59 protein-coding genes are annotated in these 52383 nt (G+C 30.0%); 55 read left to right on the top strand and 4 right to left on the bottom strand.

Annotated features, from left to right (window positions below):
- From nifJ to RSF37_RS06750, 24 genes are all read left to right on the top strand, one after another.
- Window positions 1-3326, top strand: a 3326-nt coding sequence (gene nifJ / locus RSF37_RS06635) for a pyruvate:ferredoxin (flavodoxin) oxidoreductase (protein ID WP_332563620.1), incomplete at its 5' end; no start/stop codon positions are given.
- A 233-nt stretch (window positions 3327-3559) separates the two neighbouring features.
- Window positions 3560-4789, top strand: coding sequence for a sensor histidine kinase (locus RSF37_RS06640; protein WP_332563621.1), 1230 nt, complete (start codon window positions 3560-3562; stop codon window positions 4787-4789).
- A gap of 21 nt (window positions 4790-4810) precedes the next feature.
- Window positions 4811-5554 carry a response regulator gene (locus tag RSF37_RS06645; RefSeq protein ID WP_332563622.1) on the top strand — a complete coding sequence of 248 codons (744 nt, stop codon included), beginning with the start codon at window positions 4811-4813 and terminating at the stop codon, window positions 5552-5554.
- A gap of 338 nt (window positions 5555-5892) precedes the next feature.
- Window positions 5893-7557, top strand: a complete 1665-nt coding sequence (locus tag RSF37_RS06650) for a propanediol/glycerol family dehydratase large subunit (protein ID WP_332563623.1) — start codon at window positions 5893-5895, stop codon at window positions 7555-7557.
- Window positions 7558-7573: 16 nt separating this feature from the next.
- Window positions 7574-8149, top strand: a complete 576-nt coding sequence (locus RSF37_RS06655) for a propanediol/glycerol family dehydratase medium subunit (RefSeq protein WP_332563624.1) — start codon at window positions 7574-7576, stop codon at window positions 8147-8149.
- Between the two features lie 23 nt (window positions 8150-8172).
- On the top strand, window positions 8173-8595 hold the full coding sequence (locus RSF37_RS06660; protein ID WP_332563625.1) for a diol dehydratase small subunit: 423 nt from the start codon (window positions 8173-8175) through the stop codon (window positions 8593-8595).
- 28 nt (window positions 8596-8623) lie between these two features.
- Complete coding sequence (locus RSF37_RS06665) at window positions 8624-10456, top strand: diol dehydratase reactivase subunit alpha (protein ID WP_332563626.1); 1833 nt, start codon at window positions 8624-8626, stop codon at window positions 10454-10456.
- Window positions 10457-10461: 5 nt separating this feature from the next.
- Entirely contained in the window at window positions 10462-10824 is a 363-nt protein-coding gene (locus RSF37_RS06670) for a glycerol dehydratase reactivase beta/small subunit family protein (protein WP_332563627.1), read from the top strand.
- Between the two features lie 23 nt (window positions 10825-10847).
- Window positions 10848-11366 (top strand): cob(I)yrinic acid a,c-diamide adenosyltransferase, encoded by a 519-nt coding sequence (locus RSF37_RS06675; RefSeq protein WP_332563628.1) that lies wholly within the window; start codon window positions 10848-10850, stop codon window positions 11364-11366.
- 21 nt (window positions 11367-11387) lie between these two features.
- Window positions 11388-11813 carry a GlcG/HbpS family heme-binding protein gene (locus tag RSF37_RS06680; protein WP_332563629.1) on the top strand — a complete coding sequence of 142 codons (426 nt, stop codon included), beginning with the start codon at window positions 11388-11390 and terminating at the stop codon, window positions 11811-11813.
- 88 nt (window positions 11814-11901) lie between these two features.
- Window positions 11902-13059 carry a 1,3-propanediol dehydrogenase gene (dhaT, locus tag RSF37_RS06685; protein ID WP_332563630.1) on the top strand — a complete coding sequence of 386 codons (1158 nt, stop codon included), beginning with the start codon at window positions 11902-11904 and terminating at the stop codon, window positions 13057-13059.
- A 93-nt stretch (window positions 13060-13152) separates the two neighbouring features.
- Window positions 13153-13863, top strand: a complete 711-nt coding sequence (locus RSF37_RS06690) for an MIP/aquaporin family protein (protein ID WP_332563631.1) — start codon at window positions 13153-13155, stop codon at window positions 13861-13863.
- Between the two features lie 137 nt (window positions 13864-14000).
- Complete coding sequence (locus RSF37_RS06695; RefSeq protein ID WP_332563632.1) at window positions 14001-14375, top strand: DUF1292 domain-containing protein; 375 nt, start codon at window positions 14001-14003, stop codon at window positions 14373-14375.
- Between the two features lie 116 nt (window positions 14376-14491).
- Complete coding sequence (locus RSF37_RS06700) at window positions 14492-15340, top strand: PHP domain-containing protein (RefSeq protein ID WP_332563633.1); 849 nt, start codon at window positions 14492-14494, stop codon at window positions 15338-15340.
- Complete coding sequence (locus RSF37_RS06705) at window positions 15337-16530, top strand: pyridoxal phosphate-dependent aminotransferase (RefSeq protein WP_332563634.1); 1194 nt, start codon at window positions 15337-15339, stop codon at window positions 16528-16530. Before RSF37_RS06700 ends, RSF37_RS06705 begins: the two co-directional genes overlap by 4 nt.
- Before the next feature lie 150 nt (window positions 16531-16680).
- Window positions 16681-17319 (top strand): HAD-IB family hydrolase, encoded by a 639-nt coding sequence (locus RSF37_RS06710; RefSeq protein ID WP_332563635.1) that lies wholly within the window; start codon window positions 16681-16683, stop codon window positions 17317-17319.
- A 76-nt stretch (window positions 17320-17395) separates the two neighbouring features.
- Window positions 17396-17833 (top strand): chemotaxis protein CheW, encoded by a 438-nt coding sequence (locus tag RSF37_RS06715; RefSeq protein ID WP_332563636.1) that lies wholly within the window; start codon window positions 17396-17398, stop codon window positions 17831-17833.
- 10 nt (window positions 17834-17843) lie between these two features.
- On the top strand, window positions 17844-18332 hold the full coding sequence (locus tag RSF37_RS06720; protein ID WP_332563637.1) for a chemotaxis protein CheD: 489 nt from the start codon (window positions 17844-17846) through the stop codon (window positions 18330-18332).
- A 12-nt stretch (window positions 18333-18344) separates the two neighbouring features.
- Window positions 18345-19376, top strand: coding sequence for a chemotaxis-specific protein-glutamate methyltransferase CheB (gene cheB / locus RSF37_RS06725; protein ID WP_332563638.1), 1032 nt, complete (start codon window positions 18345-18347; stop codon window positions 19374-19376).
- Between the two features lie 3 nt (window positions 19377-19379).
- Window positions 19380-20147: a CheR family methyltransferase gene (locus tag RSF37_RS06730; protein WP_332563639.1), complete on the top strand. Its 768-nt coding sequence runs from the start codon at window positions 19380-19382 to the stop codon at window positions 20145-20147.
- A gap of 12 nt (window positions 20148-20159) precedes the next feature.
- Entirely contained in the window at window positions 20160-22100 is a 1941-nt protein-coding gene (locus tag RSF37_RS06735) for a chemotaxis protein CheA (protein ID WP_332563640.1), read from the top strand.
- A 15-nt stretch (window positions 22101-22115) separates the two neighbouring features.
- Window positions 22116-22715, top strand: coding sequence for a chemotaxis protein CheC (locus tag RSF37_RS06740; protein WP_332563641.1), 600 nt, complete (start codon window positions 22116-22118; stop codon window positions 22713-22715).
- A gap of 17 nt (window positions 22716-22732) precedes the next feature.
- Entirely contained in the window at window positions 22733-23107 is a 375-nt protein-coding gene (locus RSF37_RS06745; protein WP_332563642.1) for a response regulator, read from the top strand.
- Between the two features lie 24 nt (window positions 23108-23131).
- Complete coding sequence (locus tag RSF37_RS06750) at window positions 23132-23533, top strand: chemotaxis protein CheW (protein WP_332563643.1); 402 nt, start codon at window positions 23132-23134, stop codon at window positions 23531-23533.
- 46 nt (window positions 23534-23579) lie between these two features.
- On the opposite strand, the gene RSF37_RS06755 is transcribed toward RSF37_RS06750, so the two are convergent.
- Window positions 23580-25220 (bottom strand): putative manganese-dependent inorganic diphosphatase, encoded by a 1641-nt coding sequence (locus tag RSF37_RS06755; protein WP_332563644.1) that lies wholly within the window; start codon window positions 25218-25220, stop codon window positions 23580-23582.
- Between the two features lie 114 nt (window positions 25221-25334).
- Between RSF37_RS06755 and RSF37_RS06760 the strand changes: the two genes are divergently transcribed.
- Both RSF37_RS06760 and RSF37_RS06765 read left to right on the top strand, forming a co-directional pair.
- Window positions 25335-27926 (top strand): calcium-translocating P-type ATPase, PMCA-type, encoded by a 2592-nt coding sequence (locus RSF37_RS06760; protein WP_332563676.1) that lies wholly within the window; start codon window positions 25335-25337, stop codon window positions 27924-27926.
- A gap of 68 nt (window positions 27927-27994) precedes the next feature.
- Window positions 27995-28285: a Dabb family protein gene (locus RSF37_RS06765; protein ID WP_332563645.1), complete on the top strand. Its 291-nt coding sequence runs from the start codon at window positions 27995-27997 to the stop codon at window positions 28283-28285.
- A 44-nt stretch (window positions 28286-28329) separates the two neighbouring features.
- On the opposite strand, the gene RSF37_RS06770 is transcribed toward RSF37_RS06765, so the two are convergent.
- Window positions 28330-28743 (bottom strand): hypothetical protein, encoded by a 414-nt coding sequence (locus RSF37_RS06770; RefSeq protein WP_332563646.1) that lies wholly within the window; start codon window positions 28741-28743, stop codon window positions 28330-28332.
- A gap of 227 nt (window positions 28744-28970) precedes the next feature.
- On the opposite strand from RSF37_RS06770, the gene RSF37_RS06775 reads away from it, so the two are divergent.
- From RSF37_RS06775 to holA, 28 genes are all read left to right on the top strand, one after another.
- Window positions 28971-29360 (top strand): NADH-quinone oxidoreductase subunit C, encoded by a 390-nt coding sequence (locus RSF37_RS06775; protein ID WP_332563647.1) that lies wholly within the window; start codon window positions 28971-28973, stop codon window positions 29358-29360.
- Window positions 29357-30439: a hydrogenase large subunit gene (locus RSF37_RS06780; RefSeq protein WP_332563648.1), complete on the top strand. Its 1083-nt coding sequence runs from the start codon at window positions 29357-29359 to the stop codon at window positions 30437-30439. The genes RSF37_RS06775 and RSF37_RS06780 overlap by 4 nt, the downstream gene beginning before the upstream one ends.
- Before the next feature lie 12 nt (window positions 30440-30451).
- The gene (gene hypA / locus RSF37_RS06785; RefSeq protein ID WP_332563649.1) at window positions 30452-30784 is read left to right on the top strand and encodes a hydrogenase maturation nickel metallochaperone HypA; all 333 of its coding nucleotides are present in this window, start codon (window positions 30452-30454) and stop codon (window positions 30782-30784) included.
- A 3-nt stretch (window positions 30785-30787) separates the two neighbouring features.
- On the top strand, window positions 30788-31438 hold the full coding sequence (gene hypB / locus RSF37_RS06790; protein WP_332563650.1) for a hydrogenase nickel incorporation protein HypB: 651 nt from the start codon (window positions 30788-30790) through the stop codon (window positions 31436-31438).
- A gap of 17 nt (window positions 31439-31455) precedes the next feature.
- Window positions 31456-31974, top strand: a complete 519-nt coding sequence (locus RSF37_RS06795; RefSeq protein ID WP_332563651.1) for a Na+/H+ antiporter subunit E — start codon at window positions 31456-31458, stop codon at window positions 31972-31974.
- Window positions 31971-32231 (top strand): monovalent cation/H+ antiporter complex subunit F, encoded by a 261-nt coding sequence (locus tag RSF37_RS06800; RefSeq protein WP_332563652.1) that lies wholly within the window; start codon window positions 31971-31973, stop codon window positions 32229-32231. Before RSF37_RS06795 ends, RSF37_RS06800 begins: the two co-directional genes overlap by 4 nt.
- On the top strand, window positions 32228-32575 hold the full coding sequence (gene mnhG / locus RSF37_RS06805) for a monovalent cation/H(+) antiporter subunit G (RefSeq protein ID WP_332563653.1): 348 nt from the start codon (window positions 32228-32230) through the stop codon (window positions 32573-32575). Before RSF37_RS06800 ends, mnhG begins: the two co-directional genes overlap by 4 nt.
- A complete protein-coding gene (locus RSF37_RS06810; RefSeq protein WP_332563654.1) occupies window positions 32568-32834 on the top strand; it encodes a Na(+)/H(+) antiporter subunit B in 267 nt (88 codons plus the stop codon). The genes mnhG and RSF37_RS06810 overlap by 8 nt, the downstream gene beginning before the upstream one ends.
- Complete coding sequence (gene mbhE / locus RSF37_RS06815) at window positions 32831-33115, top strand: hydrogen gas-evolving membrane-bound hydrogenase subunit E (RefSeq protein ID WP_332563655.1); 285 nt, start codon at window positions 32831-32833, stop codon at window positions 33113-33115. The genes RSF37_RS06810 and mbhE overlap by 4 nt, the downstream gene beginning before the upstream one ends.
- Complete coding sequence (locus RSF37_RS06820) at window positions 33102-33551, top strand: MnhB domain-containing protein (protein WP_332563656.1); 450 nt, start codon at window positions 33102-33104, stop codon at window positions 33549-33551. Before mbhE ends, RSF37_RS06820 begins: the two co-directional genes overlap by 14 nt.
- Window positions 33541-33885: a sodium:proton antiporter gene (locus RSF37_RS06825; RefSeq protein WP_332563657.1), complete on the top strand. Its 345-nt coding sequence runs from the start codon at window positions 33541-33543 to the stop codon at window positions 33883-33885. The genes RSF37_RS06820 and RSF37_RS06825 overlap by 11 nt, the downstream gene beginning before the upstream one ends.
- A complete protein-coding gene (locus RSF37_RS06830; RefSeq protein ID WP_332563658.1) occupies window positions 33882-35534 on the top strand; it encodes a proton-conducting transporter transmembrane domain-containing protein in 1653 nt (550 codons plus the stop codon). The genes RSF37_RS06825 and RSF37_RS06830 overlap by 4 nt, the downstream gene beginning before the upstream one ends.
- The gene (locus RSF37_RS06835) at window positions 35518-35724 is read left to right on the top strand and encodes a hypothetical protein (protein ID WP_332563659.1); all 207 of its coding nucleotides are present in this window, start codon (window positions 35518-35520) and stop codon (window positions 35722-35724) included. The genes RSF37_RS06830 and RSF37_RS06835 overlap by 17 nt, the downstream gene beginning before the upstream one ends.
- Window positions 35725-36681, top strand: a complete 957-nt coding sequence (locus tag RSF37_RS06840) for a complex I subunit 1 family protein (RefSeq protein ID WP_332563660.1) — start codon at window positions 35725-35727, stop codon at window positions 36679-36681.
- A gap of 15 nt (window positions 36682-36696) precedes the next feature.
- Complete coding sequence (locus tag RSF37_RS06845) at window positions 36697-37134, top strand: NADH-quinone oxidoreductase subunit B family protein (protein ID WP_332563661.1); 438 nt, start codon at window positions 36697-36699, stop codon at window positions 37132-37134.
- Window positions 37127-37504, top strand: coding sequence for a 4Fe-4S binding protein (locus RSF37_RS06850; RefSeq protein ID WP_332563662.1), 378 nt, complete (start codon window positions 37127-37129; stop codon window positions 37502-37504). Before RSF37_RS06845 ends, RSF37_RS06850 begins: the two co-directional genes overlap by 8 nt.
- 164 nt (window positions 37505-37668) lie before the next feature.
- The gene (locus RSF37_RS06855; protein ID WP_332563663.1) at window positions 37669-38637 is read left to right on the top strand and encodes a DUF4003 family protein; all 969 of its coding nucleotides are present in this window, start codon (window positions 37669-37671) and stop codon (window positions 38635-38637) included.
- A gap of 17 nt (window positions 38638-38654) precedes the next feature.
- Window positions 38655-39701, top strand: a complete 1047-nt coding sequence (locus tag RSF37_RS06860; RefSeq protein ID WP_332563664.1) for a DNA polymerase IV — start codon at window positions 38655-38657, stop codon at window positions 39699-39701.
- A 98-nt stretch (window positions 39702-39799) separates the two neighbouring features.
- Window positions 39800-40474 carry a deoxyribose-phosphate aldolase gene (gene deoC / locus RSF37_RS06865; RefSeq protein ID WP_332563665.1) on the top strand — a complete coding sequence of 225 codons (675 nt, stop codon included), beginning with the start codon at window positions 39800-39802 and terminating at the stop codon, window positions 40472-40474.
- 173 nt (window positions 40475-40647) lie between these two features.
- Entirely contained in the window at window positions 40648-42933 is a 2286-nt protein-coding gene (locus RSF37_RS06870) for an AAA family ATPase (RefSeq protein WP_332563666.1), read from the top strand.
- 256 nt (window positions 42934-43189) lie between these two features.
- Entirely contained in the window at window positions 43190-43525 is a 336-nt protein-coding gene (spoIIAA, locus tag RSF37_RS06875) for an anti-sigma F factor antagonist (protein WP_332563677.1), read from the top strand.
- 14 nt (window positions 43526-43539) lie between these two features.
- Window positions 43540-43968, top strand: a complete 429-nt coding sequence (spoIIAB, locus tag RSF37_RS06880; RefSeq protein WP_332563667.1) for an anti-sigma F factor — start codon at window positions 43540-43542, stop codon at window positions 43966-43968.
- A 14-nt stretch (window positions 43969-43982) separates the two neighbouring features.
- Window positions 43983-44741 carry an RNA polymerase sporulation sigma factor SigF gene (gene sigF, locus RSF37_RS06885; RefSeq protein ID WP_332563668.1) on the top strand — a complete coding sequence of 253 codons (759 nt, stop codon included), beginning with the start codon at window positions 43983-43985 and terminating at the stop codon, window positions 44739-44741.
- Window positions 44742-44885: 144 nt separating this feature from the next.
- Window positions 44886-45347, top strand: coding sequence for a stage V sporulation protein AC (gene spoVAC, locus RSF37_RS06890; protein ID WP_332563669.1), 462 nt, complete (start codon window positions 44886-44888; stop codon window positions 45345-45347).
- A gap of 32 nt (window positions 45348-45379) precedes the next feature.
- On the top strand, window positions 45380-46393 hold the full coding sequence (gene spoVAD / locus RSF37_RS06895; RefSeq protein ID WP_442878507.1) for a stage V sporulation protein AD: 1014 nt from the start codon (window positions 45380-45382) through the stop codon (window positions 46391-46393).
- Between the two features lie 23 nt (window positions 46394-46416).
- Window positions 46417-46770, top strand: coding sequence for a stage V sporulation protein AE (gene spoVAE / locus RSF37_RS06900; RefSeq protein ID WP_332563670.1), 354 nt, complete (start codon window positions 46417-46419; stop codon window positions 46768-46770).
- Between the two features lie 50 nt (window positions 46771-46820).
- Window positions 46821-48515 carry a ComEC/Rec2 family competence protein gene (locus RSF37_RS06905; protein WP_332563671.1) on the top strand — a complete coding sequence of 565 codons (1695 nt, stop codon included), beginning with the start codon at window positions 46821-46823 and terminating at the stop codon, window positions 48513-48515.
- Window positions 48516-48529: 14 nt separating this feature from the next.
- Window positions 48530-49573 carry a DNA polymerase III subunit delta gene (gene holA, locus RSF37_RS06910; RefSeq protein WP_332563672.1) on the top strand — a complete coding sequence of 348 codons (1044 nt, stop codon included), beginning with the start codon at window positions 48530-48532 and terminating at the stop codon, window positions 49571-49573.
- 92 nt (window positions 49574-49665) lie between these two features.
- Here the strand turns inward: holA and rpsT are convergent, their stop codons facing one another.
- Window positions 49666-49929: a 30S ribosomal protein S20 gene (gene rpsT, locus RSF37_RS06915; protein ID WP_332563673.1), complete on the bottom strand. Its 264-nt coding sequence runs from the start codon at window positions 49927-49929 to the stop codon at window positions 49666-49668.
- A 175-nt stretch (window positions 49930-50104) separates the two neighbouring features.
- On the opposite strand from rpsT, the gene gpr reads away from it, so the two are divergent.
- Window positions 50105-51079: a GPR endopeptidase gene (gpr, locus tag RSF37_RS06920; RefSeq protein WP_332563674.1), complete on the top strand. Its 975-nt coding sequence runs from the start codon at window positions 50105-50107 to the stop codon at window positions 51077-51079.
- A gap of 44 nt (window positions 51080-51123) precedes the next feature.
- On the opposite strand, the gene RSF37_RS06925 is transcribed toward gpr, so the two are convergent.
- A complete protein-coding gene (locus RSF37_RS06925) occupies window positions 51124-52227 on the bottom strand; it encodes a tyrosine-type recombinase/integrase (protein ID WP_332563675.1) in 1104 nt (367 codons plus the stop codon).
- Window positions 52228-52383 lie beyond the last annotated feature (156 nt).

Genomic DNA, 52383 nt, shown 5'->3' on the forward strand with positions numbered 1-52383 from the left:
AAGGTGGAGCAGCTGGTGCTGTTCACGGATCATTACAAGCTGGTGCATTAACAACTACTTACACAGCATCACAAGGTTTATTATTAATGATACCTAATATGTACAAAATTTCAGGGGAATTACTTCCAGGAGTATTCCACGTATCAGCTAGAGCGTTAGCTACTTCAGCATTAAACATCTTTGGAGATCACCAAGACGTTATGGCTGCAAGACAAACAGGATTCGCTATGCTTGCTGAAGGATCAGTTCAAGAAGTAATGGATTTATCAGCTGTAGCTCATTTATCAGCTATTAAGTCAAGAATTCCATTCTGTAACTTCTTTGATGGATTCAGAACTTCACATGAAATACAAAAAATCGAAGTTTTAGATCAAGAAGAATTAAAGCCATTAGTTGACATGGAAGCTTTACAAGCTTACAGAAACAGAGCTTTAAATCCAAATCATCCTGTAACTAGAGGTACTGCTCAAAATGCAGATATATACTTCCAAGAAAGAGAAGCTGTTAATAAGTTCTACGACGCTGTTCCAGACATCGTTGAAGGATATATGGCTGAAATGACTAAGTTAACAGGTAGAGAATACCACTGTTTCGATTACTATGGTGCAGCTGATGCAGATAGAATTATCGTTGCTATGGGATCATGTACAGATGTATGTGAAGAAACTATCGACTACTTAAATGCAAACGGACAAAAAGTTGGGGTTGTTAAAGTTAGACTTTACAGACCATTCGATGTTGCAAGATTAAAGAAAGCTATACCAGCTACTGTTAAGAAGATAGCTGTTTTAGACAAAACTAAAGAACCAGGATCAAACGGAGAACCATTATACTTAGACGTTATGAGTGCGTTCTACGGAGAAAAAAATGCTCCTGTAATAATCGGTGGTAGATACGGATTAGGATCAAAGGATCCAAACCCAAGTCACATTGCTTCAGTATACGAAAACTTAGCTAAAGACGAACCAAAGAACGGATTCACTATAGCTATCGTTGATGACGTAACTAACACTTCATTAGAAGTTCATGAAAATATAGATGCTACTCCAGAAGGAACTACAGCATGTAAGTTCTGGGGATTAGGATCAGATGGTACAGTTGGTGCTAACAAGAGTGCTATCAAAATCATCGGAGACCATACAGACATGTATGCTCAAGGATATTTTGACTACGATTCAAAAAAATCAGGTGGTATCACAGTATCTCACTTAAGATTTGGTAAGAAAGCAATCAAGTCACCATATTTAATAAACATGGCTGATTTCGTAGCTTGTCATAACCAATCATATGTTTATAAGTACAACGTTTTACACGGATTAAAGAAAAACGGAACATTCTTATTAAACACAATATGGAGCCCAGAAGAAGTAGAAGCTCATTTACCAGCTTCATATAAGAAATATATAGCTGAAAACAACATTAAGTTCTATACTTTAAATGCTGTTAAGATAGCTCAAGAAATAGGTTTAGGCGGAAGAATCAACATGATAATGCAATCTGCTTTCTTCAAGTTAGCAAACATTATCCCTGTAGAAGATGCTGTTAAATACCTAAAAGATGCCGTTGTAACATCATACGGTAAAAAAGGTCAAAAGGTTGTTGATATGAACAACGCTGCTATCGATAAGGGAATCGAATCAATAGTAGAAATATCAGTACCAGCTGAATGGAAGACTGCAAAGGACGAAGTTAAAGCTGAAGGAAGACCAAGACCAGAATTCGTTAAGAATATTGTTGATCCAATGAACAGACAAGAAGGATTTGACCTTCCTGTATCAGCATTTAACGGAATGGAAGATGGTACTTTCGAACAAGGTACAGCTGCTTTCGAAAAGAGAGGAGTAGCTATAAACGTACCAGAATGGGATAAGGATAAATGTATCCAATGTAACCAATGTGCATATGTATGTCCACATGCTACAATTAGACCATTCTTATTAACAGAAGAAGAAGCTAAAAATGCTCCAGAAGGAATTAAGTTAGTTGCTGCAAGAGCATTAAAGACTGAAACTCCAATGAGCTACACAATGGCAACAGATCCACTTGACTGTACTGGTTGTGGAAACTGTGCTCAAGTATGTCCAGCTCCAGGAAAAGCTTTAGTTATGAAGCCTGCACATACTCAAGAAGCAGAAATAGCTAACTGGGATTACGTAACACACGAACTTTCAGTAAAAGCTAACCCAATGAACAACAAAACAGTTAAGGGTAGCCAATTCGAGCAACCATTATTTGAGTTCTCAGGAGCTTGTGCTGGATGTGGAGAAACTCCATACGCTAAGCTTATAACTCAATTATATGGTGACAGAATGATGATAGCTAACGCTACTGGATGTTCATCAATATGGGGAGGATCAGCACCTTCAACTCCATACACAACAAACCATAAGGGATATGGTCCAGCTTGGGCTAACTCATTATTCGAAGACAATGCTGAATTCGGATTAGGTATGTTCTTAGGAGCAAGAGCTATAAGAGAAAGATTAGTTGATAAAGCTAATGAAGCTATAGTTTCACTTGAAGAAGGAGAAGCTAAAGAAGCACTTAAAGCTTGGGTTGAAAATGTTGAACTTGGAGACGGAACTAGAGACAGAGCAGATAGAGTAATCGCTGCACTACAAGGACTAGATAACGAGTTAGCAAAAGATATCTTAAACGAAAAAGACTTCTTAATAAAACCATCACAATGGATCTTCGGTGGAGACGGATGGTCATACGATATCGGATTCGGTGGAGTAGATCACGTACTTGCAACTGGAGAAGATGTAAACATATTTGTATTTGATACAGAAGTTTACTCAAACACTGGTGGTCAATCATCAAAATCAACACCAACTGCTGCAATCGCTAAGTTTGCTGCATCAGGTAAGAAGACTAAGAAGAAAGACCTTGGAATGATAGCAATGAGTTACGGATACGTATATGTTGCACAAATTTCAATGGGAGCTGACAAGAACCAAACACTTAAAGCTATAGCTGAAGCTGAAGCTTATCCAGGTCCATCATTAATCATCGCTTATGCTCCATGCATAAACCATGGTTTAAAAATTGGAATGGGTAATACTCAATTAGAAGCTAAGAGAGCTGTTGACTGTGGATACTGGGGAATGTACAGATTCAATCCAGAACTTAAAGGAACTGGTAAGAATCCATTCGTTCTTGATTCAAAAGAACCAACAGCTGACTTCAGAGAATTCTTAATGGGAGAAGTTAGATATGCTTCACTTGCTAAGGCATTCCCAGAAGCTGCAGAAGCTTTATTTGAAAAGACTCAATCAGATGCTATGGAAAGATTAGAAGGCTACAAGAAATTAGCTGGAAAATAATTAAAATAGTATTTTAATTTAAAAACTCAAGTGAGAGTAATCTCACTTGAGTTTTTTTTATTTTAATAGCAAACTAGTATTAAAATAACAATATAACTGACACTTTACGTTCTATGTAATTATTTTACATAGAACATATTTAAATAAATCAGTTGAAAAATACTAATGTTACAAAGTATAATTAGATTAAATATTATATAAAAATATTAAAATACTAAATTAAGGAGACTAATATGCCAAGAAGAATTTTATATTTAAACGATGTAATTGATATAGAAGTATTTCAAAAAATACAAGACGATATAGCAAAAGCTACAGGTATTTCTATAATAACGGTTGATTTTAAAGGTAAACCAGCAACTAAACACAGCAAGTGTAGTGAATTTTGCAGCCTTATGAGAAAACATGAAAAATTCTCTGAGCTTTGTGAAAAATGTGATTCTAGAGGTGGTTTAGAAGCAGCAAGACTTGAGAAACCATATATTTATAGATGTCACAAAGGATTAATAGATTTTGCTACCCCTATAATCGTAAATGGTCAATATTTAGGATCCGTAATGGCAGGACAAGTTCTGACAGAAGAAGAAGATTTAGACTTGGAAGAGATTGTTAATGGTAAGATGACTTTTTCAGGTACTAAGGAAGAAAAGGAAAATCTATTAAGAGCATATAAGGAACTTCCGGTTTTTAAATTTGATAAAATAAAATCAATAGCTGATATGATGTTCCATATAAGTAATTACATAGTTGAAGAAGCAGTGCTTAAAATGGCTCAAAATGAGTTGAATGATAAAAATATTAAAATTATTGAAGCTAAAAAAGAAAAAGCGGAGCTTGAAAAAGAATATGAAGCTTGTAAATTAAAAGCTTTACAATCACAAATAAACCCTCATTTTTTGTTTAATGTTTTAAATAGCATATCTTCTCTTGCAATAATTGAAGATGCACCAAAAACTCAAGAAGTTATATTTAACTTATCAAATATGCTACGTTATACGCTTAAACAGGCTGACAAAATAGTCCCATTAGAAGAAGAAATAAAATACATAGAATCATATTTAATGCTCCAAGAAGTTAGATTTGGTGATAGATTAAAATATAATATTGATGTAAGTGATGAGATGAGAAATCAAAAAATTCCATTTATGAGTATACAAACTTTTGTCGAGAATTCAATAGTTCATGGATTAGAAGGTAAAGAAGATGGAGGTGTAGTTAATATTTTCTCAAAGATAGAAGGAAATACTAATGTACTATATATAAAAGATAATGGAACTGGAATGACGGAAAATAAATTAAATGAAATAAGAGAAGAACTAGAATACAAGTATGGAAATGATTTGGAAAAGATAGGAATAAATAATGTAAACAAGAGAATGGCTCACTACTATGGTGAAGATTACAGTATAGAAATAGAGAGTAAAGTTCGTGAGGGTACTTTAGTTAAGATAGTTTTTAAATAAATAGTAGTTAGGAGCGTGTGTATGTTAAAAGTAATGATTGTAGATGATGAGGAATTAGAAAGAAAGGCTTTAAAGGTTGTTTTAAAAGATGTAGAAGATTTAGAAGTCGTTGCTGAAGGCTGTAATGGTAGAGAGGCTGTAGAACTTGATAAAGAATTTGAACCGGATTTAATTATTATGGATGTTAAGATGCCTGGTTTAGATGGATGCAAGGCTGCGGAGATAATAAAGGGAAGAAACAAAGAAAAAATGATAATAATGATAACAGCTCATGATGATTTTGAGTTAGTTAGAAGAGCATTAGTAATAGGTGTAAATGATTATGTTTTAAAACCTGTAAGACCGAAAGATCTTATAAAGAATATTAATAATATGATTGTTAGTTTTAAAATTAACGATAATAGTAAGATAAAGAATAGTCAAACTAAAAATAATACAGAAGAAATAAAATCACCAATTGAAAATGCTCTAAGCTATATAGATGGCCATGTTGAGGATAATATTAATTTAGATAGTATAGCAGCTATATGCAATTTGAGTCCTTGCTACTTTAGTAAACTTTTTAAAAAGGAAGTTGGAGTTAATTTTAAGACGTATATTAACGATAAAAAGATAGAAAAGGCAAAAGAGGTGCTTAAGAGTACTGATACACCTATATTAAACATTGCTATAGACCTTGGATTTGATGATTGTGGTTATTTTATAAGAGTATTTAAGAAGGTTTTAGGAGTTACCCCTAAAAAGTATAGAGAAATAAATTCATAAAAAAAGCTATTTTTTTGACATTGGTTTACGGAAAATTGTCAAGAAAATAGCTTTTTTTTTATATTTTTAATTTAAATATAAAAAAACTTCATATATTACGTGAACAAATAATTAAAAATATAACTTTTTAGACATAATAACTATGAGAATGACTAAAAAGTTGTATTTTATTTTAATCATAAAGAAATAGTTCTATTTTATTGATAAAAAATAAACAATATTCTTCAAGAAGAAGACAAGAATTTATAATGGAATTTATTCGCTTTTAGATTAAAATGAATACATCGATAAAAAAATAACAAAACAATTTATTTTACATATAAGGGAGGAAACTTAAAGTGAAATCAAAAAGATTCGAGGCTTTAGCAAAACGTCCTGTAAACCAAGATGGTTTAATTGGTGAATGGCCAGAAGAGGGCTTAATAGCAATGGGAAGTCCAAATGACCCAAAATCATCTATAAAATTAGAAAATGGTGTAGTTGTAGAACTAGACGGAAAAAACAGAAAAGACTTTGATATGATTGATAGATTTATAGCAGACTATGCAATAAACCTTAATTATACAGAAGAAGCTATGAAGTTAGATTCTGTAGAGATAGCAAAGAAACTTGTAGATATACATGTAAGTAGAGATGAAATAGTAAAAATAACAACAGCAATAACTCCTGCAAAAGCAGTTGAAGTTATGGAACATATGAATGTTGTTGAAATGATGATGGCACTTCAAAAGATGAGAGCTAGAAAAACTCCATCAAATCAATGTCACGTTACAAACCTTAAAGATAATCCAGTTCAAATAGCAGCAGATGCAGCTGAAGCTGGTATAAGAGGTTTCTCAGAACAAGAAACAACAGTTGGTATAGTAAGATATGCACCATTTAATGCACTTGCAATACTTATAGGTTCACAAGTTGGTAGAGGTGGAGTGTTAACTCAATGTTCAGTTGAAGAAGCTACAGAACTTGATCTTGGTATGAGAGGACTTACAAGTTATGCAGAAACAGTTTCAGTATACGGAACTGAATCAGTATTTACAGATGGAGATGATACTCCATGGTCAAAAGCATTCTTAGCATCAGCTTATGCTTCAAGAGGACTTAAGATGAGATATACATCAGGAACAGGTTCAGAAGCTTTAATGGGATATGCAGAAGGAAAGTCAATGCTTTACTTAGAGTCAAGATGTATATTCATAACTAAAGGTGCTGGAGTTCAAGGACTTCAAAATGGAGCGGTTAGTTGTATAGGTATGACTGGTGCAGTTCCATCAGGAATAAGAGCAGTACTTGGAGAAAACTTAATTGCTGCAATGCTTGATATTGAAGTTGCGTCAGCTAATGACCAAACTTTCTCACATTCAGATATTAGAAGAACTGCAAGAACATTAATGCAAATGCTTCCAGGAACAGACTTCATATTCTCAGGATATAGTGCAGTTCCAAACTATGACAACATGTTTGCAGGTTCAAACTTCGATGCAGAAGACTTTGATGACTACAATGTACTTCAAAGAGACTTAATGGTAGACGGAGGATTAAGACCGGTATCAGAAGAAGAAACAATAGCTATAAGAAATAAAGCTGCAAAAGCAATTCAAGGTGTATTTAGAGAACTTGGATTCCCTAAAATAACAGATGAAGAAGTAGAAGCTGCAACATATGCACATGGAAGTAAGGATATGCCTGAAAGAAACGTTGTTGAAGATTTAAAAGCTGCAGAAGAAATGCTTAAGAGAAGAGTAACTGGTTTAGATATAGTTAAAGCTTTAAGTCAAAACGGATTTGATGATGTTGCAAATAATATATTAAATATGCTTAAGCAAAGAGTAACAGGTGATTATCTTCAAACATCAGCTATACTTGATAATGACTTTGATGTTATAAGTGCAGTAAATGATGTAAATGACTATATGGGACCTGGAACTGGATACAGAATAAGCAAAGAAAGATGGGAAGAAATTAAAAATATCCCAAATGTTATAAATCCAGAAGATATTGAATAAGAGAGTGGTGAAAGATATGGAAAACAAAACAAACGAATATGTTATGCCAGAGCTTAAACTTGAAGAAGTGGGAGAAGCTAAAGTCGGAACAAGATCAGATGAAGTTGTAATTGGATTAGCACCAGCTTTTGAAAAATTCCAACATAGAACATTATCAGAATGTGATCACAAAGATGTATTAAGAGAACTAATTGCAGGTATTGAAGAAGAAGGATTACATGCAAGAATAGTAAGAATAATAAGAACTTCAGACGTATCATTTATATCAAATGATGCTGCAAAGCTAAGTGGTTCAGGAATAGGAATAGGAATACAATCAAAGGGAACTACAGTTATACACCAAAAGGATTTACTTCCTTTAAATAACTTAGAATTATTCCCTCAAGCTCCATTATTAACTTTAGATACATATAGATTAATAGGGAAAAATGCAGCTAAATATGCAAAGGGAGAGTCACCAACACCAGTTCCTACAAAGAACGATCAAATGGCTAGACCTAAGTTTATGGCAATAGCAGCACTATTCCATATAAAAGAAACAAAGCACGTAATAACAGGTGCAAAACCAATTGAAATAGATGTTAAATTCTAATTTATAGGAGGCATATAAAGGTTATGGTACAACAAAAAATGAGTCCTAAGGACTATCCATTAGCAACTAAGAGACCAGGAGATATAAAAACTCCAACAGGAATGAATCTTCAAGATATAACTTTAGAAAATGTTTTAAATGGAGATGTTAAACCAGAAGACGTAAGAATTTCACCTGAAACATTAGAAATGCAAGCTGAAATAGCTGAAGGAATGAATAGAGATGCTATTGCAAGAAACTTTAGAAGAGCAGCAGAGCTTATAAAGGTTCCTGATGATAGAATACTTGAAATATACAATGCTTTAAGACCTTTCCGTTCAACAAGAGAAGATCTTTTAGCAATCGCAGATGAACTTGAAAACAAATACGAAGCAAAAGTTAACGCTGAATTCGTAAGAGAAGCTTTAGAAGTATACGAAAAGAGAAGTAAGTTAAGACAAGAGTAATTTACTCATCTTTAAGCAGGAGGAGACAATGAAAATAATTGCAGGTGTTGACATTGGTAATGCTACTACGGAAGTAGCATTATCAAAGGTCGAAAATGGAAAGACTGAATTTCTTTCAAGTGGAATAGTAGAAACAACTGGAATAAAGGGTACAGAAGATAATATAGAAGGTGTTTTTGGTTCACTTAAACAATCTTTAAAGAAAGTATCTTTGACTTTAGAGGATTTAGATTTAGTTAGAATAAATGAAGCAGCACCAGTTATTGGTGATGTTGCTATGGAAACTATAACAGAAACTATAATAACTGAATCAACAATGATAGGACATAATCCTCAAACTCCAGGTGGTATAGGAATTGGTATAGGAAAAACAATAAATATAGAAGATCTAGATAGTGTAGATATAGATAGTCTAGAAGAAGAAAATGAATTTATTCCAATTGTATTAAGCAAGGTTAATTTCCTAGAAGCTGCGGCAAGATTAAATGCTGCAACAAGAAGAGGAATGAATATTACAGCTGCCATAGTACAAAGAGATGATGGAGTTTTAATTAATAACAGATTAGATAAAAAAATTCCAATAGTTGATGAAGTAATGCTTCTGCATAAAGTTCCTGTAGGAATGAGAGCAGCAGTTGAAGTTGCAGCGCAAGGAGAAGTAATTGAAAACTTAGCAAATCCATATGGTATTGCGACAGTATTTAATCTTACATCAGAAGAAACTAAGCTTATAGTACCTATATCAAGAGCACTTATAGGAAATAGGTCTGCTGTAGTTATTAAAACTCCAAAGGGAGATGTAAAAGAAAAGAAAATCCCTGCTGGTAAGATCAACATAGATGGGCTTAAGCGTAAGGAAAGTGTAGATGTAGAACATGGAGCATTAAAGATAATGGATGCTGTAAGATTATGTGTACCAATCCAAGACGTTAAAGGTGAGCCAGGAACTAATGCTGGTGGAATGCTTGAAAGAGTAAGACAGGTAATGGCAAACCTTACTAAACAAAAGATAACTGATATAAAAATACAAGACTTATTAGCTGTTGATACTTTTATACCTCAAAAAGTAAAAGGTGGGCTTGCAGAAGAATTTTCCCTAGAAAATGCAGTCGGAATAGCAGCTATGGTTAAAGCAGATAAACTTCAAATGCAAATGATAGCAGATAAGCTTGAAAAAGAACTAAATGTACCAGTTGAAGTTGGTGGTGTTGAAGCCGACATGGCAATTCGTGGAGCACTTACAACTCCAGGAACTAGCACTCCACTTGCAATACTTGATATGGGAGCTGGATCAACTGATGCTTCTATAATAAATAAGCAAGGTGAGATATCTTCAATTCACTTAGCAGGTGCAGGTAATATGGTAACAATGCTTATCAAATCTGAACTTGGATTAGAATCATTTAACTTAGCTGAAGATATTAAAAAATATCCTTTAGCCAAAGTTGAAAGTTTATTCCATATTAGACATGAAGATGGTTCAGTAGAATTCTTTAAAGAACCTTTAGATCCATCAGTATTTGCTAAGGTTGTAATAATAAAAGATGGAATGCTTGTACCTATTGATGGTCAAACTTCTATAGAAAAAATAAGAAGTATAAGAAGAGGAGCTAAGGAAAAGGTATTTGTAACAAACTGTCTAAGAGCACTTAGTATAGTTTCACCAACTGGAAACATAAGAGATATTGAATTCGTTGTTTTAGTTGGAGGATCATCTCTAGATTTTGAAGTACCTCAATTAGTTACAGACTCATTATCTCAATACGGAGTTGTAGCTGGTCGTGGAAATATTAGAGGAACAGAGGGTCCTAGAAATGCCGTAGCAACTGGACTTATATTAGCTTTTAATGGAATGGAGTAATTATTATGGCAATGGTAATGAAGGCGCATGAATATGAAGTCCCTTGTATATATGTGAATTATTCAAAAGATTTAGATAATGCATCATTATTTGATGAAATATTATGGGGTATGGAAGAAGAAGGTATCCCTTATGAAGTAAATAGTTTAAATATTGATAGCTCTGAAGAACTTAGTCACTTAGGAGCTATAAAATCCAAACTAGCAGTTGGAATAGGCATAGATAAAAATGGCAAAATAACACTTGCATATAATAAATTAAAAAAGGAAACACCACTTTTTACTGCAAGCTTAAAGGATGATGAAAAAGTGTTAAGAGATTTAGGTGCAAATGCAGGAAGATTAGTTAAAGGTATAGCTTTTAAGTAGATTTAAAGGAGCAGTGATATATTATGTCAAAGATTTATACAAAAACAGGTGATAAAGGAACAACTTCACTTTTTGGAGGAAGCAGAGTAGATAAAGATAGCTTAAAGGTTGAAGCTTACGGAACAATGGATGAAGCTATATCTTATATTGGATTAGCATATTCTAAGGTTAGTGTAGATAGCCTTAGATCAGAGCTGAATCATATTCAAAAGAGATTATTCACTTTAGGTGCTGAACTTGCAAGTGATGATAAAGGAATGACTTATTTAAAGGATTTAATAAGTAAAGAAGATATAGAAAATCTTGAAGCTTTAACTGATAAGTATATGGAAATTGCAGGGCCTCTTACTGAGTTTGTAATACCAGGTAAAAATGAGGAATCAGCAACACTTCATGTAGCTAGAACTGTTGTAAGAAGAGCGGAAAGAAGAATCGCAACACTTTCAAAAGAACAGAACTTAAGAGAAGAAGTTAGAATTTATACAAATCGTTTATCAGATACTCTATTTGCTATGGCAAGATATTTAGAGGAAACAAAATAATACTTTGGAGGGTCATACACTATGAAAAAATTAAATGAAATTAAAGAATTAAATTTAGAAATAGTTAAAGAAATGGCTAAAGCTGCAGAAGCTAAAGCTACAGAAATGAATGTACCTGTTATATTCGCAGCAGTTGATAAAGGAGCTAATTTAATGCTTATGCATAGAATGGAAGATGCATTCATAACAAGTATTGATATAGCAATCAATAAGGCTTATACAGCAGTATGCCTTAAGCAAGGATCACATGAAATTGCAGAAGTAGTACAGCCAGGACAAAGTCTTTATGGACTACAACTTACAAACAACCAAAGAATAGTACCATTTGGTGGGGGATTCCCAATCATAGTTGATGGAGCTGTTGTTGGAGCTGTTGGAGTAAGCGGTGGAACTGTTGAAGAAGACATGGCTATAGCACAAGCTGCAGTAGATGCATTTAATAAATAATATTAAAAAGCTTATATTAATTCAAAATTAAATTATTTTGAATGTTAATCAATAATATAGAATATAACAACTTTAGGAGGAAAATGAAATGAGAATGTACGATTATTTAGTACCAAGCGTTAACTTTATGGGCGCAAATTCAATATCAGTAGTTGGTGAAAGATGTAAAATATTAGGCGGAAAGAAAGCTCTAATAGTTACAGATAAATTTTTAAGAAGCTTAAAAGGTGGAGCAGTAGAATTAACTGAAAAGTACCTTAAAGAAGCAGGAATAGAAGTAGCTTACTATGATGGTGTTGAACCAAATCCAAAAGATACAAACGTAGCAGAGGGATTAAAAATATTCAAAGCTGAAAATTGTGACATGATAGTTACAGTTGGTGGAGGAAGCTCACATGACTGTGGTAAAGGAATAGGTATCGCAGCTACTCATGAAGGAGATCTTTATGACTATGCTGGAATAGAAACATTAACTAATGCATTACCACCAATCGTTTCAGTTAACACAACTGCTGGAACAGCAAGTGAAGTTACAAGACACTGTGTTATAACAAACACAAAAACTAAAGTTAAATTTGTTATCGTAAGTTGGAGAAACTTACCACAAGTTTCAATAAATGATCCATTATTAATGGTTGGAAAGCCAGCAGGACTTACAGCTGCAACAGGAATGGATGCTTTAACACATGCTATAGAAGCATACGTATCAAAAGATGCTAACCCTGTAACAGATGCTGCTGCAATACAAGCAATCAAATTAATATCAAACAACTTAAGACAGGCGGTTGCTTTAGGTGAAAACTTAGAAGCTAGAGAAAACATGGCATACGGTTCATTATTAGCTGGTATGGCATTTAACAACGCTAACTTAGGATATGTTCACGCTATGGCTCACCAATTAGGTGGATTATACGACATGCCACACGGAGTAGCTAATGCTATGCTTCTTCCACATGTTGAAAAATACAATTTAATTGCTAACCCACAAAAATTCGCTGATATAGCTGAATTCATGGGAGAAAACATCGAAGGATTATCAGTTATGGATGCTGCTCAAAAAGCTATCGATGCAATGTTTAGATTATCAGGTGATGTTGGAATTCCAGCAAAACTTAAAGATATGGGAATAAAAGAAGAAGATTTCGAATACATGGCAGAAATGGCATTAAAAGATGGAAATGCTTTCTCAAACCCAAGAAAAGGAAATGAAAAAGACATAGTTAACATATTTAAAGCTGCATTCTAGTTTGAAATATTAAACATAATGGCCCCTTTAGCTTTATTACTAAAGGGGCTATTTTAATAAAAAATATTATACATAACTAAGGAGGACTTATAAATGAACGTATCAACTTTTATGGCAGAACTTATAGGAACAGCCCTTCTAGTATTATTAGGTGATGGAGTTGTTGCCAACGTAGTACTTAAGAAATCAAAAGGATTCCAAAGCGGATGGATGGTTATTGCATCTGGTTGGGCATTTGCAGTTGGAGTACCAGCATACATATTTGGAAGCGTAAGTGGAGCACACTTTAATCCAGCAGTTACTTTAGCATTTGCAGTAACTGGTAAATTTCCATGGGATCAAGTGCCAATGTATTTACTTGCACAACTTATAGGAGCAGTTTTAGGAGCTACATTAGTACTTCTATCATACTACAAGCATTTTGAAGCTACAGAAGATAAAGCAACTAAGCTTGGAGTATTCTGTACAGCACCAGAAATTAGAGATAACAAATGGAACTTTGTAACTGAATTTATAGGAACATTTGTATTAGTATTTGGAATAATTGGAATTACAGCACATCCTTTTGCAGATGGAGTTCAACCACTTGCAATAGCAATATTAATTTGGGCTATCGGACTATGTCTTGGTGGACCAACAGGATATGCAATCAACCCAATAAGAGATTTTGGACCAAGACTTGCACATGCAATCCTTCCTGTACCAGGAAAAGGAAGTTCAGATTGGAAATATGCTTGGATACCAGTAGTTGCACCGATTGTTGGTGGAATTTGTGGAGCTTTAGTATACGGAATGATCTTTTAATTTACTTATAAAAGTGGCTTTTTAGCCACTTTTATTTTTTTAATAGAAAAGTTTTAAAATTTGCTTTTAATTTTCATCAATTAAGGGTACAATTAGGATATATTGTTAAGCAATTTAACTTTAAGGAGGAAGAAAGAATGGATAAAGAATTAAATAAATGTGGTTGTGGAAACCACGAAGATAATCATGAATGTGGATGTGGAAACCACGAAGATAATCACGAGTGTGGTTGTGGACACGATCATGGACATGACAATGAATGTGGATGCGGAGAAGATCATCACGATCACTTCGTAGTAGATTTAGTAGATAATGATGGAAATACAGTTTCATGCCCAATTATAGACGCTTTTGAGTTTGAAGGAAATGAATATGTATTAGCTAAGAACATGGAAGATGAATCAGTTTATCTTTTCAGAGCATCAGAAGAAAACGAAGAATTAGTAGTTCCAGAAGAAGCAGAATTCGAAAGAGTTGCTACTTACTACAATGAAACATTAGTAGAAGAATAAGATCTTAATAAGAGAGTGGTTTATCCACTCTCTTTTGTGAATACAAAGAAGTTTTATTATTTTACAAAAAAGTACAAAAATGGTATAGTCATTATAAGTAAAGAAGGTGTTAGGATATGAAATGTGCAGATTTACATATACATTCTACCTTTTCTGATGGCAATTTAACACCAGAGCAAATCTTAGAGGAAGCTAGACAAAAAGGTCTTAAGTACATTTCTATAACTGATCATGATTCAATAGACTCACAATATATAACTAAACAAACCCATTGTGATATAGATATTATTTCAGGCATAGAATTAAGTACTGAAATAAATGAATTTGAAATTCATATATTAGGATACTTTATAAATATAGAAGATGAGAAATTAATAAATACTGTTAGTATTCTTAAAAGAGCAAGAATTAACAGGGTGAAAAATATTATAAATAAGCTTAAGGATGAAGGAATAGACTTAAGTTTTGAAGATATTATTAGTGGAAACTCTTCTGTAGGTAGAGCTCATATTGCAAATGCAATAGTTAAAAAAGGATATGAGGATAACTTTAAAGTAGCTTTCTCAAAATACTTAATAAAAGGTAAGAAGGCCTATGAAAAAGGTGAAAAGTTAAGTTATAAAGAAGCTTTAAAAGTAATAGAGGATTGTAATGGAATAGCAGTGCTTGCTCATCCAGGCAAAATATATAAGAGTATGGAAGTTGAGCGCATTATAAAAGAGCTTAAGTGCTATGGGCTTAAAGGTCTTGAAGTTTATCATCCAAGTCACACTAAAGAACAAATTAATTTATTTTATAATTTAAGTAAAAAATACAAACTCCTTATAACAGGAGGAAGTGATTTTCACTATGAGGGCAATAGGGATATATTTATAGGATCACAAGGTATTGATGAAAAGTTAGTAAATGAATTAATAGTATATAATAAAAAAATTGGAATAAATAAAAAGGGGCGAAAAAAATGAAATTATCTAAAAAAGCAGAAGATATATCACCATCAATAACTTTAGCAATTACAGCAAAAGCACAAGAACTTAGAAATTCTGGTGTTGATGTTGTTAGTTTTGGTGCTGGTGAACCAGATTTTAATACTCCGTCTAACATAATTGAGGCAGCTTATAGAGCTATGAGAGAAGGAAAGACAAAGTATACTGCTACTTCAGGCATTAAAGAATTAAAAGAAGAGATATGCAAGAAGTTTTTAAAAGATAATGGACTTAACTATGGTTTGGATCAAATAATAGTAAGTACAGGTGCTAAACAATGTTTAGCAGATGCATTTATGGCAATATTAAATGAAGGGGATGAGGTTATAATACCAACTCCTTACTGGGTAAGCTATCCTGAACTTGTTAAAATTGCAGGCGGTGTTCCAGTATTTGTAGAAGGAACAGTAGAAAATAACTATAAGTATACAATAGAGGATTTGGAAAATATAGTTACTAGCAAAAGTAAAGCTATAATAATAAATAGTCCAAATAATCCAACAGGAACAATATACGATAAAGAAGAGTTATTAGAATTAGCCAAGTTTGCAGAACGTAACAACATTATGATAATAGCAGATGAAATATATGAAAAATTAATATATGATGGTGAAAAACATATAAGTATAGCATCATTAACAGATTACGCTTATGAGAATTCAATAGTTATTAATGGATTATCAAAATCTGCTGCAATGACTGGATGGAGAATTGGTTATGCAGCTGCAAGTAGTAGAATAATAAAGCTTATGACAAGTATACAAAGCCATATGACATCTAATACAAGTTCTATATCACAATATGCTGCAATTGAAGCACTTAAAAATAGTGAAGATAGCCTTAATGAAATGGTTAAGGAATTTGACAATAGAAGAAAATATATGATAGATAGATTAAATGGAATTGATGGACTTAGTTACATACTTCCAAAAGGTGCATTTTATATAATGGTAAATGTAAGTAAGTTTTATGGAGAGAAGGTTAATGGTAATGAAATTAAAGATTCATTATCCTTCTCAAAAGAGTTGCTTGATATAGAGAAAGTTGCTGTAATACCGGGAATAGGATTTGGTCTTGATGATTATATAAGATTATCATATGCAACATCTATAAAAAATATTGAAATTGGAATTGATAGAATTGAAAATTTTATAAGTAAAATGAAATAAATATTTAATTATAAAAAGGAGCGTTTTACGTTCCTTTTTTATATATACGTCATTATTTTGAAAAAAAGTATTTTTTATTTACATATGGATAGAAAAATATAAGGGATATATTATATAATATATCTAAGTATATTATATTTGGAGGAAATTATGATAAAATTAGCAATATTTGACGTAGATTTTACAATAACAAAAAAAGAGACACTAATGCAGTTTTTTAAATATATGATACTTAAAAACAAAAAGAATATTAAGTTTTTGCCAAGAGCTGTATTTGCAGGTGTTATGTATGGTGCTAGTATATATGATGAAAAAAAGGTTAAGGAAACATTTCTTAAATTTATTGACGGTGTGTCAGAAGAAGAATTATCAAAATTAGTTAAAGGATTTTATGATGATGTTTTAAAGAACATATTATATGAAGATGCTATAAAGATGATGAGAGACTTAAAGTCACAAGGATTTAAAATTTATTTAATTTCAGCATCACCAGAATTTTATCTAAATGAATTTTATGATATTAAAGAAGTTGATAAAATAATCGGAACTAAGTTCAAATTTAAAGGTGGTAAATTCCTAAGAGAAATGGATGGAATTAACTGCAAGGGTGAAGAAAAAGTTAAAAGATTAAAAGAAGTTTTAAAGGAAGAAAATATAGAAGTTGATTTTAAAGAATCATATATGTTCTCAGATTCTTTATCTGATAAACCTTTATTAGACTTAGTAGGTCATCCATATTTAATAAACTTTAAGAAGGAAAATGATATAGAAATTCTTAAATGGAAATAAATAATTAAAGTTAGCTTATAGGTGGTGTGGGACCAAAGTGTAGAGCTTAAAGTAAAAGGGTTAAGGAGGGATTTTAGTGCATTTAAAGATGTTGATCTTTAAATTAGGTAATAAGGTGTTTGCAGCAGATATTAATGATGTAGAAAGAATAATAAAGTATGAAAGTGCAACATTTATACCGGATGTTCCAAATTTTGTTGAAGGAGTAATAAGCCACGAAGGAGAAGTTATTCCTTCAATTAATTTGAATTTAAAATTAGGATTTGAAGAAAAAAATATAGAAAGTAAGAAAATAATTGTTATTAGAAGAGAAGAAAAGAAGTTTGCAGTAGTCGTTGATAATGTTTGTGAAGTTAAAGATATAGAAAGCAAGTTACTAGAAAAGATTCCATTTGAAAGTATGAATATTAAGAGGGAATATATAAAAGGGTTGATTAACTTAAATAATGAAATAATTATTTTGCTAAACCTTGGAAAAATTCTTACTTTAACGGAAGAAGAAATGATATTTTGAGGGGAAAAGTATGGGTTTAAAAGATAAGATAGTTGGAATTTCAGAAATTTATGTAGGCAAAGATTTTGAAACTATCATAACAATAGGACTCGGGTCTTGTGTTGGAGTAATAATATATGACGATAAAAAAAGTGTATCTGGACTTGCACATGTAATGCTAAGTGATAGCACACAATTTAAAAATATAATAAATCCTGCAAAATTTGTTGATTTAGCTATACCGTTACTTATTAAAGAGATTCTAAAAAAAGGTGGACTAAGAACTAATTTAAAATGTAAGTTAGTTGGTGGAGCATCCATGTTTAATTTTTCAGATTCAAGTATTATAAGTGATGTTGGAAAAAGGAATGTGTTAAAAGCTAAGGAAGTACTAAAAAAAGAAAATATTGAAATAGTAGCAGAAGATACATTAGGTAAAAAAGGTAGAACAATTTATTTAAACTCCTCAAATGGAGAAATTTCAGTGAAAACAGTTGGGGGAGGAATTAAAATACTCTAAGAGGTGATTTTAGTGAATGTTATAAATGTTGCTGTAGTAGATGATTCAATTTTCATGAGATCTTTTATAACTGATATGATTAACTCATTTACTGGATATAAAGTTATAAAAACATTTAAAAATGGACAGGAACTAATAAATGAATTAAATTCTGAAAAAATTGATGTTATAACATTAGATTTAAATATGCCAGTATTAGATGGAATAGAGACACTTAAAGAACTTAATAAAATGAAATGTAATATACCTGTAATTGTATTAAGTGGTGATACAAGAGAGTATTCTAGCAAAACAATAGAGTGTCTTGAAAATGGAGCCATTGATTTTATAGCTAAACCATCAGGAAATAAATATTTAAATATATCCTTAATAAAAGAAGAATTATTAGAAAAATTACAGTGTATAGTAGACTCTAAATGTAAAATTAAATTACAAAGGGATATTAGAAAAAATATAAGAGAATATAGAGTGAAAAAAGATATAAAAGCGATTGTAATTGGAACTTCTACTGGAGGTCCAAAGGCTTTAAAAAAGATACTTCCATTGTTTGATGAAACTATAAATAAGCCTATATTTGTAGTTCAGCATATGCCAGGGTATTTTACAGGTGCTTTTGCAAGCCGTCTTAATAAAATATGTAAGCTAACTGTTAAGGAAGCTATAGATAATGAAAAGGTAGAGAATAATACAATCTATATTGCAAGAGGTGGAAAACACCTTTTAATTACTAGCGATAATAAAATAGCTTTAGAAGATGGAGAAGCAGTATGGGGAGTTAAGCCAGCAGCTGATAAATTATTTGTATCAGCAGTAAAAGCTTACGATGGCAAAGTATTATCATGCGTTTTAACTGGCATGGGGTGTGATGGTGCATATGGAACTAAAGTTGTAAAAGAGTATGGTGGAATTACAATGTGTGAATCTGAAGAGAGTGCTCTAATTTATAGTATGCCAAAACATGCATTAAATACAGGGATGGTAGATTACATTATTAAAACAGATGATATAGCATATAAGATATTAGAATTAATTAAAGGGGTTTAATAGATGGAAAATGACATTCTATATAAATGGGTGTACAAAGAACTGAGAATAGATCTATCTTGTTATAAACAAGCTCAGATAAACAGAAGAATAGCTAGCTTAGCACATAGAAGAAATTGCAATGATAAAAAAGAGTATTTCAATATATTAAAATATGATATAGAAGAAAGGGAAAAATTTAAAGATTTTATAACTATAAATGTAACCGAATTCTATAGAAATCCAGAACTTTTTAAAGAGTTAGAGTCTGTTTTATATGAGAATATAAAAACTAATAAAAGACCTTTAAAAATATGGAGTGCAGCTTGTTCGAGTGGATGCGAAGCTTATACCCTATCAATAATACTTAATGAAATAGACAATAAAATAAATCATAGTATTATAGCAAGTGATATTGATAGTAATATTTTAAATAAAGGAAAACTTGGAATATATTCAGAAAATGAAGTTAAAAATATACCAAGTGATATTATGCATAAGTATTTTATAATAAAAGATAGCAAGTATTATATAGATAGGAAAATAAAAAGAAGAGTTTTATTTAAAGAATTAGACTTAATAAAAGATGATTATGAGAAAAATTTCGATTTAGTTGTATGTAGAAATGTAATTATTTATTTTAATTCTGAAACTAAAAAGGATATTTTTAGAAAGCTAAGTAATTCTTTAAGAGAAGGAGGATTACTATTTATTGGTGCAACAGAAAGTATATATAATTATAAAGAATATGGGCTTAGCAAAATTTCTACATTTATCTATAAAAAAATATAGGGGGAGAATTTTATGGATACATCTCAGTATATGAGTATGTTTTTAGAAGAGGTTATAGAAAACCTTCAAAGCTTAAATGAATCATTACTAGATTTAGAACGAGACCCACATGATATAGAAAAAATAAATGAGATATTTAGAGCATCCCATACTATTAAGGGAATGGCTGCAACAATGGGATTTAATAAGATGGCTGAACTTACGCACCGTATGGAAGATATTTTAGCTAAGCTTAGAAATGGAGAACTTATAGCAAATGAGGGTATAACAACTATTTTATTTAAATGTTTAGATACATTAGAAAAAATAATAGACAGTATAAGATTAAAAGGAGAAGAAATTGATAGCATTGACGAGGTGTTGTTAAGACTTGAAGAGATAACAAGGACAACTTATTATAATGTAAATAATGAAGTTATAAATGATGAAAGATTTCAATTAAATGAATACGATATAGCTGTAATAAATAAAGCATTACATAGCAATTATAATGCATATGAAATAGAGATAGATCTTATGGAAGATACATTATTAAAATCAGCTAGAGTATTTCTAATAATTAAAGAATTAGAAGATTGTGGAGAAATAATAAAGTCTTATCCTCAGACTAATGATATAGAGAATGAAAATTTTGATTTAAATTTAAGATTCATTTTAATTACAGTAGATGATAAGTCGAGCATAGAAAAAATTATTAATGGAATTTCAGAAATTAAACAGTTTTCTATAAAAGATGTATATATAAGCGAAAACTTAGAGGATATTAAAAAAGTAGATCAATTAAAAAAAACAGATAAAAAAAGTAATATTCAAAAAAGGACATTTCAATCAGTACGAGTTGATTTATCAAGAATTGATAATCTAATGGATATGGTATCAGAACTAGTTATTTATAAAACAAGATTTAACCAGATAGCATCAACTGTTAAGGTACAAGAGTTAGATGAAATTATAGAGCAAGTTTCAAGGACTACATCAGATATTCAAGATTTAGTTATGAAAATAAGAATGTTACCTTTAGATGTTGTATTTAATAGATTTCCAAGAATGATTAGAGATATAGGAATAGAATTAAATAAGGATATAAGTTTATGCATTGAAGGAGAAGATACTGAACTTGATAGAACAGTAATTGACGAAATCGGAGAACCTTTAGTACATTTATTAAGGAATGCAGCAGACCATGGAATTGAAAGCACTGAGGAAAGAATTAAAAAAGGAAAAAGTGCTATTGGAACTATAAAAATTATAGCATACCAAGAAGGAACAAAAGCAATAATTAAAGTTATTGATGATGGTAAAGGTATGGATATAGCTAAAATAAAAGAAAAGGCAAATGAGATAGGAATTCTAACAGATGGATTAAGTAATAATGAGATAATAAATTTAATATTTACTGAAGGTTTTAGTACTAATAATAGAGTTACAGACTTATCAGGAAGAGGAGTTGGTATGAATGTTGTGAAGAACAAGATAGCTTCTCTTGGAGGAGATTTAGAAATTTCAAGTAGACCGTCTCTAGGATCAACATTTAAGATAAGCTTACCACTTACACTTCAGATAATAAGAGCATTACTTGTTATTGTTGGAGAAGAAACTTTTGCAATTTCATTAGGATTTGTAGAGAGAGTTATTCAATATAAAGAAGAAAATATAAAAAAGATAAATAACAAGGAAGTTATTTTATATAGAGATGAAATTATACCGTTTATAAGATTAAATAAAAGATTAAATATAAAAGAGAATAACAATAGTAGAAAATTCGTAGTAATCGTTAAAGCACATGAAAAATTATTTGGTATTTTAGTAGATTCATTAGTTGGACAACAAGAAATTGTAATAAAGCAATTAGGAAAAACATTAAGTAAAATGAATGAATATATAGGAGCGACTATACTAGGTAATGGGTGTGTAACATTGATTTTAGACGTTAGTTATTTACAAAATAACTAAAATGGGAGGATTAGCATGGAGAATTTTAAGTTTACTCCTGTGCAGTTAGATGCACTCAAAGAAATATTCAACATCGGTGCTGGAAATGCAGCAACGGCATTGTCTATTTTAATTAATAATAATGTGAAGATGACTGTACCTTGTGTGAATATAATAAAATTTGATAAATTATATGATAATGAACTTCATAAAGAGGTTTATGGGGTTGCAGTAAGAGTTTTAGGAGAAATACCTGGAAATATATTAATTATATTTAACAATGATGCAGTATTAGAAATTAATAAAATACTTCTAGGAGAAGATTGTATAAAAAAGTGTGATTATTATGAGTCATTACTTAGTGAACTTGGAAATATACTTTCATCAAGTTATATGAATTCAATTGCAGAGGTCACAGGAATTAATATAGTACCATCGGTTCCCGCTGTAACTAATGATTTATTAAGTACGATATTAGGCACTATGTTTATAGAATCAGGACAGCATGAAGATTATGTTTTAGATATAGAAACTGTATTTAAAGGTAAAGAAGAGTTTTTCTCAGGGATGAACTTTTATTATATACCTGAAATAGAGTCTTTAGAAAAAATAATTAAATCAATTGGGCTGAATTAAGATTTGGAGGGGTTTTTATGATAAATATTTTAATAGTTGATGATGCAGCATTCATGAGAATGATGATTAAAGATATATTAGAGAAAAATGGATTTAATATTGTAGGTGAGGCGAGTAACGGGGTTGAGGCTGTAGAGCTTTATAAAAAAGAGAAACCAGATGTTGTAACAATGGATATTACTATGCCAAAACTTGATGGTATTGAAGCTGTTAAGATAATTAGAGAATATGACAAAGATGCTAAAATAATTATGTGTTCAGCAATGGGTCAGCAAGGAATGGTTATGGATGCTATAAGAGCTGGAGCAAAAGATTTTATAGTTAAGCCATTTCAGGCAGATAGAGTAGTGGAAGCTATTAACAAAGTATCTTTATCTGAGATTAGAGTATAAATAAAGGTTAGAAAGGGAGTTTACATGCAAGTTGTAGTTTTTGAAATAGGAGGAGTGCTCTTTGCTATAAGTACAGATGTTGTGCAAAGTATAAATGATAAAATGAGTGTAACAAAGGTACCTATGGCACCTGAATTTATTAAAGGATTAATAAATTTAAGAGGAAGCATAAAGACTCTTGTTGATATAAATTTAATTTTAAATATAGAAGATAATAATGAAAAAGAAAATATAATGATATTATCTATAGAAGAAGAAGAAATAGCAATAGAAGTAGATTTTGTAAAAGAGGTAATAGAAATAGATAAAGATGATATAAGGGTAATTGATGAGTGTGATAAGTCTTTTATGCAAGGTATAATAAAAATTGAAGGAGAACTTATAACACTTTTAGATATTAATCTATTAATAGGTACTGTTACTTAAATAATAAGCCGTGCAAAAATAAATTGCACGGCTTTAATGTTTTAAATTAATTATTCATTATTACATTTGTTAGTGGTGGTATTACTTGTTTCTTTCTTGAAAGAACACCAGGTAAGAATGCCATAGAGTCTTCTAAAGTAACTCCGAATGTTTTCTCAACTATATCAAGTCTCTTTCCAGCTACAAGTATTTGTGAACCTTCATTTAATATATCTGTTAGAAGTAACATTACCATATCGAATGAAGCTTCTTCAGCTTTTTTGTTCATATATGAAAGCATATCATCTTTTAAAGGCATGAATCCTTCAATATCCATTGTATTTACTTGAGCAACACCTATTTTAATATCTCCCATTGTAAATGGTTTGAAGTCTTGGTTGAATATTTCTTCAACTGATTTTCCTTTAAGTGAAGTACCAGCTTTAAACATTTCTTTTGCGAAATCTTCTAAGTTTATTCCAGCAATTTCAGCTAGTTTATTACAGATGTATTTATCTTGTTCTGTACAAGTTGGACTTCTAAATAATAAAGTATCTGATATTATAGCACCGCATAATATACCTGCGATTTCTTTTGATGGTCTTATGCCATTTTCAAAGTAGCTTTTTGCAACTATTGAAGATGTACTTCCAATTGGTTCATTTCTAAAGAAAATAGGACCATTTGTTTGAATGTCAGCTACTCTATGGTGGTCTATAATTTCAAGAACTTCAGCTTCATCAAGACCTGGAACTGATTGACCTCTTTCATTATGGTCAACTTGAATAACCTTTTTCTTAAAGTTAGAAATAAGGTGATATCTTGACATTGTACCAATAACTTTTCCTTCAGAATCAACTACAGGATAGCTTCTGTATCTTGTTTCAAGCATAGTATCTTTAACTTCTTCAACTAAGTCATCAGTAGTAAATGATACTATGTTATCTTTAATCATAACGTATCTAACTGGGATACTTTGGATTATAAGTCTTGATGCTGTAAATGAATCATGTGGAGTTGAAATTACAGTGATTCCAGCTTTTTTAGCTTTCTCTAAAAGTTCATCACTTAATTTACTTGAACCTATTAAAATCATTAAAGAAACTTTTTCATTTATAACTTCTTCTTGGATTTCAGGTCTATCTCCTAGTATTACGATATCTCCAGCTTCTACATGTTCTTTCATTGAATCTGGTTGCATTGCAGCAACGCAAATTTTACCAGGGAATGTTTTAACATCCTCGTTTATGTAGTGGGCTGTAGCTGAAAGTGTATCTACTATATTATCAATAGAAGTTTCACTTTTGCTTAGAATTTTATTATCCCATATATCCATATATGATGATGTAAGATTTGAGATTGATAAAACTCCTATAAGATGATCATTAGAATCACCAACTGGAAGAGTCTTAACATTTTTATCTCTCATTATACTCCAAGCCATTTTTAAAGATATATCAGCTGATATTGGGCTAATATTATCTATTTTTAAATCTTCAACCTTTAGCTTAACAGTTTCTAAAAACTCAGGTGCTTTTACATTAAAATAATCTAAAATAAATTGAGTTTCACGATTTACATTTCCAAGTCTAACTGGAATAGCTGGAATTTCACCAGTTTTATTCTTAAATTCGGCATATGAAATAGCAGCACAAATTGAATCTGAGTCTGGATTTCTATGTCCTGTAACATATATTACGTTTTTCAAAGAAATTACCTCCTTTATCTTATGAATAACAAATATAATTGTAAATCCTAAACAAAAAAATGTAAAGTCTAGGAATAGTAAAAATTCTCATATCTTATGAACTTTTAAATATATATATATAAGAATGGACAAAAAGGAGGGGTTATAAAGGTGGTACAGGAACAAAATACGATTCCAGGACTTACAACAAAAGAAGCAGAGAAACGGAATAAAAGTTTTGGCTTAAATGAGTTAGAACATAAAACTAAAAATTCTCCAATTAAGATTTTTTTATCTCAATTTAATGATTTTATGGTTTGGGTACTTATAGGCGCAACAATAATATCAGGGGTTATGGGAGATAAGGCAGATGCAATAACCATACTTATTATAGTTATTGTTAATGCATTACTTGGATTTTTTCAAGAATTTAAAACGGAGAAATCATTAGAAGCACTAAAAGATATGGCGGCACCAACATGCAAAGTATATAGAGATTCAAGAGTATGCGTAATAAACTCTAAATATTTAACAGTTAATGATGTTGTTATATTAGAAGCTGGTGATAGGATTCCGGCAGATGGAGAGTTTATAGAGGGAACGGGTATTGTAGTTGACGAGTCTTTATTAACAGGAGAGTCTGTTGGAGTTAATAAAGATACAAACAAAGGAAATAATTCAGGGTTTATGGGGACAAACGTTCTAAAAGGTAAAGGATTATTTAGAGTTTTACAAATAGGGATGAAAACAGAAATGGGTAAAATAGCAGATCTTCTTCAAAATATAGAAGAAGAAAAATCTCCATTAAAGGAAAAGCTAGATTCACTTGGAAAGATCTTAGTTGTTTTATGTTTAGTTATATGTGCTGTAGTTACTGTACTTGGAATAATTAGAGGTAATGAAATTACTGAGATGTTTATGCTCGGAGTGTCTCTTGCAGTTGCAGCTATTCCAGAGGGCCTTGCAGCTATTGTAACAGTTGCGTTAGCACTTGGAGTATCAAGAATGCTTAAGAGAAAAGCTCTCGTTAGAAAGCTACCTGCAGTTGAAACTTTAGGGTGTACATCTGTAATATGTTCTGACAAGACTGGAACATTAACTCAAAATAAAATGACAGTAAAAGAAATATATATAAATGGTAAAATTGTTGACCTTCAAAACAATGATTTAAAAGAAGTTAATGGAATAAATATGTTAAAAAGCGTATTAGTTAACTGTAATGATTGTAATGTAGATTCTAAAAATAAAAATTTAGAAAAAGCTTTATATGGTGATCCAACAGAAACCGCATTAGTTAGAATGTTTTTTACTAAAGTAAAGGATGTAGTAGAGTTTACTAAAAGAGGTAAGAGAATATTTGAAATTCCATTTGATTCAACTAGAAAAATGATGTCTGTTATTACAAAAGAAGGAGATAGTGAAAGATGTTATGTTAAAGGTGCACCTGAAAAAATACTTGATAAGTGCAATTACATTTATGAAGATTCAATAGTAAAGCCATTAACATTCCAAAAGAGAAAGATGATAGAAAGTAGTTTAGAAGCTATGTCATCAAGAGCGCTTAGGTGTATAGGTGCAGCTTATAAAGAAAAAGATTTATTTAAGGATGAAAGGCTTGAGGAAGATTTAATATTTGTTGGGTTTGCAGGTAGTATTGATCCTCCAAGGGCAGAAGCTAGGGATGCTGTTTTAAAATGTAAGCTTGCAGGAATTAAGCCTGTTATGATAACAGGTGACCACAAAAATACTGCACTTGCAATAGCAAAGTCTTTAAACATATGTAAAAGTGAAAATCAGGTTTTAACTGGTAAAGAAATAGAGAATATAACTGATAAAGAATTAATTAAAAAAATTGCTGATGTAAGAGTATTTGCACGAGTTTCACCTAACCATAAGCTTAGAATTGTAAAAGCTTTTAAGGCAAAAGGAAATATTGTTGCAATGACTGGAGACGGAGTTAATGATGCACCTGCAATAAAAGAAGCTGATATTGGAATTGCTATGGGACTTTCAGGAACTGATGTAACTAAAGAAGCATCATCTATGATACTTATGGATGATAATTTTAGCACTATAGTTGCAGCTGTTGAAGAGGGAAGAGTAATTTATGATAATATAAGAAAGTTTATAAGATACTTATTATCATGTAATTTAGGGGAAGTGCTTACTATGTTTTTAGCATCACTTTTCACTTTGCCAAATCCACTTACACCAATTCAAATATTATTAGTCAATTTAGCGACAGATGGTCTTCCTGCTATTGCATTAGGAGTTGATCCAGCAGATAGTGATATTATGAGGCAACAACCTAGGGACAAAAAGGAAGGAATATTTTCAAGAGGATTAACTGAGAAAATTTTAATTAGAGGAACATTAATAGGGTTATGTACCCTTCTTGCATTTATGTCTGGTAGATATTATGGAATGGACCTTGAAACATGTAGAACGATAGCTCTTTCTACATTAATAATGTCACAATTATTCCATGTATTTGAGTGTAGGTCAGAGAGACATTCAATATTTGAAATAAAATTATTTACTAATCCATATTTAGTAGGTTCTGTTTTGATTTCAATTGGTTTACTTTGTAGTATATTATATGTACCATTTTTAGGTAGTATATTCCACACAGTACCTCTTATGATTAATCACTGGGCTATAGTGTTATTCTTCTCAGGAATAATTGCATTTATAAATAGTGTATATTTGTTTATTAAAACAAAATAATTTTATTTTAGGGGATCAATTTTTAAATTGGTCCCTTATATTGTATAATAAAAAAAGAGGTGATTTTAATGATTAAACATATTGTAATGTGGAAATTAAAAGAAGAGAATAAGAAAGAAAATGCAAAAAAGATTAAAGATATGCTTATGAACTTAGAAGGGAAAATTAAAGAAATAAAAAAAATAGAGGTTTTAATAAACATAAATGAAAGTGATGCAGCTATGGATGTTTGCTTAGTATCAGAATTTAATAGTTTAGAACATTTAAATACTTATCAAAATCATGAAGAACATCTTAAAGTTAGAGATTTCGTTAAGGAAGTAGCTATAGAAAGAAAAGTAACAGATTCTTATGAATAAAATAAAGGAGATAGAATAAATATTCTATCTCCTTTTTAAACGTATTAACGTTGTCTCATCTTTGTAGCAGATTGTCTTGCTTTTTTGATTTGTGAATGATCTATTGGTATTAAATCTCTCTTAGTTGTTAAGTTAATTACGTTTTGAACTTGAATAACTTCTGAATCCTTCTTACCCTTAACACCTTTAAGACCCATTATCATAACTTTATGACCTTTATTAAGTTGGATAAATTCAGGCTTTTTAAACCACTTATTTTTCTTGTATCTGCACTTAATAGCACCTTTACCAGCATCTGGTTTAAGAATCATATCAACAACTAATTTGTTGAAAATAACGTAGTTTTTTTCTTCAGTCTTAACTGATATTACAGTACCTGCAGCACTTGTAATTCTGTCACCATACTTTTGGAAGTATGAGTCCCTAAAATATTTATCAAATTTATCTTTTAATCCCATAAACAATTCTCCTTTTTAAAAAAATACATAAGTCCATTTTGGATAAATCCATTATAACAACTAGTATTATAACATAAAAAAAAAATTAATAAAATACAAAATTAACATAATGTAATCATATTAAATATGATGAAATTCATTTAAGTAAGGAAAATACTGTATAAAAATATTTTTACATTAATAATAATAGTACTAGACTAAAAAGAATTAAAAAAGGAGGGTAATAAATGCACGAATTTGATTGTTCATATATTAACAAGGATGAAATTTTTAAAATATCAGAAAAAATGCTAGAAGATAAAAGGCGTCTTGTAATAATGAACGGATATATAAATGATAAAGGAGAAAATGTTATTTGTTATAACTTTGATATTAATGGAAACATAGTAACTTACAAAATTGTTAATGAAAAAGAAATACCATCAATAACTAATGTTTATAAAGAATCTGCAAGTTGGTGTGAGGAAGAGATTGAAGAGATGATGAATGTAAAATTTATAGGACTTAAAAGAGGCGGGAGATTATTTCTTCCAGAAGAATTTAAAAATTTTGAAGGGCAAATACTCGTAATGCCGTTAGATGAACTTAAAAAATATAAAGAGAAGGTGGATAAATGAGTTATATTGTACCACTTGGTCCATATCATCCATCATTAGAAGAACCTATACATGTAAAGCTTCATGTTGAAGGGGAATTAATTAAAGATTCAGAAGTTTTTATTGGATATAACCATAGAGGAATAGAAAAACTTTGTGAGGAGAAGAACCATATACAGACAATTACTTTAGTTGAAAGAGTTTGTGGAATCTGTTCTCATTCACATACACTTGCATACTGCCTAGCCCTTGAGAAAATCTCTAATATAGAAGTCCCAAAGAGAGGTGACTATATAAGGGTTATAGTTTGTGAACTTGAAAGACTACATTCTCATTTTTTATGGCTAGGTCTTGCAGCTCATATTATTGGGTTTGATTCATTATTTATGATGTGCTTTAAAACTAGAGAAAAAATAATGGATATATTAGAAGAAGCATCAGGTAATAGAGTTAATTATGCAATGAATACGATTGGAGGCGCAAGGAGGGATATAAGTATAGAACAAGGTAAAAACATAATTAAGCTTTTAAATGAAGTTATTGAAGAACATAAGAAAATTACAGAAATATATACTTTAGATAAAACTATTAGTTTAAGAACAAAAGGTGTTGGTATGTTAAGTTTTGATGATGCGATAGTTTATGGAGCTTGTGGTCCACACGGAAGGGCTTCAAATATGAAAGATGATGTAAGAAAAATTGATCCATATTGTTCTTATGAGGATTTTGACTTTAAGACTATAGTCCAAAGTGGTTGTGATGTCTTATCTAGGGTTGTAGTTAGAATACTTGAAATAAATGAAAGCGTAGAAATAATAAAACAAGCAATATTAAATATGCCAAATGGAAATATTAATTTAGGAATGAAATTTAGAAAAATACCAGAAGGTGAATATATGTCAAGAATAGAGGCGCCAAGAGGAGAAGTAACTTACTATATTGTATCAAATGGTGGACAAACTAACGGGAGAGTTAATATACATGTGCCAACATTTAAAAATGCACAAACTGTAAGACAGATGTTAAATGGAAATTCAATAAGTGATGCAGGCCTTATTGTTGCAAGCATTGATCCATGTTTTTCTTGCTTAGATAGGTGATGTATGCATGAGATGGCAATAACTAAAAGTATATTAAATATATGTTTAGAAGAGGAGAAAAAATATAATTTTAATAAAGTTAAAGAAATAAATATAAAGGTTGGAGAGTTAACTTGCTTAGTACCTGATTGCATAAATTATTATTTTAATATTATAAGCAAAGGAACAGTTGCAGAGAACGCTTCAATAAATGTTATTAAGATGCCAATTGTTATAAAGTGCGGTAAATGTGATTATAGTGGAGCTATTAATTTAAGTGAGTATGAATGCCCAAAGTGTAGGTCATATGATTTTAAAATAATAGAAGGGAATGAATTTTACCTAGAAAGTATGGAGGTGTTATAAGTTTTGGAAATTAAAGTATTTAAACAAATAATGGATTGGAATAATGAGTGTCATGATGAGGTAAATAGAAAGCTAAATGATAAAGGGGTTACAATGCTAAATGTTATGGGGTCCCCAGGTGCTGGTAAAACAACATTTATACTTAATTTAATCAATGAACTCAAGAAGGACGGATTAAGGGTTGGAGTTATTGAAGGAGACGTTGAAGGTATTATAGATGCGGAGACTATAGCGAAAAGTGGAGTGTTTGTCGTTCAGTTAAATACTCAAGGGGCTTGTCATATTGAAGCTGAGTCTATAAAGCATATATTAAATAGTTTTGATTTAGAAAATCTTGATTTTATAATAGTTGAGAATATTGGTAATTTAGTATGTCCAGCTGAATTTAATATTGGTGAACACTTAAAGATAGCTCTTTTATCAGTTCCAGAAGGTGATGATAAGGTAATAAAATATCCTTTAATGTTTACTAATTCTAATGGGCTTGTAATAACTAAAAAAGATTTGAAAAATTATTTTAATTTTAAAAGCGAAAGAGTTATTTCAGATGTTAAGAAGAGAAATAAAAATATAAATATATTTGAAGTTAATTCAAATATAGAAGGAAACTTAAAAGGAGTTAAGGAGTGGATTTTAAAAGAGAGAGATAAGTAAATTGGAGGTATAAAAATATGAAAAAAATTAAATCAATACTTCTAAAGTCAATTGTATTATTTATATTTTGGATTGGACTTACAATTCAAGATATATCTTTAAGTAAAATAAATATTCAAGAAGTAATAACAGGGATAGTAGTCTCAGTTATTGTAGCAATAATAACAACAGCTATTTTAATTAAAGAAGAGGATGTAGTTAATAAAGGTTTTTTTATTATGAGTTTAAGATTTATACCAATTTATTTTGTAGAACTTATAAAAAGCAATGTAGATGTAGCTAAAAGGTCTATATGTCCTAAAGTCAACATATCACCTGGAATAATAAAATATAACATCAGTTTAAAATCTGAAGTAGGAATTAACCTATTAGCTAATACAATAACTTTAACGCCAGGAACAATAACTTTAGATTTAGTAGAAGATAGTGATAAAAGGAGCTTATATATACATTCGATAGATGCAAAATGCAAAGAAGATATTATAGGGGGCATAGAAACTAGTTTAGAGAGTAATATTTGGAGGATATTTAAATGATTTCAAATATTTTGTATGCAGTAGAAGTTATTTTAATATTACTTTCAATGTCACTTTTATATAGAGTATTTAAAGGACCAAATATTATTGATAGAGTAATGGCTGCAGATAGTATAGATATAATACTTGGGGTTACTATGACTATTTATGGGTGTAGGACAGGTAGAGCTATATTTTTAGATTTGGGACTAATAGTAACTTTATTAGGATTTGTTTCTACAGTACTTATATGTAAGTATTTGGAGGGGAAAGTATGATTTTAAATATAATAACTATATTTTTTATTGTTACTGGAATGTTTTTTCTTATATGTGGAGTCATTGGAATATTTAGAATGAAAGATACTTTATGCAGACTACAATCAGCAACTAATATTTCAACTCTTGGTGCAATGTTTATAATAGTTGGAGCTTCAATATACGGTGCGACTAACTTTAATTATTCATTAGCTATTAAGGGGTTAATTATTATAATGTTTATTTTAATTACAAGCCCAGTAGCATCAAACTTCATGGGGAGAGCCTCTTATAAACTTAAAGATAAACTTTGTGATGAAACAATTTTAGATGAATACAAAGAGGAGGCTGATTTTGATGAGTAGCTTTAACATTTTAAACACACTAGTTATTACTTCAATAATAATTTCAGCTTGTATTATTTATTTTCTAGATGAGTTACTTCCGTGTATTATTGCTATGGCAGTTCTTGGCGCTTTTGTTTCTATAGAATTTTTATTTTTAGGTGCTCCAGATGTTGCTATGGCAGAAGGTGCAGTTGGTGCTGTATTAACTCCAGTAATATTTATTGTTGCATTAAGTAAAATTAAAAATAATAAAAAGGGAGGAGATATTAAAAAATGAAGAAATTTATAAAAGTTATCTCTCTTTTTATAATAGCAATTTCATTTCTTATCGCTTCATACACAATGAGTAAAATGCCTTCTACTTATGATGGTATAGGAGAAGAGATTGTAAATAATACAGTAGAAAAAACAGGAGCTATAAATACAGTAACAGCAACAGTATTTGACTTTAGAGGCTATGATACTCTTGGAGAGTCTTTCGTACTTTTTACTGCTATATGTGGTATTACAGTTGTCCTTAGAAAGAGTAAAAAGGGTGATTTAGATGAAGAGGAATAGACGGGATATAATAATAAAAAAATGTGCAAATCTAACAATTCCAATGGTATTAATGCTTGGTTTATATGTAATAATTCATGGCCATTTAAGTCCAGGTGGCGGATTTCAAGGTGGAGTAATAATAGCAAGTATAATTCCAATATATTATATTGCCTATGGAAGAGATAAGCTTATATCTTTATTTAGAACAGATAGACTTAGTAAAACTGAAGAGTTTTTCTCATTAACATTTGTATTTATAGCATCCCTTGGAATAATTTACGGAGTACCATTTTTCACTAATGTTTTAGATAAAGGTATAGTTGGAGGCGTATTTTCATCAGGAACTATATTTTTTATGGATTTTGCAGTGGGGTATAAGGTTGTAGCTGGAATATCATTATTGCTTCTAGTTATGATTTCTATATTGAAGGGGGATGATAGTGATGTTAATTAATTATATAGGCGCCTTTGCTCTTATATTTATTGGACTACTCATAATAATTTCAAAAAAGAATTTAATTAAAATTATAATTGGTATGGGTGTATTAGATTATGGAATAAACTTAATGCTAATAAGTATTGGATATAGAGAAGATGGTACAGCTCCTATATTTTTAAATGGATTTAATGAAAGTATGAACTTTGTAGATCCAGTACCACAAGCTCTCACTTTAACTTCTATTGTGATTGGAGCCTGCGTTACAGCATTATCATTAACAATAGTTATAAAGATAAAAGAACATTACAATTCAATAAATGCAGATGATTTGAGGAGGTTAAAGGGATGAGCGCACAATCAGGATTACCTTTAATTGCAATAATTACTCCTTTTATATTTACGTTTATTGTTGGTCTTATAAAGGATAGATACATTAAAGTTAAGAAAGCAGCAGTTGTAATTGGATGCTTAATATCTTTAAGTGCATGCTTTATGATGATAAAGGATGTGTTTATTACTGGTGAGATATTAACTTATAATATGGGGGGATTTACTAGAGTAAATGGTGAAAGTATAGGTATAACACTATATGTTGATTCTCTTTCATTACTTCTTGGAATTATTATTACATGTGCTTCTTTAATTTCTGCTATATATTCTTTAAAGTACATGGAAAAAGATACTGGATTATCTAAATACTATATGTTATTTTTACTTTTAGTTGGAAGTATGATTGGTTTTGTATTTACAGGTGATTTATTCAATATGTATGTAATGCTTGAAATAATGACTATATCAGCTATAGCACTAACAGCTTTTAGAAATGATAAGTGGAAGGCATTAGAGTCGGGCTTTAAGTATACGATTATTGGTGGTCTTGGATCATCGTTTATACTTGTCGGAACAGTTCTTTTATATATGGAAACTCACACATTAAATATTAGAGATATAGCAAATAGACTTATGGAAGGCTCTAATAATTTTGGTGCTGTAACTATATTATCATTTTCATTTTTAATTGTTGGATATTCTGTAAAGGCATTTATGGTTCCTTGTCATACTTGGCCACCTGATGCTCATATGTCAGCTCCATCATCTATATCTATGATATTATCAGGCATTATGAGTAAGACCGGTATATACGCTGTTATAAGGATATTATTTGTATTATTTTCACTAACAGGTAATAAAGGTGCAGCTTACTTTATTGTTTGGTGGGGTGTAATTACTATGATAGTTGGAGTATCTATGGCACTTATACAAAGTGATTTTAAGAGGCTATTAGCATTTCATTCAGTTTCTCAAATTGGATATATTGTAGTTGGAATTGGAATAGGATTATTATCAATTGAAGGGATCGCAAATGAAGGGTTATCTGGAGGAATATTTCACATGATAAATCATGCATCTTTTAAATGTTTATTATTTTTATGTGCTGGTGCGATACTTTATAAAACTGGGACAACTAATCTTGATGAAGTATCAGGTGCTGGACGTGAAATGCCTTTTACGATGATAATGTTTTTAATTGGAGCATTATCTATAAGTGGTATACCACCTTTTAATGGATTTAGTTCTAAATGGATTTTATATACTTCATCATATAGCGCCAATATGCCATTTGTAACTATTTTTTGTTTAGTAGTGTCTGTTATGACATTAGCTTCATTTATGAAAGTTTTTCACACAGTATTCCTTGGCAAGACATCTTTGAATATAAGAGGTAAAGGGGATATTCCATTTTCTATGAAATTACCTCTATTTATATTGTCTATTATATGTGTTGCACTTGGCTTATTTTCAAATACAGTAATTAACGAAGTAGTAAGTAAAGTTATTATAAGTATAAAAGGTTTAAAAATAAATTTAACTTACGATTCGCCCTATAGTTCAAAATCCTTTTTATTATTATTTTTCATTTTAATTGTGGCAATTATATTATTTCTGAAATTAAAAATAGTTAAAGGAGTGAAAAGTAGCAATGTTTTATTGTGGTGAATCTGAAAGCTATGAAAATAAATTAGGAGCTCACGATATATTTTGGGGCATGAAATATGAATTTAGAATATATTTTGAAAAAATAAAAAGCTATCATAGTGGAAGTGTAAATGACTATGTACTTTGGGTAATAGGAACACTTAGTGTAGTAATTATAATATCCTTCTTTATTTTAAAAGGAGGTGTATAGATGGATATTTTAAAGATGATTTTTTTCTCTTTAGTATTCCCAGGTGGGATATTTTTAATTTTAATATCTTTATTTGCCTCAGGTATAGATAGAAAACTTGTTTCTAGAATGCAAAGAAGAATAGGTCCACCTATAATACAACCCTTTTATGATTTTATTAAACTTTTAAGTAAGGAAGTTATAGTACCCAAAAATGCTATTAGAAAAGTGTTCTTACTTGCCCCTGTAATTGGTGTTGTAAGTGTCATTATTGTACCAATTTTTATACCTATATTTAATAATACATTTATTCAAAATGAGAGTGATATTATTTTTATAATATACTTACTTACTATATCAAATATAGCATTAATTGTAGCAGGTAGTAGTTCATCATCAACATACGGAAGTATTGGAGCATCAAGAGAAGGTGTTTTGCTTTTAAGTTTAGAAATACCATTAGTTATAGCAATTCTTTCTGTATGTAAGTTCTCGGGGAATGTTTTAAGTATCGAGTCAATTTTTTCAATTGAAGGAATAATAAACGCACAAAATATCAATGGCAACTTTTTAAAAGAGGTATATTTAATTCCAGCAGCATTTGCATTTTTATGTGTAATACCTGGAGAATCCTCTGTTGTCCCATTTGATATCGCAGAAAGTGAAACAGAGATATGTGAAGGGCCTCTTGTTGAATATTCAGGGATATATCTTGGGATATCAAAGTTAACCCAAAATATAAAGGCGTTTATAATGTCAGCATTATTTGTATCATTATTCCTAGGAGGAAATAGTTTTAATAATTTAATTTTAGATACAATATTATTTGTGATTTTAAGTTTTATAGTTATGTTTATATCAAATACAGTTGTTAGAAGTATCTTTGCAAGAATTAAAATAAATCAGGCATTAAGATTTTATATAATGATTCCAACAACATTTGCAGTACTAAGTTTAATTTTAGTTAATTATTTTTAAATGGAGGAATAGTTAGTGAATATATTAGAAAAGAGTAGAGTTAAATCACCTTGGATATATCATATTAATACTGGTTCTTGTAATGGCTGTGATATAGAACTTATATCTCTTTTAGGACCAAGGTATGATGTAGAAAGATACGGTGTAAAACTTGCTGGAAGTCCAAAACATGCAGATATAGTTATAGTAACTGGGCCTGTAACTGTTCAATCAAGAGATAGAATGATAAAAATTTTATCACAAGTACCAAATCCAAGAGTAGTTATGTCACTTGGATCATGTCCTTTATCTTGTAATGTGTTTAAAGGAAGTTATTCAGTTGATGGACCACTTGATAAGTGGACAACAATTGATGTTAAAGTTTTAGGATGCGCACCAAGACCAGATGCGATAATAGAAGGACTTAAAAAGGCAGTACAAATATTAAATGAAAAGAGGAGTCGAAATGTTTAAAGTTCCTTTTTTAAAAGAAGCAATAAAAAATTTGTTTAGAAAACCTGTAACTGAAACTAATTATGATGTTATAGAAGGTTATAGGGGAAAGATAGTATTTGATAGTGATAAATGTATAGGATGTGGATTATGTACAAGAGTATGTGCACCTTGTGCAATAGAGAAAGAAGTTTTAAAAATAGATTCAGAAACTCAAAAGATAACATTAACCTTCGATTTAACTAGCTGTACATTCTGTGGTATGTGTAGTGATTTTTGTACAAAAAAGGCAATTACTTTAAGTCGTGATTACAATATGATAGTAGGTGATGGGGAAGGGCTTATAGTAAGTGGTAGTTTTAACAAGGCTCTTCCAAAGAGAAAAGTTTAATAAAAACATGGGTTAAGTGACTAATAATAAAATTATTAGTCACTTAATTTGTTATTAAAAAGACATACTATTGTCATAAAAGTGGTATATAATAAAATAGAATAGTTTGTAACAAATATTTTTATTAAATATAGTTTCAAAGTTTTTTGGGGGAGAGGGATTTAATGAATAAATTATTATGTGGAATTGCAAATAAAGTAATAGATAACTATAAACTAGCGAAAAATAAATTAAGATTTGATGGAGAATATATAAATCATTTCACATCACTTGTGTTTAAAGAAAATGAAAATGTAAATATAGATAGAATAAAAGAAATAAGAAAATATATAAAAGCAAACACTAGCAAAATATCAAGCTTTAGAGGGGATATTTTATATATGCTTTCAATTCTTATAAGTAAAGAAGATAATTACTTAGAATTTTCAAAGAAAATGATTGAAGTTGGAGAAATTTTAAAAGATAACGATTTCAAAGAGGGGGCTCACTTAGCACTATCATCATATGCCATTGCAAAGCATGTAAATGAAAGAGATTATTGCAAAGTAGTTCCATACATTCAAAGTATATATAGAGCACTTAAAGTTAAGTATAATCAATTTACAGGTGAAGATGACTATTTAGTATGTACATTATTATCTATAAAGGTTAATGAGGATATGGGGAATGTTGATGAAGTTAGAAAGTATATTGAAAGTGTATTTGAATATCTTTCAGATTTAGAAAATTACTCTAAAAATGATCTTCAAGGAATAGCAAGTAGTGTACTTTTAAATAAAGATTCAATGGCACCTTACGAAGTTAAAAAATTAATTAAAGTATTTGATAAAAATGATATGAAAATAGCAGATGAAGTACTTCCTTTACTTGGTGTAGTTGCAAAAGATGAGGACGTTTTTAAGTATGTTGGAAAAGTTAAAAGTGTAATAGAATACCTTTGCGATGAAGAAGGGGAATATTCATTTTACATGGATAAAACATTTAGGACTTTAATTGGCATATTTATAGTTGAATCCTATGAAAGAGAGTGTAGAGTTGTATCAAATAAATACTTAGAAGAATTATTATGTTTTGCTATATACTCATTTATAGTTAGTAAGAATCAAGGACTATTTGAAGAAGTTTTAGCATAAGGAGTGCACTAATTAAAATGAAAAGAACTATTTTACATGTTGATATGGATGCATTCTTTGCAGCAGTTGAGCAAATGGATGATAAATCACTTAAAGGAAAGCCAGTTATAGTTGGTGGCGTTAGTGAGAGAGGTGTTGTATCAACTTGTTCTTATGAAGCAAGAAAATATGGAATACATTCTGCGATGCCAGCATTTATAGCAAGGCAAAAGTGTCCAAATGGAATATTTGTAAAAGTTAGATATGGACGATACAAAGAAATATCAAATAAAATATTTGAAATATTTAAAGAAGTTACACCTTTAGTTGAGCCATTATCAATTGATGAGGCGTATTTAGACCTCTCAACTAGTAATATTAAAGATGGAAAAGAAGCTGCAAACTATATAAAGAAAAGAGTATATAGGGAGCTTGGATTAACATTATCAATTGGAATATCTTATAATAAGTTTTTAGCGAAGCTTGGATCGGAATGGAATAAACCAAATGGAATTATGGAAATTACAGAAGATATGATTCCAAAACTACTTTTTCCATTATCAATTTCTAAAATACATGGGCTTGGGAAAAAGTCTGTTAGTAAATTAAATAATATGGGATTATTTACAGTTGAGGACTTATACCCATTATCAAAAGAGTTTTTTTATGAATATCTAGGTAAACAGGGTCTAGAAGTATATGAAAGAATTAGGGGATTAGACAATAGAGAAGTAATAGTATTTAGGGATAGAAAATCTATGGGAAAAGAAAGAACATTAAAAAAAGATACAGATGATAAAGATGAACTTTTAAAATACTTAGAAGATTTTTCAGAAGAAATAAGTAGCATAATAGCAATGAAAGACAAATGTATAAGAACTGTAACTTTAAAGTATAAGACTAGTTCCTTTGAAAATCATACAAGAAGTAAAACTTTAAATGATTATATAAATAATAAAGAAGATATATTAAAAGTTGCAAAGGAGCTTTTATACGAAGAAGCTTTTTTTGAAACAGTTAGATTAATAGGACTTAGTGTTTCATCGTTTAAAGAGGGATTAGAGGAACAAATATCTTTGTTTTAAGGTGAAATGTTGATAAAATAATACATTTCATAGTTTGACAAATTGTATAAAAAAGTTCTATAATCATCTTAAAGACAGTATGTAAAGGAGTGCAAAAAATGAATAAAAATGAATTAGCAAGAATGATAGATCATACAATCTTAAAGCCAGAAGCAACAAAAGAGGCTGTAGAAAAATTATGTAAGGAAGCATTAGATTATAATTTTGCTTCAGTTTGTGTAAACCCTTCAAGAGTTGAAGAATGTTACGCAATACTTAAAGATAGCGAAGTAAAAGTATGTACAGTTATAGGTTTCCCTTTAGGAGCTACAACTACTGAAACTAAAGTTTTCGAAACTAAAGATGCTATTAAAAAAGGTGCAACTGAAGTTGACATGGTTATAAATGTTGGAAGACTTAAAGATAAAGATTACGATTTCGTAAAAGAAGATATTAAAGCCGTTGTAGAAGCAGCTAAAGGAAAAGCTTTAACAAAGGTTATAATAGAAGCATGTCTTTTAACAGACGAAGAAAAAGTTATCGTATGTAAGATTGCAAAAGAAGCAGGAGCTGATTTTGTTAAAACTTCAACTGGATTCTCAACTGGAGGAGCAACAGGAGCTGATATTAAACTTATGAGAGAAACTGTAGGTGAAGATATGGGTGTTAAAGCTTCAGGTGGAGTAAGATCTATAGAAGATGCTGAAACAATGATTAAAAACGGAGCATCAAGAATCGGAGCATCAGCTTCAATTGAAATATGCGAAGGAACAGTATCAACTAGCGATTACTAGTATTTACATAATGAGACCTAAGAGGAACTTCCTCTTAGGTTTTTTTTATTTTTTTATATAAATTCAAAAAACTATCTCTAAAATGAAATCATTCGAATATTAATATACTATATAACTATAAACAAGGAGGGCGTGTCTAAGTTTTATTTTAAATGGACTTAGAAAAGCATTGTATGAAGAGAGAGTTAACGGTAAATGAAATAATCTACGATATAGAGTATGTTAATTTGGATGAAGATATAAACTTTAAAAACATTAAAGAAATAAGCACTCCCTATAAAGAAATAAAAAGAGCACTCAAAATAAGGAGAAGTGGATATAACTTATATGTTATAGACTCATTTTCAAATGAGAAAATTGATGAGTTAGTTAATTTAGTAAGTAGTGAATACAAGTCTTTAAAGCCTCCTTCAGATATATGTTATGCAACTCTTAAAGACAGCAAAAAACCATTTCCTATATTTTTAACAACTGGAAAGGGGAAAATATTAAAAAAGGGAATTGAGGAACTAAAAGAAGAATATACGATAAGTTTCTTAGACTTTTTAAATGCTTCTTCTGATGAAGAGAAAGATAATATAATAGAGGAAATACATCTTAAGAGGAACAAATATATAGGAGAATTAATTGAAATCTCAAAAGTAGAAGGTTTCGATGTTAAAGCAACAGGAGGAGGTTTTGCTTTTATACCTCTAAATGAAGGGGAAATAATGACAGAAAAAGAGTACGACGGTTTAGAGAAGGAAGAAAGAGACGTAATACTTCAAAAAGCAAATAAACTTAAAAAAAGAGCAGAGTTAATATTAGAAGATTTGAAAGATTTAGAAGTTGAATCAATGGAAAAATTAAAAGATATATTAAAAAATTATCTAGAAGATAGAATGGAAAATATGTGTGACGATTTGCTTCTAGAGTTCATTACAGATGATGATGCTTATAATTATTTAGAAAGTTTATTTTTAAGCATAGAGGAAGATTTAATAGAAAGTTACAATATAGATTTAGATGATGAAGAGATAAAAACAGATGAGATCCTTGCAAAATATAGCGTTGAAGTTTTAGTTGATAATTCATTGAGTGAGTGTCCACCTGTAATATATGAAGATGACCCTAATATGGCGAATTTACTAGGTAATATTGAGTATGAAAGTCAAAATGGTAATTATATAACAGACCTTTCATTAATTTCACCAGGGTCCCTTTTAAAGGCAAATGGAGGGTGTATAATAATAAGACTTTCAAGACTTATATCAAATGTAAATAGTTATTACTATTTAAAGAAAGCTTTATTATCAGAAAAATTAAGTTTTGATAGTACAAGAAACTATTTAGAACTTGTATCAATAAATGGGCTTAAACCAAAAGCAATTCCTATTGATGTAAAGGTAATATTAATTGGGGATTACGAAAGTTATAATATACTTTATTCAAATGACGAAGAATTTAAAAGATTATTCCCTTTAAAGTGTGAAGTGAAAGAAGAAATTAAAGGTTCTAACACTATTTATACAGGAATTAGAGAGCTTGTTTTAAATAAAATAAATAAAATGGGACTTCTAGATATTGAAGAAGATGCAATGAAGTCTTTAATAAGATTTTTAGTTAGAGAAGTTGCAAATAGAGGGAAGATTAGTATTGATGAAAATAAAATTGAAAATATATTAGTGAAAGCTGATAATATTGCAGAAGAAAATAATATGTATACTATAACAAAAAAATATATTGAAGATGTAATGTATGAAGAAGAAGATATTGAAGATGAATATTTAGATATGTATAGAGATAAAAAAATATTTGTAAATACTAAAGGTAGTATTGTTGGAAATATAAATGGTCTTGCTGTATTAGATACAGGAACTTATAGGTTTGGAAAACCTCTTAGAATAACATGTGTATCCCTTAAAGGCGATGGTGATGTTATAGATATCCATAAAGAATCTAAACTAAGTGGTAAGATACATGAAAAGTCAATAAAAATATTACAATCACTTCTTAATTCAAAACTTTCTCAATATGAAAAACTTCCAGTTGATTTGCATTTAAGTTTTGAACAAAGTTATGGGATTATAGAAGGGGATAGTGCCTCAGTTGCAGAGATGGTTGTTATGTTATCTGCGATAAGTAAAAGAGGTATAAAACAAAATGTGGCAGTTACAGGGTCCTTAAACCAATTTGGTGAAGTTCAGCCAATTGGAGGTGCTAACGAGAAAATAGAGGGATTCTTTAATGTATGTAAGGCTGTAGATGGATATAAAGGAAGAGGTGTTCTTATACCAGAATCAAATAAGAATGAGCTTATATTGAAGCCTGAAATAGAAGAAGCTATAAAGAATGGAGATTTCCATATATACGAAATGTGTAATCTAGATGATGCAATAGAAACACTTATTCTAGATGAAAATGAAAATATAGGTGATTTCTACGATTTAATAAAAGAAGAATTAAAAAAATATAAATAATATAATTTGTAGAAAACTTTAAGAAAGTCTAAAAATATTTTGTTAACTAAAAATAAGATAAGAATTTAAAATCTTATTTTAATGTGTTAGCTTGTATATTTTTAGGCTTTTCTAAATTAGTTTGTTTTTATAAAACTATTTCTGATATAAATAAGATTGACTTAAATTAATAATATATGTTAAAATATGGAAGAAAAGAAGTTAATATATTATTGGGGAGGTGAATTACTCTAAAGTTGCATTTAGGGTAGATTATATGTATCTTAAGTTTGATAAAAGTGCAGATAGTTTAATTGTACATTTAATTGGCGAGTTAGATCATCATAGTGCTGAAGAGGTTAGAGTTAAAGTTGATGATAGAATAGAACGAGATAACATAACAAAAGTTATAATGGATTTTAGTAAAGTAACTTTTATGGATAGTTCAGGAATTGGCGCAGTAGTTGGTAGATATAAAAAAGTTTCCCAAAAGGGAGGGAAAATATGTGTTGCTGACGTTAATAGCAGTGTAAATAGGGTATTTGAACTATCAGGATTATTTAAAATTATAAAAAAATTCGATACTGTGGATGAGGCAGTAAGGTGCATTTAAATGGAGGGGTTTTCATGTATGATAATAAAATAAGTATTGAATTCTTGAGTAAATCTCAAAATGAGGCTTTTGCAAGAGTTGCAGTTGCAGCTTTTGTTTCTCAGTTAGATCCAACAATTGAAGAGATAACTGATGTAAAAACAGCAGTTTCTGAGGGTGTTACTAATTCAATAATTCATGGTTATGAAAATAGAGAAGATGGTAGAGTGAAAATTGACGCTCAAATAAAAGGAAATGAAGTTGAAATAATAATCTCTGACTTCGGAAATGGAATAGAGGATATTGAAAAAGCAAAAGAACCTTTATATACTTCAAGGCCAGACCTTGAAAGATCAGGAATGGGATTTACAGTAATGGAGACTTTCATGGATAGTTTAGAAGTGTATAGTGAAGAAGGCATGGGTACAAGGGTGGTTATAAAGAAAAAATTTAACGCAGAGTAAGTTAGGGGAATAATATGGATAATGAGAATTTAAAAAGAGAGGAATATAATTATGACCATAATTCTGAGCTTTTAACTTTAGCAAAATTGGGTGATCAAAAAGCATTAAATAGACTTATTGAAATGAATCTTGCTTTAGTATCATCTATAAGCAAAAAGTTTTTAAATAGAGGCTATGAATATGAAGATATTTATCAAATAGGCTCAATAGGACTAGTTAAAGCAATAAATAACTTTGATCCTTCATTTAATGTTAAGTTCTCCACTTACGCAGTACCTATGATTATAGGAGAGATTAAAAGGTTTTTAAGAGATGATGGAATGATAAAAGTAAGTCGTAACTTAAAAACTTTAGCAAGGAAAATTCATTACTGTAAAGAAGAACTTACAAAAAAGTTAGATAGAGATCCTACAATAGATGAACTTTCAGAATACTCAGGAATAGACAAGGAAGATATGCTAATTGCACTTGAATCAGCATCTAGTATGCAATATCTTTATGATACAATTCACCAAGATGATGGAGCACCTGTTTTACTTATAGATAAAATAAGTCAAAAAGGTGTTGATGATGATAATGCTATGATAGACAGGATAGCATTAAAAGAAGCTATAGGAACTTTAGATATAAAAGCTAGACAAATTATAATGCTTAGATATTTTAAAGACAAAACACAGGTTCAAGTAGCTAAATTATTAGGAATAAGTCAAGTGCAAGTGTCGAGAATAGAAAAGAAGGTTTTACTTAAGATGCGGGATAAATTAAAAGAATAAATATTTTTTAAGGTGGTGTTTTTTACAAATACCATCTTTTTATTTTTATAAATTTATTAAATAACAATTAGGGAAATTTTTCTAGTGTTATATTTTGAAATCTACAAATAATAAATATATTAAAAAAGAAAGGAGTTTTGCAAGTTGAAGGTAAAAAAACCTAGAGAAAAGGTTATAAGACAAAAATTTAAAGATTTAGCGACAGAAAGTGAACCTAAGCCACAATTGGCAAAACATTGTATTCGTGCATTTTTTGTAGGTGGAATTATATGTAACATTGGAGAGATTATATCAAATATAATATTACAATTTGGATTTCCAAAGGATGAAGTTGGAACTATTACATCTATTATAATGGTTTTTTTAGGAGCACTTTTAACAGGAGTAGGTATATATGATAAAATTGCAAGTTATGCAGGTGCTGGAACAGTTGTACCTATAACTGGGTTTGCAAATGCAGTTGTTGCACCCGCTATTGAATATAAAACAGAAGGTTTTATATTTGGGGTAGCAGCGAAAATATTTACAATTGCAGGTCCAGTTTTAGTATATGGAGTAGGAAGCTCTGTAATAATTGGAATTATATATTATTTATTTATTATATAAAAAGTGTATTTCTGAAATGGAGGGAAAATATTTTGAAAGCAATAAAAAAAATAGGAGAACAAACAATTAAATTAGAAGACCCGCCAAGTATAATATCAACATTTTCAATAGTAGGTCCAAAGGAAGGAGAGGGACCGCTAAAGTCATACTTTGACGAAGTATTAAGTGATGATACTTGTGGGAAAGAAAGTTATGAAAAAGCGGAAAGTGATATGATGTATACAGCAATAACAAGTGCTATAGAAAGAGCTGATTTAGAATGTTCTGATATAGATTATTTATTTGCAGGGGATTTATTAAATCAAATTATATCATCAAGTTTTGCTGCAAGAAAATTAGAAATACCTTTTTTTGGCCTTTATGGAGCTTGTTCTACGATGTCTGAATCACTAGGTCTTGCTGCATTAATAATGGATGGAGGCTTTGCAAAATATACAGTAGCTTCAACATCATCACATTTCAGTGCTGCTGAAAGACAGTTTAGATTCCCTCTTGAATATGGTTCACAAAGAAGTAAGACAGCACAATGGACAGTAACAGGAGCTGGAGCTATGGTTTTAGGGTATAAAGAAAATTTCCCAAAGATAACATATGTAACAACAGGTGTAGTTAAAGACTATGGTATTAAAGATGCAAATAATATGGGAGCTGCGATGGCACCTGCTGCTGTTGATACAATATATAAACATTTTAAAGATACCGGAAGAACACCAAAAGATTATGACATAATAACAACTGGTGACCTTGGAAAGGTTGGTAAGAAAATTACAGATAAACTTATATTAGAATATGGCTATGACATAAGAGAAAATCACGTTGATTGTGGAGATATAATATTTAATAATGAAACACAAGGAACAGAATCGGGTGGAAGTGGTTGCGGATGTTCAGCAGTTGTTTCTTCAGGATACATATATAAAAAAATGATGAGAGGAGAAATTAAAAGTGCACTTATAATATCAACGGGTGCTTTAATGAGCACAACTTCTTCTCTTCAAGGTGAAAGTATACCAGGTATAGCACATGCTGTATCTATAGAGATGTAATAAGAAAGGAGATAAGCTTATACATGGAATATTTAAAAGCTTTTGTTGTTGGAGGACTTATATGTGTTATAGCACAAATTTTAATGGATAAGACTAAGTTAACTCCAGGAAGAATATTAGTGTTATTTGTAACACTTGGTGCAGTGCTTGGGGCATTTGGAGTATATGATAAGCTAATTGATTTTGCAGGTGCAGGTGCTACAATACCGCTACCGGGCTTTGGAAACACCTTAGCTAAGTCAGCAATAAAGGAAGTTCAAGAAATAGGACTTTTAGGAGCATTTACAGGCGGAATAAAAGGCGCAGCTGGAGGAATAACAGCGGCGATATTTTTTGGATATTTAATGGCTGTAATATTTAATGCAAAAACAAAATAAGCATAAAAGAATATAATAGTGGCAATACTTGAAGCTGTGAGGTGAAGGGTATGTCATTTAAAAATATAGGTAAGGTTAAGCTAGCTATTTTATATATAGCAGTGACATTCCTTACAAGTAGTTTATTTTATAGATATATAAACAGCGATCTATGGCTAGCTTTAATTATAGTTAGCCTTTTATTTTTATGGGTTTTTCTAAAAGAAGGAATAGAATTTTCAATATTTTTAGTTGGAATATTTGTAATTGGAATAATTATTAATATTAATTTTTATAATATTAAAGTTAATAATGTAGAAAAAATCCGAATTGAAAGAGTATATTCCTATGGTGGTCTTGGGAATATAAATTCTAGGAAAGTATTTTTAAAAGGAGATATTAAAGGATTTAGTGAAGGACAGGAAATATTATCAAAAGGAGAATTTAAAAAAGTTTTAGACAAAGAGACCGGTACAATTGGGGAATTTAAAATAGAGAGTTATAAAATTGTAGATAAAAGTATATTTACTAAATTGTCTAGAATAAAGGAAGATTTTAAGAAGAAGCTTGAAAAAAATATTGGAATGAGAAAAGCATCATTAGTTACTTCTATTGTATTTGGAAGAGATTCATTTTTAGATAGTGAAGATGAAGAGGACATGAAAAAGTTTGGAATAATACATGCTTTAAGTGTATCAGGTCTTCATATTGGAGTTATATTCTTAATATTTAAAATGTTATTTAAAGAAAAAGTTTCTTTATGTATTACATTTTTATATGTGATTATGACAGGAGTAGCCTTTTCAAGTGTTAGAGCCTTTATAATGTTGTTTTGTGCAAGTCTTGGTATATTAGTTAAGAAGAGATATAATCCTCTTGGGGGAATAGCTTTAAGTGCTATAATAATATTTTTTATGGCGCCGTATTCTATATTTACAATAGGATTTTTATTATCTTTTGGAGCTACTCTTGGAATAATATTATTTAATAAAAGATTAAATAGAAAGATATTTAAACTACCTAAATTAATAAGGGAAACTGTAAGTATATCATTATCTGCTCAAATTTTTACGATTCCAATATTAATAATATTTTTTAATGAGTTATCAATAGGTTTTATAATTGGAAACTTAATTTTAATACCTATAATAAACTTAATTTTAGTACTTGGAATTATACTTATAGTTGCAGTGAAAATAGAATATATATTTGATTTTATAAGCTTTATAATATTAAATGTTGTAGACTTTTTAGATAGTATTATGAGTTTATTAGATAGGTTTACTCCATCATTAATTAATTTAAATGAGAATTATGGGTATTTTTATATAACATTAATAATTACATATTATTTATATAAAAGGGGAGTGAAAAAGATAATCGTACTACCAATTAGTTATATTTTATTTACATGTATTAGCTTATATAGTATAAATCCTAAAATATTATATAGAAGAGAAGGTGCGTTAATACTTTCTTATAAAGGGGATAGAGTAGTACTTGCAGATAAAAGCAACAAAATACGAAGCATTAAAGACAAAACAAAAGCGAGTAGAGGATATACTGAATTTAGAGAAATAAATATAAAAGATGAATGTTATTTAAAAAAAGATAGCAATAACTATATACTTACTTTATATGGAGATAAATACTATTTAAATATGACTAGAGATAATAAAAATAAAGAAGAATATGATATAATAAATTTCAAAGATAAGGATGTAAATGAAATTATAATAATAGGTAACAAGTTATTATTTAAGTAGAACAGAGTTGAAAGGTGATTGCTTTGATTAATTATGAAACGTTAGAGAAAGATATAAAACTTAATAAGATTAGGAATTCTTATGTCCTTTGTGGACCTGATGAAGAACTTATTAAAGAAAGTGTAAGTAAGTTAGTAGAGCCTTATAAAGATGAGAATCTTATGGATTTAAATTTTGTAAAGTTTGATGGTGTTCAATGTACATTTGAAGAAGTCGTAAATGCATGTGAAACTTTACCGTTTATGGCAGAGAAAAAGGTCGTTGTAATTTATAGATGTGCATTTTTAAATGATAAACTTGATTCGCAAAGTAAAAGTTTTTATAAAGATATGAAAGCATATTTAAAAGATATGCCAGAACAGACTATATTAGTAATGTATTATGTTTTTAAAGACAAGAGAGATTCTGCAAAGAAAAACAAAAATATAATGGGACTTGATAAAGTAACTACAGTTGTTCAAATTGATAAGCTTAAACGTGATGGATTTTATAAGAGAGTGGAACTTATGTTTAAGGAAAATAAGAGAAGTATAAATAAAATACAATTAAAGTATTTTTGTGAGAAACTTCCTATGAATTTGCATATAGCTAGAATGGAAGTGGAAAAATTATCTGATTATACTATAGGTAGAGATATAGATAGACGAGATATAGACTTATTAATTCCAAATAAAAGTGAAGATGATGTATTTGACTTGGTAGATTTAATATCTCAAAAAAAGATTGAAAAAGCAGTTGATATTTTAAATGAACTTTTATTTAAAGCAGAGCAACATATGTTAATAATTATAAGCATAGAAAATCAATTTAAAAAATTATATGATATGAAGATTGGTCTTTTAAAAGGGAAAAATGTACAAGATTTTATGAAGGAGTTTAGAATTCCTCAATTCGTTGTAGAGAAATTAATACAGCAGAGCAAAAAGTTTTCTAAAAACCAATTAGAAAAAATATTAAGACTTTGTGTTGAAACAGAAAATAAATTAAAAAGTAGTACTTCTGATAAAAAAGGCGAACTGGAATTATTTTTACTTTCGATTGCTATGGTAAAGAAATAAATAAAAAACTCACCTAAATAGGTGAGTTTTTTTACTTTACTTTACAAAATCTAAAGAAAGTAAATAACCGACCAAAAGGTCGGTTTATGTTACTATGCCATAGCATTTAATTTTGCAGCTAATCTTGATTTCTTTCTAGCTGACATGTTCTTGTGAAGAACTCCCTTTGAAGCAGCCATGTCTAGTGACTTAGCAGCTTTAACGAATAAAGTCTTCGCTTCTTCAGCATTGTTAGCTTCAACAGCAGCTTCGAACTTCTTTATAGCAGTTTTTAACGCTGATTTAACCATTCTATTATTTAAAGTCTTTGTTTCAGTAACTTTAATTCTTTTTTTAGCTGATTTGATGTTTGCCATTACTTTTCACCCCCTCTAAATTTTATAGGGCCTCTCTGCAGTTTCTGGGGAATCTGCGTACGAGTTTACATTCAACAAACCATATTATAGCATTGAAGTTTATTATATTCAAGTATTAAATTCAAACAAAGAGGAAAAATAATTTAGAACACATAAATTTTTAAGAGGTGAGAGTATGTTAAACTTTAGAACAGACCTTGCAATTGAGGCAAAAGAGCATTATTCAAAAGAGCATAAAAATGAAATAGATGGAGTACTCGTAGAAGAAAAAATAATTAATAATAGTACCGTAACTAAGGTGAAGATTGAAAATGAAGGTGGTGCGAAGAAATTAGGTAAGCCAATTGGTAATTATATTACAGTGGATATTCCAGAGCATACGGTTTATGATGGTGAGCTTATGGATGATTTATCTAAGGCTGTTGGTATTAGTTTAAAAGATTTAGTTGATTTAAATGAAGAGAAGCTTGCACTTGTTGTAGGACTTGGTAATAGGAAGGTTACGCCAGATGCATTAGGACCAAAAGTTGTAGATAAAATAATGATAACACGACACTTAAAAGAAGTTATGCCAGATACTATAGATGATTCAATAAGACCAGTATGCGCAATAGCACCAGGTGTTCTTGGTATTACAGGTATAGAGACTGGTGAAGTTATTAAGGCTTTAGTTGAGAAGATTAAGCCAGATATGGTTATATGTATTGATGCTCTTGCATCAAGAAAAATAGAAAGGGTAAATAGGACAATTCAAATAAGTGACACTGGAATATCACCAGGTGCTGGAGTTAATAATCATAGAATGAGAATTAATGAAGAAACTTTAGGAGTTAAAGTTATTGCAATTGGAGTTCCAACCGTAGTTGATGCTGCAACTATAGCTAATGACAGTATTGATTTAGTTATTGATGAACTTATAAGTCAATCAGAAGAGGGATCAGAATTTTTTAAGATGATTAAAAAAATAGATAAGAATGAAAAGAGTGCTCTAATTAAGAGTCTACTTAATCCATATGTAGGAGATTTAATGGTTACACCAAAGGAAGTAGATCTAGTAATTGATTCATTATCAAAAATAATAGCAAATGCAATCAATATTGCAATACAACCAAATCTCGATATGGAAGATATAAATAAATTTATGAATTAAAAGCCTGTAAATAAGCCACTTTAGTTTGAAACGTCAAAAATACGTCAAAAAATATTACTTATTACATTAGAAGCTTTAGTCAACATATCGTCAGTTACATGGCTATAAGTCTTAAGAGTTTGTTCTACTGTATGCCCAAGCAACTTAGCTGCTGTTTTAAAATCAATTCCATTTGAAATAAGTTTAGTAGCATAAGTGTGACGTAATTCATGTATTGTTAGTTCAAATCCAAGTTCTTTAAATTTTTTATTTAGAAAACTAACTACACTATCGGTACTTTGACTTTTTATAATTCTATTCATAAAATTTATAGGTTGAGTTTGTTTTAATGTTTTTAAATACTTCAATGTTTTAGGTGGGATTGGAACAAATCTATATGAATTTTTGGACTTTAATTCATCAAAACCAAATTTTTTTGGATTAAGTGATATTATCTTCCATTGCTTATCAATGTTTAATGTTGATGACTTAAAATCAACATCATTCCAAGTAAGTCCCATTATCTCACCTATTCTTAATCCACAAGTACCAGCTATTAGGATTATAGGGACATATTTTTTATAAATAGAACTTTCAAATTTATTTACTAATTCACTAAATTGAGTATCTGTTAAGGCTTTCTTTTCAGTACTCTTTTTAGATTTTTTTATATTTAGATTCTTTACTGGTGATTTTAGTAAAATATCATAATTATTAATTGCCGCATTAAAAACAGTTGATAATTTAGCTATATATCCTTTTACGGTTATTTCCTTTAAACCTCGTCTAGTCATTTCATCAATACACCTTTGTATATCAAGAGTATTTATTTCATTCATTTTAAGCCCATATATAGGTTCGAATGCTTTTAGAGACATATTGTAGGAATAAATAGTCTTTAATGCCCTATAGAGCTTTATATGCTCTATATACATATTTATAAATTCACCTAATTTTATTTCAGTATAATTAATATTCAAATTATTACCAACTACTATTTTTAATTCTTGAAGGATCTTATCAGCTTCAATTTTAGCTTGTTTTTTACCATCACGTGTATTAGAAAATCCTTGCTTAGATTTTTGCTTCCACTTTCCTAAAGCATCCTTATAAGAAATAATTACTTGTAGACCGTTGTTTTTTTCTCTGTACGTAATATTATAATCCATTGGTGTACCCCTTTCACAGAATGTACGTTCTGTTTTGTTTATAAAATAAACAGTTGTATTAGCAACTGTAATATTAAAAAGTCTTACCTATCCATAATGTTGGTATAAAATAAATAAGATAATTATCTATTTCATGCATAACTCCATATTTATTTC

It is taken from the genome of Clostridium sp. (genome assembly GCF_036643715.1).
Taxonomy (GTDB): Bacteria; Bacillota; Clostridia; order Clostridiales; family Clostridiaceae; genus Clostridium.

What these genes read in the sequence shown, in the direction of transcription:
- RSF37_RS06640 (WP_332563621.1), top strand. Translation starts at nt 3,560, where the DNA reads ATGCCAAGAAGAATTTTATATTTAAACGATGTAATTGATATAGAAGTA.
- RSF37_RS06645 (WP_332563622.1), top strand. Translation starts at nt 4,811, where the DNA reads ATGTTAAAAGTAATGATTGTAGATGATGAGGAATTAGAAAGAAAGGCT.
- RSF37_RS06655 (WP_332563624.1), top strand. Translation starts at nt 7,574, where the DNA reads ATGGAAAACAAAACAAACGAATATGTTATGCCAGAGCTTAAACTTGAA.
- RSF37_RS06660 (WP_332563625.1), top strand. Translation starts at nt 8,173, where the DNA reads ATGGTACAACAAAAAATGAGTCCTAAGGACTATCCATTAGCAACTAAG.
- RSF37_RS06665 (WP_332563626.1), top strand. Translation starts at nt 8,624, where the DNA reads ATGAAAATAATTGCAGGTGTTGACATTGGTAATGCTACTACGGAAGTA.
- RSF37_RS06670 (WP_332563627.1), top strand. Translation starts at nt 10,462, where the DNA reads ATGGCAATGGTAATGAAGGCGCATGAATATGAAGTCCCTTGTATATAT.
- RSF37_RS06675 (WP_332563628.1), top strand. Translation starts at nt 10,848, where the DNA reads ATGTCAAAGATTTATACAAAAACAGGTGATAAAGGAACAACTTCACTT.
- RSF37_RS06680 (WP_332563629.1), top strand. Translation starts at nt 11,388, where the DNA reads ATGAAAAAATTAAATGAAATTAAAGAATTAAATTTAGAAATAGTTAAA.
- dhaT (WP_332563630.1), top strand. Translation starts at nt 11,902, where the DNA reads ATGAGAATGTACGATTATTTAGTACCAAGCGTTAACTTTATGGGCGCA.
- RSF37_RS06690 (WP_332563631.1), top strand. Translation starts at nt 13,153, where the DNA reads ATGAACGTATCAACTTTTATGGCAGAACTTATAGGAACAGCCCTTCTA.
- RSF37_RS06695 (WP_332563632.1), top strand. Translation starts at nt 14,001, where the DNA reads ATGGATAAAGAATTAAATAAATGTGGTTGTGGAAACCACGAAGATAAT.
- RSF37_RS06700 (WP_332563633.1), top strand. Translation starts at nt 14,492, where the DNA reads ATGAAATGTGCAGATTTACATATACATTCTACCTTTTCTGATGGCAAT.
- RSF37_RS06705 (WP_332563634.1), top strand. Translation starts at nt 15,337, where the DNA reads ATGAAATTATCTAAAAAAGCAGAAGATATATCACCATCAATAACTTTA.
- RSF37_RS06710 (WP_332563635.1), top strand. Translation starts at nt 16,681, where the DNA reads ATGATAAAATTAGCAATATTTGACGTAGATTTTACAATAACAAAAAAA.
- RSF37_RS06720 (WP_332563637.1), top strand. Translation starts at nt 17,844, where the DNA reads ATGGGTTTAAAAGATAAGATAGTTGGAATTTCAGAAATTTATGTAGGC.
- RSF37_RS06730 (WP_332563639.1), top strand. Translation starts at nt 19,380, where the DNA reads ATGGAAAATGACATTCTATATAAATGGGTGTACAAAGAACTGAGAATA.
- RSF37_RS06735 (WP_332563640.1), top strand. Translation starts at nt 20,160, where the DNA reads ATGGATACATCTCAGTATATGAGTATGTTTTTAGAAGAGGTTATAGAA.
- RSF37_RS06740 (WP_332563641.1), top strand. Translation starts at nt 22,116, where the DNA reads ATGGAGAATTTTAAGTTTACTCCTGTGCAGTTAGATGCACTCAAAGAA.
- RSF37_RS06745 (WP_332563642.1), top strand. Translation starts at nt 22,733, where the DNA reads ATGATAAATATTTTAATAGTTGATGATGCAGCATTCATGAGAATGATG.
- RSF37_RS06750 (WP_332563643.1), top strand. Translation starts at nt 23,132, where the DNA reads ATGCAAGTTGTAGTTTTTGAAATAGGAGGAGTGCTCTTTGCTATAAGT.
- RSF37_RS06765 (WP_332563645.1), top strand. Translation starts at nt 27,995, where the DNA reads ATGATTAAACATATTGTAATGTGGAAATTAAAAGAAGAGAATAAGAAA.
- RSF37_RS06770 (WP_332563646.1), bottom strand. Translation starts at nt 28,743, where the DNA reads ATGGGATTAAAAGATAAATTTGATAAATATTTTAGGGACTCATACTTC.
- RSF37_RS06775 (WP_332563647.1), top strand. Translation starts at nt 28,971, where the DNA reads ATGCACGAATTTGATTGTTCATATATTAACAAGGATGAAATTTTTAAA.
- RSF37_RS06780 (WP_332563648.1), top strand. Translation starts at nt 29,357, where the DNA reads ATGAGTTATATTGTACCACTTGGTCCATATCATCCATCATTAGAAGAA.
- hypA (WP_332563649.1), top strand. Translation starts at nt 30,452, where the DNA reads ATGGCAATAACTAAAAGTATATTAAATATATGTTTAGAAGAGGAGAAA.
- RSF37_RS06795 (WP_332563651.1), top strand. Translation starts at nt 31,456, where the DNA reads ATGAAAAAAATTAAATCAATACTTCTAAAGTCAATTGTATTATTTATA.
- RSF37_RS06800 (WP_332563652.1), top strand. Translation starts at nt 31,971, where the DNA reads ATGATTTCAAATATTTTGTATGCAGTAGAAGTTATTTTAATATTACTT.
- mnhG (WP_332563653.1), top strand. Translation starts at nt 32,228, where the DNA reads ATGATTTTAAATATAATAACTATATTTTTTATTGTTACTGGAATGTTT.
- RSF37_RS06810 (WP_332563654.1), top strand. Translation starts at nt 32,568, where the DNA reads ATGAGTAGCTTTAACATTTTAAACACACTAGTTATTACTTCAATAATA.
- mbhE (WP_332563655.1), top strand. Translation starts at nt 32,831, where the DNA reads ATGAAGAAATTTATAAAAGTTATCTCTCTTTTTATAATAGCAATTTCA.
- RSF37_RS06820 (WP_332563656.1), top strand. Translation starts at nt 33,102, where the DNA reads ATGAAGAGGAATAGACGGGATATAATAATAAAAAAATGTGCAAATCTA.
- RSF37_RS06825 (WP_332563657.1), top strand. Translation starts at nt 33,541, where the DNA reads ATGTTAATTAATTATATAGGCGCCTTTGCTCTTATATTTATTGGACTA.
- RSF37_RS06830 (WP_332563658.1), top strand. Translation starts at nt 33,882, where the DNA reads ATGAGCGCACAATCAGGATTACCTTTAATTGCAATAATTACTCCTTTT.
- RSF37_RS06835 (WP_332563659.1), top strand. Translation starts at nt 35,518, where the DNA reads ATGTTTTATTGTGGTGAATCTGAAAGCTATGAAAATAAATTAGGAGCT.
- RSF37_RS06840 (WP_332563660.1), top strand. Translation starts at nt 35,725, where the DNA reads ATGGATATTTTAAAGATGATTTTTTTCTCTTTAGTATTCCCAGGTGGG.
- RSF37_RS06850 (WP_332563662.1), top strand. Translation starts at nt 37,127, where the DNA reads ATGTTTAAAGTTCCTTTTTTAAAAGAAGCAATAAAAAATTTGTTTAGA.
- RSF37_RS06855 (WP_332563663.1), top strand. Translation starts at nt 37,669, where the DNA reads ATGAATAAATTATTATGTGGAATTGCAAATAAAGTAATAGATAACTAT.
- RSF37_RS06860 (WP_332563664.1), top strand. Translation starts at nt 38,655, where the DNA reads ATGAAAAGAACTATTTTACATGTTGATATGGATGCATTCTTTGCAGCA.
- deoC (WP_332563665.1), top strand. Translation starts at nt 39,800, where the DNA reads ATGAATAAAAATGAATTAGCAAGAATGATAGATCATACAATCTTAAAG.
- RSF37_RS06870 (WP_332563666.1), top strand. Translation starts at nt 40,648, where the DNA reads ATGAAGAGAGAGTTAACGGTAAATGAAATAATCTACGATATAGAGTAT.
- spoIIAA (WP_332563677.1), top strand. Translation starts at nt 43,190, where the DNA reads ATGTATCTTAAGTTTGATAAAAGTGCAGATAGTTTAATTGTACATTTA.
- spoIIAB (WP_332563667.1), top strand. Translation starts at nt 43,540, where the DNA reads ATGTATGATAATAAAATAAGTATTGAATTCTTGAGTAAATCTCAAAAT.
- sigF (WP_332563668.1), top strand. Translation starts at nt 43,983, where the DNA reads ATGGATAATGAGAATTTAAAAAGAGAGGAATATAATTATGACCATAAT.
- spoVAE (WP_332563670.1), top strand. Translation starts at nt 46,417, where the DNA reads ATGGAATATTTAAAAGCTTTTGTTGTTGGAGGACTTATATGTGTTATA.
- RSF37_RS06905 (WP_332563671.1), top strand. Translation starts at nt 46,821, where the DNA reads ATGTCATTTAAAAATATAGGTAAGGTTAAGCTAGCTATTTTATATATA.
- rpsT (WP_332563673.1), bottom strand. Translation starts at nt 49,929, where the DNA reads ATGGCAAACATCAAATCAGCTAAAAAAAGAATTAAAGTTACTGAAACA.
- gpr (WP_332563674.1), top strand. Translation starts at nt 50,105, where the DNA reads ATGTTAAACTTTAGAACAGACCTTGCAATTGAGGCAAAAGAGCATTAT.
- RSF37_RS06925 (WP_332563675.1), bottom strand. Translation starts at nt 52,227, where the DNA reads ATGGATTATAATATTACGTACAGAGAAAAAAACAACGGTCTACAAGTA.